Raw genomic sequence first — 40,451 nt, forward strand, 5'->3', positions numbered from 1 at the left:
GCACCTTGAGGAGCAGATGGCGATCCAGTTGACGCGCTGGGATCCGGAGTTGAGTATCACGGGCCTGCGGTTCTCGAACGTGATGGATCCTGAGGACTATGAACGGTTCCCGTCGTTCGATGCCGACGCCGCGCTGCGCAAGTGGAACCTCTGGGGCTATATTGACGGGCGCGACGGCGCGCAGGCTGTGGCGCGTGCGCTGGAAAACGGGCAGCCCGGATTCGAGGCTTTCATCGTCGCGAACGCGGACACCGTGATGACGCGTTCCAGCGCCAGCCTTGCCGCGGAGGTGTTCCCCGACGTCACGGTGACCAGGGAGTTGGGTGAACACGAGACCATGCTGTCCATCGACAAGGCCCGGCGCCTGCTGGGCTTCGAGCCTGAACATACGTGGCGGACTTACCACTCCAACCGGACCACGCCCACGGAGGACTGAAGCGGCGACGACTAACAATTACGCCCCTGGGTAAGCCGGGTTCCTCAAGAATTCCGCAGGCGCCGAAGGGTTGGCGCAGGATCGGCTCAATTCGCCGCATCGGTGTGTGCCGGGCTCCTGATCTGGTGATAGGCGGGGATTTGTTGCCGCCAACATCAATCCAGACCGCCACGCTAGGACCCCACCATGCGCACCCTCCGTTTTGTGCTGCCCGCTGCCGCCCTGCTGATTTCTGCCGTGACACTGTCCGCCTCGGGCCTCCCCGCCGGGGCCGTTGAGCCGGCCCCTGCCCCCGCCGGCACCGCCGCAAGCGTCCGCTACCTGGTCCGCTACGCCGCGGAAACGGACGTCCCGGCGGAGGTGGCGCGCCTGAAAACGCAGGGCATCGGCGTCGGGCGCTCCTTTTCGCACGCCCTGCGAGGCGCCGTGGTCACCGCGACGCCTGCGCAAGCCGCGGCGTTGGCCCGCTCGGCGCGCGTCGCTTCAGTTGAAGTTGATGCGCCCATCACCGTTTCTGCGACGCAGCAGCCCGCGCCATGGGGGTTGGACCGTGTGGACCAGCGGGAACTGCCGCTCTCGGGTTCCTACTCCTGGACCGCAGCCGGCGCCGGAGTCAGCGCATATGTGGTGGACACGGGCGTGCTCGCCGCCCACACGGAGTTTGCCGGCCGGGTGGCAACAGGCTGGACGGCCGTGGCCGATGGCCGCGGCACCAGCGACTGCAACGGCCACGGCACGCATGTGGCCGGGACGGTGGCCGGAACCACCTACGGCGTGGCCAAGGCGGCGACGATCGTCCCCGTCAGGGTCCTGGACTGCACAGGATCCGGATTCAACTCCGACGTCGTGGCTGGCCTGGACTGGATCGCCGCCAACCACTCGGCAGGAACGCCCGCCGTGGTGAACATGAGCTTGGGCGGGGCGGCCAGCGCGGCCGTGGATTCCGCGCTCCAGGGTGTCATTACCGACGGCGTTACTGCAGTTGTTGCCGCCGGAAACTCCGCCGTGGACGCCTGCGGGGGCTCGCCGGCGCGGCTCCCGGCTGCGGTCACGGTGGCAGCCAGCGATTCGGCCGACCGCCAGGCTTCCTTCTCCAACTTCGGTTCCTGCGTGGACCTGTATGCACCCGGCGTCGGCATTGTCTCAGCGTCGTACACTTCCACTACGGCAACCGCCTCAATGTCCGGCACGTCCATGGCGGCACCCCATGCGGCCGGCGCGGCGGCGGTGCTGCTGTCCCAGAACCCGGCGCTCACGCCCGCCCAGGTCGCTTCGGTATTAACGTCGAACGGCACTGCCGGTGCCATCACGGGCGCCGGAACCGGCACGCCGAACCGCCTGCTGTATGTTGGGGCCGCTGCGGCACCGGCACCCGCACCCGCACCTGCGCCCGCCCCTACTGTCACGGCGAAATCACCCGCAGCACAGTCGACGGCGGTGCCCGTGGCCAGCAACGTGACGGCCACCTTCAACAAGGCGGTCCAAGGGGTCAGTGCCGGAACATTTGTGCTCCGGAATGCCGCCGGCACGGCCATCCCCGCGACGGTGAGCTATAACGCCGCAACCACAACGGCCACCCTCGATCCGTCCGCGAACCTGGCCGCGGATGTCACCTACACGGCCACGCTGGTGGGCGGCACCACCGCTATCCGGGACCCCGCGGGCACGCCGTTGGCCACCACGAGCTGGACGTTCACCACCGGCCCGGCGCCCACGGTCACGGGTTTCACGCCGGGCAGTAACTCCATCCTGGTCAGGCGGAACAACAACCTTTCGGTGACCTTCAGCGAGCCGGTCCAAGGTGTCAGCACGGCCACATTCACGGTGAAGAACGCCGCGACCGGGGCCCTCGTCCCGGCCGCCGTTTACCGCAACGGAACCAGCAACCAATGGATTCTGGACCCGCAGAACGCCCTGACGGCCAAGACGAAATACACGGTGACAGTCACCGGTGGCGGGGCGTCCATCCGTGACCTCGCAGGCAATCAGCTGGCCACCCGGACATGGCAGTTCACCACGGGTTCGATCTAGCTGTCCGCGTGGGAAGAGGAGGCCGACGGCGGCAATTGGGGGGCGCCGTCGGCCTCTGTTGTGTGCTGAGGGGTTGTTTGCTGCCGGGGCGCGTCCGGCGCCTCGCCCTGGTGGTGCTCGGACCAGATATGGCCAACTTCTTCGGCGAACTGTTCCACGATCCTGCTCATGGCGGCATGCGCGGCGGCGGCTTCTCCCCGCTGGATGGCGCTGGCCACGTCAACGTGCAGCTGCAGCGCTTCGTGATGCGGCAGGTGGGGCATCAGCCCGTGCTCCGTCCGGCCGGTGAGGACCTCGGCCACAAGTGTCTGGAACTGGGCAAACATGGCGTTGCCGGATGCCTTGAGGACGGCGGCATGGAATTCCACGTCCAGCCGGAGGAAATCGTCGCTGTCGCCGCGCTGGCCGGCCGACCACAACCGAGCTGCCAGGGAGACCAGATCGCTGCCGGCGTCCCAGGACGCCCGTCCGGCCGCTAGCCGGGCGGCCTGCGGTTCGATCGCGCCGCGAAGCTCGTTCAGCGCCTGCAGCTGTTCCAACCGCCGGGACGAGGCCAGCCGCCAGCGGATCACCTGGGGATCGTAAAGATTCCAGGCCTCTTCTGGCTGCACGACAGTGCCGAACCGCCTGCGGGATGCCAGCATGCCTTTGGATGACAGAACCCGGGCGGCTTCCCGGACCACGGAGCGGGACACCTTGTGCTGCGCCTCCAGCTCGTCCAGCCGCACTACCGAATTCGGCGCGAGGGACCCCTCGGCAATGGCGAGCCCCAGGCTCTGGACCAACGAAGTATGCCGGTCAGTAGGGGACTCCGCCTTTGGGGTTTTCATAGATAAATCATACTGGTTGCCGAAAGGGGTTGTTTAAGTCTGCCTTATTTACCTATGCTCTCTTCCAGAGCAGATGTAAAGATGCATTTGTAGATGGCTGGACAGTGACGTCAGCCTCGAACCAAGGGAGTCGTCATGAAGCGACGTTCAGTAATGAAATACGCGGCAGTCGCCGCGGCACTTTCAATGGGGCTGACCGCCTGCGGCGGCAGCGGCAGCAGCGACGCAAAGGAATCCGGCATCGTCCGGGTAACCCTCGCAAACCACGTGTGGACCGAAGGCATCAAGGCCGCCATCCCGGAATTTGAAAAGTCCTCCGGGCTCAAGGTGGAGCTGACCCAGCTCGGCGAAGACCAGCTCTCGGACCAGTACAACGTCAAGCTCAACGCAGGCAGCGACGAGATCGACGTGATGATGTACCGCCCGCTCCAGGAGGGCAAGGCATTCGCGAAGAACGGCTACCTCGCGGACCTGACCAGCAAGGTCTCCTCGGATTCCGGCTGGGACTGGAAGGACTACCAGGAGGGCCCGGTCAAGGCCACCACGGCTGACGGCAAGGTGGTGGGCGTCCCCATTATCACCGAGCGCGAAGTCCTTTACTACCGCAAGGACCTGCTCAAGGCCGCTGGCCTTGAGGTCCCCAAGACCATGGACGAGCTTGAAGCGGCCGCCAAGGCCATCAAGGAAGCCAACCCGGACACCGCCGGCTTTGTGGCCCGCACCGGCAAGTCCGCTGCCGTCACCCAGTTCTCCAGCTTCCTCTACAGCTTCGGCGGCGACTTCACCGATTCCAGCGGCAAGTCCACGGTCAACTCGGCCGCTGCCAAAGAGGCCTACGCCTACTACGGCGGCCTGATCAGGAACTACGGCCCCGCCAACGTCAGCACGGACATGAGCTGGCCCGAGGCGATGGCAATCTTCACGCAGGGCAAGGCGGCCTTCTACACGGAGGCAGACTCGCTCTACAAGAACGCCACCGATCCGGCCAAGTCCAAAGTTGCCGACACTGTCGGGTTCGCCGCACTGCCTGCCGGTCCCGCCGGTTCCAAGCCGTACAACATCCCGTCGTGGGGCCTGGCCGTGAACGAGGCTTCCGGCAACCAGGACAATGCCTGGAAATTCATCCAGTGGGCCACCAGCAAGGAACGCACCCTGGCCGCACAGAAGGCCGGCGTCCCCGGACCCCGCGCCTCCGTCTGGGCTGACTCCGCGGGAACTTCCACGTACCCGAAGGACTTGGCTGAAGCCATTGCCGTTAGCGCCAAAAACGGTGTGGGCCACGACCGTCCCGAGGTAGTCACGGTCGGCAAGGCCCGCGAAATCGTGGGCGAGCCGATCGTTGCCAGCATCACCGGCGCCGACGCCTCTGCCGCGGCGGAGTCGGCCCATGAGGCCTTCCAGAAGTTCCTGGACAGCGAAAAGAAGTAACGCACGCGGTGCACCGGGCCCCAGGCAATAAGGCCCGGTGCACCCAAAAGCCCCGGTGGGACGGCAGTAACGCTGCCGTCCCGTCCGGGCCGCTCTTCACCCCCCAACTCCTTAGGTGAACCATGTCTGTAATGACTTCTCCCCGCAGCGCAGCCCGGAAATCAGGGCGTGCCCCCAGCGGCCGCGACAAATTCTCTGACTGGGCCAACCGGCACCGCAAATGGCTCTTCGCAGCCCCGGCGATGGCCTTCGTAGGCGTCCTGATCATCTTCCCGCTGGCCTGGACGCTGTACCTGAGCCTCACCGATTCGCAGGGCTCCGTCCGCGCAGCCACCGAGTTCATCGGGCTGGAAAACTACATGACGGTCCTGTCCGACGTCGAACGTTTCTGGCCTGCGGTGGGCCGCACACTCACCTTCACCGGCGTTGCCCTGGTCTGTGAAGTTGCGCTCGGCATGGGCATCGCCCTGCTGCTCTGGCGTCCCTTCCGCGGTGAAAAGTGGGTCCGGGTGGCCATTCTGCTGCCGCTCGTGGCCACCCCGGTAGCCGTCGGTATGATGTGGCGGCTGATCTTCGACCCCAACATCGGGTTCGCGAACCAGCTGCTGGCCGCTGTGGGCATCCCGGCCCAGCCCTGGCTCTCCGGCCAGGACACCGCGCTCGGCACTACCATCTTCATGGACGTGTGGCAGTGGACCCCCATGGTGGTGCTGATCCTGCTCGCTGGCCTGACCTCCCTCTCCGAGGAGCCCGACGAAGCAGCCCGCATGGACGGCGCCAACGCGTTCCAGCGCTTCTTCTTCATCACCCTGCCGCTCATGATGCCCACCGTGATCGTGGCCATCCTGCTCCGGGGCATCGACGCCCTGAAGACCTTCGACATCCTGTACGCCACCAAGGGCAAAGGCGGCGGGTCCTTCCACGAGGTGGAGACCCTCAACGTCTACGCCTACGGGCTGAGCTTCGACTACAACCAGTACGGGCTGTCCTCCGCGGTGCTGATCCTGTTCTTCATGATCATCATCGGCTCCATGTGGCTGCTGACCATGCGCAAGAAAGCGGTAAGCAAATGACCGTCCTGACCGAAAACCAAACATCCGACCTGCGGCCCCTGTCGGTCCGGCGCGCAAAGAAGCCCCTCGGAACCCGTGCCTACAAGGTGTTCCGAGTTGCCGCCCTCATCGCCGTGGTGCTGTTCCTGGTCGCGCCGCTGTTCTGGATGCTGCTGGCATCGCTGAAGACGAACGTGGACATCTACGACACCGCCAAATCGTTCATCTTCAGCCCCACGTTCGAGAACTACGCAAACGTGCTGCAGCGCAACAACTACTTCGTCTTCATCTTCAACAGCTTCTGGGTGGCTTTTGTCTCAACGGCCCTGTCCCTGGTGCTGGGCGTCCCGGCCGCGTACGCCATGAGCCGGTTCACCATGCACCGCTCGGCGCTGGTGGTGCTCATGGCCCGCGTCATCCCGGGTGTTTCGCTGCTGGTTCCCTGGTACTACGTGTTCTCCAACCTGAAAATGGTTGGCGGGTTCGAGGTGCTGATCCTCAGCCACATGTTCGTTGCCCTGCCGCTGATCGTCTACATCATGATGAGCTACTTCGATTCGCTCCCACTGGAACTGGAAGAATCGGCCCAGGTGGACGGGCTGACCCCCATCGGCGCGTTCCAGCGCATCACGCTGCCGCTGTCCGTGGCAGGCATGGCCACTGCAGGCATCCTGTCCTTCATCTTCTCGTGGAACAACTTCATGTTCGCCCTGGTGCTCTCCGGGTCCAAGACCAAGACGCTTCCTGTGGCCATCTTCGACTTCGTCTCCTACGCCAGCATCGACTGGGGCGGGCTGATGGCGGCCGCCACAGTGGTGACCATCCCCATCATGATCATTGCGCTCTTCACGCAGAAGTACATCGTCTCCGGCATGACCGCCGGAGCTACCAAGGGCTAGGTCCGGCATGACACTCATCAGCAGAATTGAAACCTTCCTCGTCGCGCCACGGTGGCTGTTTGTCCGCATCGAGACCGGGAGCGGGATTGTCGGCTGGGGCGAGGCAACCTGCGAGGGGCGCAGCGAAACGGTCCGCACCGCCGTCGAGCAGCTCTCGGAGCTGCTGATCGGCAACGACGCCCTCCGGATCGAAGACCACTGGCAGGTCATGACCAAGGGCTCCTTCTACCGCGGCGGACCCATCCTGGCCAGTGCCGTCTCCGGGCTGGATCAGGCACTGTGGGATATCGCGGGCAAGCACTTCAACACCCCGGTGCACCAGCTCCTGGGCGGCCACGTACGCGACAGGATCCGGATGTACGGCTGGGTGGGCGGGGACGAGCCCAACGAGGTGGCAGACCAGATCAGCGCCCAGCTGGAAGTGGGCCTGACCGCCGTCAAGATGAATGCCAGCGGCCGGATGAGCCCCGTCGCCTCGGTGGCCGAGATCGACGGCGTCGTCCGCCGTGTTGCCGCGGCCCGCGAAGTGCTGGGGGACCACCGGGACGTCGCGGTGGACTTCCACGGCCGCTTCAGCCTGGCCAACGCCCGCCGGGTGGCGCCGCTGCTGGAACCCTACCGGCCGTTCTTCCTCGAGGAACCCGTGGTCCCGGAAAACACGCACCTGCTGCGCGAATTCACCTCTTCGACCACGACGCCGGTTTCCACCGGTGAGCGGCTCTACAGCCGGCAGGAATTCCTGCCGGCCCTGCAGGCCGGGATCGCCGTGGCCCAGCCGGACCTGTCGCACGCCGGCGGCATCACCGAGGTCCGCAAGATTGCCTCGCTCGCCGAAATCTACGACGTGCAGCTGGCCCCGCACTGCCCGCTGGGGCCGCTGGCCCTGGCAGCGTGCCTGCAGGTGGGCTTCGCGACGCCCAACTTCCTGATCCAGGAACAAAGCATCGGAATCCACTACAACAAGGGTGCCGAAGTCCTGGACTACGTGGTGGACAAGTCCCCGCTGAAGTTCGTGGACGGCCATATCGAACGGCTGACCGGCCCCGGCCTCGGCATTGAAATCGACGAGGCCGTGGTCCGCGCCGCGGACAAGCGCGGCCATGCCTGGCGCGGGCCGGTCTGGCGCCACTCGGACGGAGCATTTGCAGAATGGTAAACAACATGACTGACAGCACGGACATTTCTGACAGCACTGACAGCACTGCCACAGGCCTGCTGGCCGGAATCCGGGAGTCAAGGCTCGTGGGAATCGTGCGCGGCACGGACGGGCCGGCCGCGGCGCAGGCCGCCCTCGCCGCCATGGCGGAAGGGTTCCGCTTCGTCGAAATCGCCCTGACCACACCGGGCGCGCTGGAGGCCATCCGCGAAGTCCGCGCTGCCGCACCGGCCGGCTGCTATGTCGGCGGCGGAACCGTTCTGACCGTGCAGGATGTGGACAACGTTGCCGAGGCGGGCGGCCAGTTTATGGTCACACCGTCGCTGGCCGACTCGATCGCAGAATCGGCGCGGCAGGGAATCCCGGTCCTGGCCGGGGCCCTGACGCCCAGCGAGGCCTACGAAGCGATGAACCGCGGTGCCACGGCCATCAAGCTGTTCCCCGCCTCCGTCGGTGGCCCGGGTTACCTTAAGGCGCTGCGCGATCCCTTCCCCGGTATCCCGTTCATCGCGGTGGGCGGAGTAGGCCTGGACGAGGCCGCGGGGTACTGGGAAGCCGGCGCGATCGCCGTCGGGCTCGGCGGGCCGCTGTTTGGCGACGCCGGCTCCGGCGGGGACCTCGCCCCGATGCGCGGGCGGGCCCGGGCGTTTGTGGACCTGGCGGACTCCTTTGCCCGCCGGGCTGCCGCAGCGACCGCCGGGCCGGCCGCGGCAGTGACCGACGCCGCGGGCGTGCGGTGAGCGCCGCCGTCGACCTTCTGACGTTCGGCGAATCCATGGTGTCGCTGCGGTCCGCCGGGCCGCTGTCCGCCGGCGGCAGCCTGGCCATGCACGTGGCCGGCGCCGAATCGAACGTCGCTGTAGGGGTCGCCCGGCTGGGCCACAGCGTCACGTGGGCCGGTGCAGTTGGCGCCGATCCGCACGGCGAATACATCCTGCGGCAGCTCCGCTCCGAGGGCATCGGGACCAAGTGCCGGGTGGATCCGTCCCGCAGCACGGGCGTGATGTTCCTCGAACAGCGGACCGCCGACGTCACCCGGGCCTTCTACTACCGCGCCGGTTCGGCCGGTTCTACCGTCAGCCGGGACGACGTGGACAGTGCCCTCGCGGCCGGCCCGCGCGTCCTGCACCTGACAGGCATCACCGCCGCCCTCAGCCCGGAAGCCCGGAAGGCGATTGAATACGCCGCCGAGCGCGCCGCAGCCGACGGCGTGGTGGTCTCTCTCGACGTCAACTACCGCGGCCGGCTCTGGACCCGGAACGAAGCCCGCGCCGTGCTGGGACCCATCGCACGGCACGTCAGCATCCTGATAGCGTCCGACGACGAACTGGACCTGGTTGCGTCCGCCGCCCTGAGCGGCTCCAATTCCCTAAAGAACGACGACGCCGAAACAGTCCTCGCTGCCTCGTTGCTGGAGCAGGGGGTCGGGGAAGTGGTGGTCAAGCGGGGTGCCGCCGGCGCCGGCGTCCACACCGCCTCCGGACGGTTCGAGGCTCCCGCTGTAGCAGTGACCAGCATCGATACCGTGGGCGCGGGGGACGCGTTCACCGCCGGCTACCTCTCTGCCCTGCTCGACGGCGAGGACGTTGCCGGCCGCCTGCAACGCGCCTCCGTTATGGGAGCCTTCGCCGTCAGCACTGCCGGCGACTGGGAGGGCCTGCCCAGCCGGGCCGAGCTCGCCATGCTGGGCGCCACCGCCAGCGGAACCACCCAGCGGTAGCAGCCGGGGCTTGGCCGGGGCGCGGAGCAGGCAGGTACTGACAGTGCCTGCCGCCCGCGACCGCAGGCGCTTACCGTAGGGGTATGGGAGATGTGCGCGCGGACATAAAGGAGTTTCTAAGTTCCCGGCGGGCGCGGATTTCGCCGGAGCAGGCTGGGTTGCCTGCATACGGCGGGAATCGGCGGGTCGCTGGCCTGCGGCGTGAGGAAGTGGCGATGCTGGCCGGTGTTTCCGTGGATTACTACGTGCGGCTGGAGCGCGGCAACCTCGCCGGGGCGTCGGAAAGCGTTCTGGATTCTCTCGCGCGCACGCTGAAGCTGGACGAAGCCGAGCGGGAGCATCTTTTTGACCTCGCCCGCGCCGCCGGTCCGGTCCGCAGGAGCGGCAGTAAACCTTCCAGTACGGTCCGGCCCGAGGTCCAGCAGGTGCTCGACGCGATGGCTGACGCGCCGGCGTGGGTTCGCAACGGCCGCCACGACATCCTGGCTGCCAACCGGATGGGGCGTGCCCTTTACTCGCCCGTTTTCCAAAGCGCGCACCGGCCTGTGAACACCACCCGCTTTACCTACCTTGACCCGGCGGCCCGGGAGTTCTGGCGTGACTACGATCAGATCGTCAACGATGCCGCGGCCATGCTCCGGCTTGAAGCAGGCCGCCATCCGCATGACCCCGAGCTGATCCGCCTCGTCGGCGAGCTGTCGACGCAGAGCGAGCTGTTCAGAGACCGTTGGGCTTCCCGGGATGTTGTCTTCCACCGCAGCGGGCTCAAGCGGTTGCATCACCCGGTAGTGGGTGACCTTGACCTGAACTACCAGTCCATGGAGCTGCCCAGTGAGCCGGACCAGGACCTTCAGGGCCTCGCGGGAATCCATTGCGCGGTAGCCGTCGGGGACCTCGTTCAGGCTGATGGTCCGGTCAAACACCTTGCCCGGGTTGACGGTGCCGTCAAGGACGCCGGGCAGGAGCGTCTCGATGTAGGCGCGGACCGGGGCGGGGCCGCCGGTGAGCGTGATGTTCGGGCCGAACATGGAGCCGAAACCGATCGGGGCGTCCTCGTACTGGGGCACTCCCACGCGGCTGATGACGCCGCCCGGGCGGATGACGCCGAGGGCCTGGTCGTACGCCGGGCGGTGCCCCACGCACTCAAGAACGGTGTGGGTTCCGTCGCCGCCGCTGAGCTCGCGGACCCTCTCGATGCCGGCCTCACCGCGTTCGGCGACCACGTCAGTGGCGCCGTATTCGAGGCCCAGGTCAGTGCGGGCCTTGTGCCGGCCCATCAGGATGATCTGCTCGGCGCCGAGCTGCTTGGCGGACAGCACCGCCATCAGCCCGACGGCGCCGTCACCGATGACCGTGACAGTGGTCCGGGCGTTGACGCCCGCCTTGATGGCGGCGTGGTAGCCGGTGCCGTAGACGTCGGAAAGGGTCAGTAGGGACGGCAGCAGCTCGCTGTCCTCGCCCACCGGGGCCTTGACCAGGGTGCCATCGGCGAAAGGCACGCGGACGGCCTCGGCCTGGGCGCCGCCGATCCCGCCGGAGGCCCAGAACCCGCCGTGGCGGCAGGAGGTCTGCAGGCCTTCGCGGCAGAAATCGCAGGTCCCGTCGGACCAAGCGAACGGGGCGATGACGAAGTGCCCCTTCTTCAGGGTGGAGACGTCCTTGCCCGTTTCCTCGACGACGCCGATGAACTCGTGGCCCATGGGGCTGCCCTGCCTGGACGCGGGCATGCCGTGGTAAGGGTGCAGGTCGGAGCCGCAGATACAGGAATTGACGATCCGCACGATGGCGTCGGTCGGATTCTGGATGACGGGGTCAGGCACGTTCTCCACGCGCACGTCGCCGGCGCCATACATGATGGTTGCTCGCATTTTCGTTTCCTCAGCACTTCGTCAGGGGCCGGAGCCCGGGTGTTTCCCTTACTAGCCAACCGCACATTCCGCATGCGGAGGAGTGGCTGTTGATACAGGTACCCGCAGTGCCTCCCACCTCAGAGGTGCAGCTCGAACTCCGTATGTCCGTGCCGGATCCCGTTGATTTGCAGCTCAAGGGCATGGACCCCCGCATGGTGCACGCGGGTGGTCATCTGCCGGAAGGCGTGACGCTTCGAGAGTGTGCGGGTCTCACCGGCGGCGAGGGTGAGCGCCGCAAGCTTGAAGACCTTGGCCGATTGCGTGCCGTTGGCTTTGACGTAATGGACCACATAGTCAATGGCGAGCCGGGCATCGCAGTTACCGGTGTTGGCGATTGCGAAGTCGAAAGCCAGTTCACCCGGCATGGCCACCGAGTTCCGGTCCAGCCGGGGACCCGAGACAGCCACCGACGCCGGCGCGAACCCCTGCAGCGCGAGCGCGCCGGGGTGGGCCTTCTTGATCAAAGTCCGCAGGCCATGCCTGACCACCCATGCGGTGTTGGCGTCCGGCGCGGATAGCCAGCGAGCCGCCGTCGCCACTACCAGAGCTGGCGCGTGCCGCGCCACATCGTTGAGGTGGTTCGCCACCGACCGCCGCACGTACTCCGAAGGGTCCCGGTACAATGCGTCCAGAATCGGGAGGGACGCCTCCGGATGGAGCACGACGGCGGGTACCCGCACCGCCCAGGGGAGGTACGGCCGCGTCCCCTCGCTGGCCAGCCGCCGGACATGCTCGTCCGGATGCCCGGTCCAGCCCTGGATAATCTGCATGGAACGCTCCAGGTCAGCGGCCAGCAGCCGGCGGATGGCGAACTCGCCGGTGAGCCTCGGGGTCAGTTCGGCCAAGAAGGCCAGGCAGTCGTCAAAGTCGTGGCGGGATTTCAACCCGTCCCGTGTTTCAAGCGCCAGCGTGACGGCGGCCTCGGACACTGGCCAGAGGATCCACCCCGAGAAACCGGCGTTGGAAAGAGCACTCCGGAAGGTGCGCGCCGCCGTCGGATATCCCGGATCTGGAAGCTCCCGCACGTCCGCCAGCAGCGCCCTGCTGACCGCATCCGTACGGCCGCGAAGGCTCAACCCGTCCAAGTGCGCCGCGGCGGCAGCAACGTGCGGCCAAGCCGTGGCCGGAGCGGTCACGGCCAGGATTCCGGCGAGTGCATCCACGCCCTGCCTGTTGATCAACTCATTCATCACACCCACTGAGTCAGGCTACCCCGGCAGGCTGACAAGCCCGGCGGCACGGCAAACGGCCGGGCTGAGTGGGCCCGGCGCCGGGCAGAAGGGATAATCTTCACCTTAGGACTCCTCAACGGCGCACGGACGGAAACACAGTGGCAGAACAGGCACGCAAGAACACTCTTTGGCGAACCTTCCATGACAAGTTCGTGGTGGAGGAACGCTTTATGGAACCGGCCGCGCGCACGGCTCTGTACCGGACTGCGGTGGTCCTTATGGCCGTGGGGGCCCTGCTGTTCGTCGTTACGCTGATGGGCGTCCTGCAGAGCAACACCGGCCCGTGGGGTCCCGACGAATCCATCCGCAACTGGCTGCTCTCGCTCCGGTCCGAGACCCTCACTGCCGCTATGATATTCCTCGCCGTAGTCTTCGGTCCCGTCGCCCTGCCGGTCATCGTGCTGGTGGTGACGGTGGTCTGGGGGTTCGCGGCCAAGCACGCCTGGCGGCCCATTATGCTCGCCGCCGCCATGCTCACCGGTGTCGTGATATCGCAGATCATCCTGGCGATCGTCCAGCGCTCGCGGCCGCCCGTGGACCTGATGCTGTTCGGCGCCGACCACACTTTCTCGTTCCCGTCCGGCCACGTCCTGGGTGCCAGCGACTTCCTGCTGGTGACCACGTTCCTCGTCTTCTCGCGGCGGGAAAACCCGACGTCGGCAGCCTTCGGCTTCGTTGGTGCGGGCATCGGCATAGTTCTCGCCGCTGTGAGCCGCCTGTACCTCGGCTACCACTGGTTCAGCGACGCCCTTGCCTCGATTACGCTTTCGCTCCTGATCCTCGGTGCCGTCATCGCACTGGATACGTGGCGGACCGCCCGAATCCCCGGCGAACGGATCACGGGCGAGCTCTCCAAAGCGGACGCGCCGGGAGATTAGCCGCGATGGCAACCGAGGATGATGTGCGGAGCATGTGCCTGGCACTCCCCGGTGTCACCGAGCGCAGCAGCTGGGACCAGCCCGCCTGGTTCGCGAAGACGCTGATGGCACGCATGTGGGAGGACGGGGTGCTGACGGTGAAGACAACCGAGCGGGAGGCGCTGGCCGGCACGGAACCCGAGACGTACTTCTGGACCCGGCACCATGAGCGATCGCCGCAGCTGGTGCTGGTCCGGCTGGCCCGTATAGGCACCGAGGAACTCGGCGAACTGCTGGCGGAGTCCTACCGGCTGGCGGGCGGGAGCAGGGCCTGAGCGACGCCGGGACCGTGGCCGCTACGCGTCCGGTCGTGACCTGGCCCGTCTGAGGGCTAGGCGTAGTTCGGCGTTCGCTACCTCGAGCTCCAATACTTTGGCGATGCCGGCAAGATTGAGTCCCTGATCCAGGAGTTCCCCGATGTGCAGGAGCAGGGCGACATCCGCATCACTATACTGACGCGTGCCCCCGGCCGTTCGCTCCGGCAGGATCAGGCCTTTAGTCTCGTAGAGTCTGATGTTCTGCTGCCCGGTCCCTGCCAGCTTTGCCGCCACAGAGATGGCATACAGTGCCTGCCCGGCCCGAGGACCCGGTTTTCGTGCTGGTGTTCCACCGACCGCGTCCACTCCAAAATTCCCTCCCGTGGTGTTGCATCAGTCTCGCACGAGTGCTATAAAAAATCTATATCCACCAACACAGATAACTGAGGGTGGGTAGATGAACTGGATTCAACATCTCAAACTGAAGGAGTGAGAAATGATGTTGATGCGTACGGACCCGTTCCGTGAGCTGGACCGGCTCGCCCAGCAGGTCTTCGGAACCGCCGCCCGGCCGGCGGCCATGCCTATGGACGCCTGGCAGGAGGACGGCGAGTTCGTGGTGGCGTTCGACCTCCCGGGTGTCAAGACCGATTCGGTGGACCTCAACGTTGAACGCAACGTACTGACTGTCCGGGCGGAGCGCCAGGATCCCACGCAGCCCAATGTGGAACTGGTGGCCTCAGAGCGGCCGCGCGGAGTGTTCAGCCGCCAGCTGATCCTGGGTGACACCCTTGATGCGGACAACATCAAGGCCAGCTACGACCAGGGCGTCCTGACGCTGCGCATCCCGGTGTCGGAGCAGGCTAAGCCGCGCAGGATCGAGATCGAAAACAAGCAGGGGTCCCTGCACGAGATCGGTAGGTAGGCCCGGACTGCCGGGGCACCGGTTGCAGCCGGTGCCCCGGCTCCGTCGCCGTAAGATTGCCCGGGAAGTACCGCCATGACCAGCCAGCCGGACTACTACGCCGCCCTGAGGGTGAAACCCGATGCCAGCCAGCAGGAGATTTCCCGTGCCTACCGGGCGCTGATGCGCACCCACCACCCCGATATCGACGGCAGCCCAGTGGGTGACCGCGACGTCGATGATGGAGAGCTGCCGCGGATCATGCAGGCCTACGCTGTGCTCGGAGACCCGGCGCGGCGCGCGGCCTACGGCCGGAGCCGCAACAGAACAAGTGCGCCGGGTGGCACCCCGACCGTCATCCCGGTCCGGAAGGTCAGCAACCGGTACGTCCCGGCCGGCAACACCATCAGGATCATGCCGGTGCGCTGGGAAAGCGGGCCGTGGGCATGAACCCTAAGACGACAGCCATCACCGCGAGGAGGCGGATAAACCAATGAGCGACTGGCGCCGCTACGACTCCCACCTGATCTCTGCCTTCCACGAACGCTTCGAACAGCGCTGGGGCAAGGGCACTGCGCCCTTCCTGGACCCCGAAGCCCACGAAGAACCGGTGCCCCGGGCCCAATGGATCAACCCTGCCACCGGCGCGGCCCTGGCAGTGGTTCCCGTATGGACCACCGAGGACGGGCAGCAGCGGTCGTTTGGGGTGTTCTATCTTCCGCCCGCCGGCGACGTCTGGGTGCTGCGGCCCGGATACACCGGCTATCTGGAGCCGGCAGATGGCGACGCGGAGCAGCTCGTCACGCTCCGGAACGATGCCTTCCGGAAGGCCGTGGCGCACGCCAAGGAGTTCCTCTTCGGCTCACAATGAGCCGGCCGCGTCCGTGCCGCTGCCCAGCAGGCTGCGGGTGAGGTTTCGGCGTCGGCCATCAGGTCCTCCACGGCTGCAGCCGGATGTGAATCGGACACCGGGGCGATCTTCTGCAGCAGGCCGTCGGGCATGATGACGTCCGACGCCGGGAGGCTGGGGCGGTGGTGGAACGTCACTCCGGCCGTGCTCGGCCCATACTCGGACATGACCAGGGAGATGACCTGGCCCTTGAGGACGCTGTGGTTGTCCATCCGGACACGGAAGTCGGCCAGGAACCCGTTGGCTGTTCCGGACCGGTGGCCAGCACTTCCACGGTGGCCGTTTGACGCCCGGTCCGCGGGTCCGCGTCGCGCTGGAAGACCGCCAGCTTGTGTCCTTCGAAGCTGAAGAGCCAGAGCCCCATGGCCACCGCCTGGCGCTGCGTATCAGGTCCTACGGCAACGTTTGGTGTAGTCGGGCTGGGTCAGTGGAAACTGGGGAACAGTCCCTAGCAGTGACGCTCGTCAGCAGCCCGGCCGTATGTCATTCTGGGACGTACCCGTTCCACGCTTTCTCGGTCACGAAGGACTGAATCCATGCACATTTCCGCTAGGGACCTGGCCGCCATCATCCCGGCGGACTTCACGTTGGGAGTGGCCTCGGCGGCCTTCCAGATCGAGGGCGCGCTCACCGAGGATGGCAGGGGCCCGGCGGGCTGGGACGTGTTTTCGGCCAAGGAAGGCGCCATCGTGGATGGCCACAGCCCGGCTGTGGCCTGCGACCACTATCACCGCATGCCCGGCGATGTTGCCCTCATGAAGCAGCTGGGCGTCGACTCGTACCGGTTCTCGCTGTCCTGGCCGCGGATCCAGCCCAACGGCAGTGGCCCGGTGAACTCTGCCGGGCTGGACTTCTACGACCGGCTCCTGGACGAGCTCCTGGCCAACGGTATTTCGCCCATGGTCACCCTCTATCACTGGGACACTCCGCTGGCATTGGACGACGCCGGCGGCTGGATGAATCGCGATACCGCCCATCGTCTCGGCGAGTTCGCCGCGATTGCCGCTGCTGCGTACGGCGACCGTGTTGCCCGTTGGGTCACCATCAACGAGCCCGCCACAGTCAGCACCAACGGCTACACCATGGGCCTGCACTCGCCGGGCGAAGCCCTTATGCTCAAGGCGTTGCCCACCGTGCACCACCAGCTTCTGGGCCATGGGCTCGCGCTGCAGGCATTGCGGGCGGCGGGGGTCCCGGGCGAGATCGGGATGACCAACGTGTACTCGCCCATGGTCCCGAACTCCATCAACCCCCTGGACCGGATCAGCGCCGGCCTGATGGACATTGCACAGAACCGGCTGTACGCGGACCCAGTTCTCACGGGCCAATATCCGGATATCATCCGCGCCGCGAAGTTCTTCGGCTCCTTCGAGCATCCGGACGAGGACATGGAAATCATCTCGCAGCCGCTGGATTTCTACGGACTGAACTACTACATGCCCACCAAGGTAGCCGTCGGTCCCGGCGACGGGGCGGTGCCGGCCACCATGGCGGAGGCCATGGGCAGCGACCTGAGTTCAGCCGGCAACGGCTCCACGCCGTTCCACGTGGAGGCCTGGCCCGAAGCGGATGTCACCGCCTACGGCTGGCCGGTGAAGCCCGAGTACATGGGAGTGGCTCTGAAGGAAATGGCGGAGCGTTACCCGCATCTGCCACCGGTGATCATCACCGAGGGCGGGGCCAGTTTTGAGGACATCATCGTTCGCGACAAGTCCACCAACACCACCTTCATTCCGGATGAGCGGCGGCTGAAATACCTGTCGGACCACATCGAGTCGGCGCTGAAGGCCACGGCTCCCGGCGGCGAAGCGGAGGGCATAGACCTCCGCGGCTACTACGTGTGGTCACTCATGGACAATTTTGAATGGTCGGCAGGCTACAAACAGCCGTTCGGCCTGCTGCATGTTGATTTCGAGACCCTGGAGCGCACGCCGAAGGCGTCCTACTTCTGGCTTCAGGAGCTCATCGAGGAGCGGAACCTTGCCGCGGCGGCCGGCATCGCCGTCGCGCAGGCAGCCAGTGAGGAAGCGGACACTGCCGTACTTCCCGAACAGCGGTAATTTCCGACGACGGTGTGACCACCTCGGGTGCGCCCCTCAGACCGGCGGGGTGGCGGGCCTGGCGGGCCTAGAGAAGGTCCAGGACCTTGAGCTGTTTGGCCATCCCGGCGCCGTCCGGCGAATAGATCCAGGGCACCACCGAGGTGGTGTGGTCGCCGTCCTCGGAGTGCCCGCCGGCGAAGACGGACTCGCTGACGGAGAGCTGCCGGATGGCGATGGCGGCTACTTTGTCGGCGTTTTCCTGGGCAAAGCCTGAATAAATCTGCTCGTCGTGCTGGCCGTTGTCGCCGATCAGGAGCCAGCGCATATCCGGAAATTCCTTCGCGAGGCGCTCCAGGTTGCGGTGCTTGTGCTCCTGCCCGCTGCGGAACCAGCGGTCCTGGGTCAGACCCCAGTCGGTGAGCAGGAGGGCGCCGGAGGGATACATGTTCCGGCTTAGGAACCGTGCCAGGGTGGGGGCGGCATTCCACGGACCCGTGGACAGATAGATGACCGGCGCGTCCGGGTGTTCAAGGGTGAGGCGGTCCAGCAGGACGGCCATCCCCGGCGTGGCCATCCGGGCCCGTTCGCTGAGGACAAATGTGTTCCACAGTGCCAGGAACGGCCGGGGCAGGGCGGTGACCATGACGGTGTCGTCGATGTCCGACACAATGCCGAACTTGGCCTCGGCATCAATCACTTGGATCAGCGTCTCCACGGGTTCGGTCCCGTCGGCCCGCAGGATGGCGGTGTGCCAGCCGGGCGGGAGCTGCACGTCCACCACTGTGTCGACGAGGCCGCCCCGGTCTGCCCGGACCCGGGTGGTGACCCCGCCGATGGTGATTTCCACCTCGACCAACTGCACCGGGACGCTGGTGAAGGCCCGCCAGCCGCGGACGTTTTGCGTACCGTTTCGGGCTGCGTGCTCGGCCTTGCTGCCTGGTACAGGAATGCTGGTGAGCATGACGCGGCCCAGCACGCGTACCCAGCCGGAAGAACCGTAGCCCTGGTACGCAATGGTCTGTGGCGTGAAATTCCAGCGCCTGGCGAGCCGGACGCGGACGCCGTTGACGACGTCTGAGATCCGGTGCGCCAGGCGGAAAAGCTGGGTGCCGGACAGTGGTGCGGCATGCGGAGTGTTCTGCGGTGAATTCTGAGGAGCCCTGTCCATGCCTCCACTCTGCCACAGCGCAGCCACGCGCCGGGCACGTCGGGCGGTCCCGCCGTCGTGCGTGACGTCAGCCTCACTCAGCCCTCACCAAGGAGTCGGCGGAGGGTGCCGGCGTTCCGCACGGCGTTCCCGCCGCCGTCGTTATTGAAATAGACATAAACGTCCTTGCCGGCCGCGGACCATTCGCGGATCCGGTCCGCCCACCATTGCAGGTCCGTATCGGAGTAGGAACCGCCGTACAGGTACTGATGGTCAGGGCCGTGCAGACGGAGGTAGACGAAGGGCGCTGTGGCGCGGAGGATACACGGCAGATTGGCGCCGCTCATGATGCAGTAAGCGGCCTGGTGCCGTTCCAGCAGGGCGTACACCGCCGGATGGTCCCAGCTGGTATGCCGGAATTCCACGGTCACCCGGATCCACCACGGGAGGGCGGCGAGAAAGTAATCCAGCCGGGCATCATCGCGTTCCAGCTGTGGAAGCAGTTGAACCAACAGGACAGCCCGTTTGTCGCCCAGCTCGTGCCAGCAGCGGCCAATACGCTCCGTAGCTCCAGCCGGACGTGCCGATATGTACAGCCACCGTCAGCTGACCCGCAGGGATGAAGGATGATCCATGATGCCTCCGGTGTGTGTGGACCGGCCGTCGCTTCAGGCTACACCGCTGTACTTTGCGCTTTCATTGACCGCTTTCCCGGGAGGGGACCGTCCTTGTGGCAGGGTATGGGAATGGCGCTCATCGAAGACTATGCAGTTGTTGGCGATCTCCACACCGGCGCCCTCGTCAGCACCGAGGGCTCCATCGACTGGCTTTGCCTGCCGCGCTTCGACTCCCCGGCATGTTTTAACGCCCTCCTGGATACGCCGGAGGCAGGACGCTGGCTTCTGGCGCCGGCGGGCGGCGGCACGTGCACCAGGCGAAGTTACCGGGAGGGGACCCTGGTCCTGGAAACGGAATGGGAGACCGCAGACGGCACTGTCAGGGTTATTGACTTCATGCCGCCGCGCGATGAAGTTGCGGACATCGTGCGGATCGTGGAGGGCGTAAGCGGAAGCGTGAGAATGCATGGCGAACTGGCGCTGAGGTTCGATTACGGGCACATCATCCCCTGGGTGCGCCGCGACAAGCACGGCCTGCATGCTGTCGCCGGGCCCGACTCCGTCTACTTTGTCACCGAGGCCCCCCTTCTCGGCGAGAATATGCACTCCGTCAGCGACTTCACCGTCCACGCGGGGCAGCGCGTTCCCTTTGTCCTGACGTGGGCGCCCAGCCATGTTCCCCGCCCGCACAACGTAGATGCCGAGAAAGTGCTGCGCACCACTTTGGCCTACTGGCGCGGCTGGGCGTCCCAGTGCACAGTGCAAGGAAAGTACCAGGACGCCGTGGTCCGTTCGCTGGTGACACTGAAAGCGCTGACTTACGCCCCCACCGGAGGCATCGTGGCCGCCGTCACCACGTCCCTGCCGGAACAGCTCGGCGGCCCCCGCAACTGGGACTACCGCTATTGTTGGCTGCGGGACGCCGCTATGACCTTGCAGGCCCTCCTCGCCGCCGGCTACACCGCCGAGGCCGCTGCTTGGCGCGATTGGCTGCTCCGCGCTGTGGCAGGCGATCCGGCCGACCTGCAGATCATGTACGGCATCCACGGCGAACGCAGGCTTCCGGAGATAGAACTGCCATGGCTTGCCGGGTACGAGAATTCGAAACCGGTACGGACCGGGAACGGCGCCGCGGAGCAGCTTCAGCTGGACGTCTGGGGGGAGGTGCTCGATTGCCTTGCGCTGACCAGGACTTCCCTGCTCAAACACGCGGATGAATCCTGGGACGTTCAGGTGGCCCTGATGCAGCATCTGGAGACCATCTGGGACCAGCCGGACAACGGACTCTGGGAGATGCGCGGGCCGCGGCGCCATTTCACGCATTCGAAGGTGATGGCCTGGGTGGCCGCGGACCGGATGGTCAAGGGCGTCCGTGATTTCGGTCTGCCCGGCCCCGTGGAACGCTGGGAGGCACTGCGCGGCAACATCCACCGGGACGTCATGGCCAACGGCTTCGACCCTGCCCGCAACACCTTCGTGCAGTCGTACGGGAGGCCTGAACTTGACGCCAGCCTCCTGCTGATCCCCCGGGTGGGCTTCCTGCCGCCGGATGATCCCCGCGTGCTGGGGACCATTGACGCCATCCAGCGGGAGCTGACCGAAGACGGTTTTGTGTTGCGCTACCGTCCCGCCGACAGCGACGACGGCCTCCCGGGAGGCGAGGGAGTGTTCCTGGCGTGCTCCTTCTGGTTGGTGGAGGCCCTGCTGGGCGCGGGACGCACCGAGGAGTCCACCGAACTCTTCGAACGCCTCCTGGAACTGCGCAACGACGTGGGTCTTCTCAGCGAGGAATGGGGTGTCCGGGCCGGCCGGCAGTTGGGCAATACGCCCCAGGCCTTCAGTCACTTCGCGCTTGTGACAAGCGCTCTTGAGCTTCATCAGGGTACAGTTCGCCGCAGTGACGCACCTATTCCACCGGAGGCCGAAAAACCGGGGCAATGACGGGTTGACGCCCGGCCCGGTCTTCACCTCCGGAAGGAAGGTAAGTATACTTACTAGAATCGCGGAACGCTCCCAAAAGGCACAGCGCCGTGACTGAACGAGGGGTGGTTGTAATGGCCGGACATTTTGAGCTGGTGGATGCGCCCGACGGCGGCTACAGGGTACGGATGCTGGACGGTTCCGGGAACCTGATGGCAATCTCCGTGACCTTTCCCACCAAGAATGCCGCGGTGGCCGGCATTGGGATGGCCCGCGAGATTGCCGGCACCGGCCTGATCAGGGACCGCAGCGGCAACGGTGCCGGAGCAGTCATCCGGGTCCGGACTGGCGCCGCGTCGGCGTCGAAGGATAGCGCTGCCCGCGGCAGGAAGCTGTCCGGGGCCGCTCGCGCTGTGGCTGGGTGATGATCACCCAGAGCCATGCCCTGGTCCGCGGCAGAGAGCGGGGTGTCCTTTTTGACGTGGACGGGACCTTGGTGGACTCAGCGTATATCCACACGCTTGCGTGGTGGCAGGCCTTCCGCCAGCACCAGCATGATGTCCCCATGGCCGCCATTCACCGCTGTGTAGGGATGGGCGGAGCGCGACTGGTGGAGACCCTCCTTCCTGCTGGCCGGGACCGGGAGGCAGATGACGACATCCTGGCCAGCCATGCGGCGGTGTTCGCACAGAGCTGGCCGTCGCTGCGTCCATTGGACGGCGCCAAGGAGTTGCTGGCCCAGTGCCACGCCGGGGGACTCGCCGTCGCCCTGGCATCATCGGCCCGAACGCAGGATCTGGCGGCCAACCGCAGGACCCTCGGTGCGGACTCGTTCATCCATGCCGCCACCAGCGCCGACGATGCGAAGGCAAGCAAGCCGGCGCCGGACATCCTGGTGGCAGCACTGGAAGCTGTTGGTGTGGCTGCGGCAGACGCCGTCTACGTAGGTGACGCGGTCTGGGACATGCAGGCCGCCGCAGCGTTGGGTATCCCCGCCATCGGCGTCACCTGCGGGGGGACCAGCGCCGCTGAGTTGCGGGCGGCCGGTGCGGCCGAGGTCTATGCCGGGCCCCGGGACATCCTGGACAGCCTGCAGGCAAGCGCCCTTGGCAGGCTGCTGACGCTGTCGGACTGACTGACCCGCCGCCCGAGTTTTTGTTCAGGTAATCCCCAAATCTGACCCTTGGGCCCGATTATCTGGACAAAAACTCCGAGGTGGGGAGGTTGCCCTGTGGATAACTCAATACTGCTGCACCATCGGTGTCTCAATGGGACTATGAGCAGACGGCAGCCACTACCGGAAGAGATCGGCGCGAGGCCGTTTACCCTGACCGAGGCCGTCTTGGCCGGCATCCCCGCGAAACGCCTGCTTGGAGACGACCTGCACCTGCCAAGCCGCGGGATCCGTGTGCCCAAATCCGGTGCGCACAGTCTCCATGCACTGGCAAGGTCCCACACCCAGTTGGATGGGGAAACCTTCGCAAGCCTGCTGACGGCAGCGGAAGTCCTCGGCGTTCCCCTCCCGCTTTGGGCCCAGTTCAGGCCCGACGACGGCGGCCCGGTGACCGCCGTCGTCGAACCTGTTCCTTGGGGTAAGAAAAGCGGTCCTCATTTTCGCGAGCCCGGCCGCTTCCTTCACCTTTCGCGCCGTAACGCTGGGACGCTGCCTCGGCGGAGGGGCGTTGCCGGGCACCGGCTCCGGATCCGCGACGGTGACCTCATCAGCGTCGATGGGCTGCTGTTGACCTCACCCGCGAGGACCTGGGTGGACCTGGGGTCTGTCCTGCCTCTGGATGACCTCATTGTGGCCGGCGATGCGATCGTCAGCGAGCACACCAGGACGTTTGGGGTGCCAAAGGTAGCTATGGTTCCCCTGCCCGAGCTCCGGGTATTCGTAGCCAATGCCAACGGCGTCCATGGTGTACGCAAGGCCAGGATTGCGCTCGAATACCTGCGCGTCGGCGTCGATTCGCCCCCGGAAACTGTGCTCCGGCTGATGCTGGACGACGCCGGGCTGCCGGAGTTCCTGCCGAACTTCCCCGTTGACGACATCCTTGGCCGGCCAGTGTGGACGGATCTCGGCTGCGCCCGGTTCAGGACGTGCATCGAGTACGAGGGCATGCACCATTTGAAGCCAGAACAGCAGGCATTGGACGCCTACCGCGACCAGCGGGTGGCCGACTCCGGGTGGCGGCAGGTGAAGATCAACAGAATTGACATGTCCCACGGCGCGGGCTGGGTGGTATCCCGAGTGAAGCAGGCGCTCCGCAAACAGGGCTGGCTGCGTTGAGAGTTTTTTGGGCAGATAACCCGCTCAAAATCGGCTGGACCGGCCAATAAGTGGACAAAAACTTGAGGGCTAAAGGGGCAGCAGCGCTGAGAGGTCCGCGCGCAGACCGGAGGCGGACACCCTGCTGGCCGCGACAGCGTCCGTCCAGCTCAACCGGCCGGTCACCATGCCCAGCCAGGTGGCGGCGTCGCACTCGATCACGTTGGGCGGGGTTCCGCGGGTGTGCCTCGGCCCCTCGACGCACTGGGTGACTCCGAACGGTGGCACCCGCACCTCCACCGAATTCCCCGGGGCCCGCGCGGTCACCTCCTCCAGCGTGTACCGCACGGCCGTGGCCGTGACGTTGCGGGGGAGTGGAACGTCCGACGGCGACGCGGCGGCTTCCTGCCATGCGGCCAGTGCCGCAGTGCCTTCTTCAATGCCGATCCGACGGCGTGCTACGGCCATGTCAGTCCAAGAGCGCGGAGACGGCCGGACCCAGCCGGATCTTGCCCACCGGGTGGCCGCCGCCCATCACCGGATCCACCACTTTCTCCAGAACGCTGGAGACGCCGGGGATATCCACGGCGCCAACCGCGGCGAGGAGGGTCAGGCCCACCAGTGACGTGGCGCGCAGGTTCCCGTCGAGCATCTTGATGGCCACGGACACTCCCTGGGGTGTGGCCATGGCCAGGACTCCCTCTGCGCCGATCTTGGCGATGATGCCGAGTTCGTCCATCACGATGGTGTTGGCCTGGCCGCGGCCCTGGACGGCCCACGGGTAGTCGAGCATGGACGTGGCGATGGTGGCGGCGCGGGCGTTGGAGTTCTTGTCGCCCGGGGCCTTGGCCAGCATCGAGAATGCGCGGGCCAGTCCGGTCAGCGAAATAGCGGCAACGGGGGCGCCGCACCCGTCAATGCCCAGGTGGGCGATGCGCTCGCCGCTGTATTCCTCGATCACGCTGCGGACGCGTTGCTGCAGGGGATGGTTCGGCTCGAGGTAGCTGTGGGTGTCCCAGCCGTTTTCCGTGCAGGCCCACAGGAAGGCGGCGTGTTTTCCGGAGCAGTTGAAGGCGAGCCTGGACTTACCCCGCTCGGAACGCACCAGCCAGTTGCGGGCTGTCTCGTCCTGGGGCCAGGCGGCGGGGCACTGGAGCTGGTCCTCCCGGACGCCGGCGGCCTTGAGCATGCCCTCCACCACATCCATATGGTCCAGGGAGCCCACGTGGCTGCCGCAGGCCAACGCCACCTGCGCGCCGCGCAACGGGACTCCGGACTGCATGGATGCCAGGGCCTGCAGTGGTTTGAGCGCGGACCGTGCGTACAGGGGAGTCAGTATGTCGCCGAGTTCGGTGACGACGGACCCGTCGGCGGACAGTACGACGGCGGAGCCGATGTGCCGGGACTCCACAAAACCGCTTCGTTCAACAACAGCGAGTTCGACGGCGGAGTCCACGGTGAACGTGGCATGCGGGTTGTGCGGCATATTGCCAGTCTAGGGGCGGAATCGTCGAATGCCGGGCTACTCCACGGTGACCATGACGGACTGCCAGCCGGAGGCGCCGTCTGGTACCGGATCGGCGCGCTGATCGGTCTGGACCTCGCCCGTTCCGTCGGTGGCGCGGACCTTGATGTAGTGCGGTCCGGGTGTGGCTTCCCAGTCGAAGGACCACTGCCGCCACGTGATGAGGGACGCCTCGGTGGACAGGATGGCCTCGGCCCAGGGGTCGTTGTCGATCTGGACTTCCACCTTGGTGATGCCGCGGGTCTGCGCCCAGGCCGTGCCGCCGATTGCCAGGCGGCCGGCTGGGACCTTGGCGAAGGACTTCGGGACTTCAACCCGGGCCATGGTCTTGATGGGGCCTCGCTCGGACCAGCCGCGCTGGGTCCAGTAGGCCTTGCTGTCCGCGAACCGCGTCACTTCCAGGTCCACCACCCACTTCGTGGCGGAGACAAAGCCGTACAGCCCGGGCACCACCATGCGCACCGGATAGCCGTGCTCCAGCGGCAGCGGCTCGCCGTTCATGCCGATCGCCAACATGGCGTCGCGGTCATCCTGCAGGACCTCCAGCGGCGTGGAGGCGCTGAAGCCATCGATTGACGTCGACAGCACCATGTCCGCGCCGTCCTTGGGCCGTGCCCGTTTGAGGACCTCGCGAATCGGAAGGCCTAGCCAGCGCGCGTTCCCGGCGAGGTTTCCGCCCACGGGATTGGACACACAGGTGAGGGTCACATGCGATTCGATCAGGTCGGCGTCGAGCAGGTCCTGGAACGTGAGGCGGACCTCTTGCTCCACCAGCCCATGCACGCGGAGCTCCCAGTCATCGGCGTTGATTTCGGGGACACTGAGGGCGGTGTCGATCCGGTAGAAGTCCCCGTTCGGTGTGACCCAGGGTGTGACGCCGGCAGCGGGGGACTGGACTCCGGCGGGCACAGCCGCGGCGGCTTTTGCCGGTGTGGGCAGCTGCAGGGCCTCGCGGGCCTTGGAGATGTTGCTGCGGGCGGCACTGAGCAGGCGTCCGCCTGTGGCCGCAATGCCGGCGCCGACCACAGTGATCCCGGCGGCGGCGAAGAAACGGCGGCGGCTGGTGGCAGGACGGTCAGGCTCCTCGGCGCCGGTGTCGGCAGGTGCCTCAGGCCAGGACTTCAGGCGCCAGAGGGGGGCGATCAGCAACCGCAGCACTATCAGTCCGGCCACCGTGCCCAGCACTGTAGGGATGGCCTCCAGCGGCTTCACGCTGGCCCGCGTCACCACGCTGGCCACGATCACCGCGCCCATCAGCAGCACACCGGCAACACCCAGCGCCCACTTGCGGTAGGCCACAACGCCCAGCACGCAGGCCAACAGGAATATGGTCAGGCCCATCCCCACGAACAGCGCGGCCTTGTCATTCGTGCCGAACGTGGCAATGGCAAAGTCCTTCATCCATGGCGGTGTGAAGTCGATGAAAGTGGACCCCAGCGCGATCACCGGGGTTGCCCGGGCCGTAAAGAACGCTCCGATCAGCTCCGCAACGGAAAGTACTACGGCGGCAGCCGCTACGCCTGCCAGCGCAGCCATTGCGGCGGGACCCTTGAGCCACTTCAGAAGTTTCTTCATGCCTTGCATTCGTTGCGCCGGGCCGCGCGGATGGCCGGGCGGGGACACAGCTTAGGAACACCCCCTTAGGAAAGGGCAGGGTGCACAAAGTACCCTTGGGGACTGTGAAGGTACTCGTCATTGGCCCTGGAGGCCGCGAACACGCCATTGTCCGCTCCCTGCTCGCTGACCCCAACGTTTCCGAGGTCCATGCAGCTCCCGGCAACGCCGGCATCAGCAAGCTGGTCCCCACCCACAACATTGACGGGAATGATCCCGACGCCGTAGCGGCGCTTGCCACCAAGCTCGGCGTGGACCTCGTGGTGGTTGGCCCCGAGGCACCGCTGGCGGCTGGGGTATCCGACGCCGTCCGCGACGCCGGCATTCCGGTCTTTGGCCCCAGCAAGGCCGCGGCCCAGCTGGAAGCCTCCAAGGCATTCGCCAAGGAGGTCATGGCCGAAGCCGGAGTGCCCACAGCCATGGCGATGGTGGCCACCAACGCCGGGGAAGCGGCCGCGGCCCTGGACACCTTCGGCGCCCCCTACGTGGTCAAGGACGACGGCCTCGCAGCCGGCAAGGGCGTCGTGGTAACCAACAACCGCGACGAAGCCTTGGCCCATGCGCAGACGTGCTTCGATGCCGCCGGCACCGTGGTGATCGAGGAATTTCTCGACGGCCCCGAGGTCTCTGTCTTTGTCCTGTGCGACGGCCGCAACACAGTCGCCCTGTCCCCGGCCCAGGACTTCAAGCGCATCTTCGACAACGATGAAGGCCCCAATACCGGCGGCATGGGCGCATACACCCCGCTGGAATGGGCCCCCGCCGGACTGGTCCAGGAGGTCATCGACCGGGTGGCCCAGCCCACGGTCAATGAGATGGCGAACCGCGGCACGCCGTTCGTGGGTGTGCTGTTTGTTGGTCTCGCGCTGACCACGCGCGGAACCCGTGTCATTGAATTCAACGTCCGTTTCGGCGACCCCGAGACGCAGGCCGTGCTGGCCCGGCTCAAAACCCCCCTCGGTGCGCTGCTGCTGGCAGCCGCCAAGGGCGGACTGGACAAGGCAGAGGAGCTGCGCTGGTCCAAGGAGACGGCCGTCGCCGTCGTCGTCGCGTCCGAAAACTACCCGGACTCCCCGCGCACCGGTGACCGTATCCGCGGACTCAAGAAAGTGGATGAGCTCGACGGCGTGCACGTGATCCACGCGGGCACCGCGCTCGACGACGACGGCAAGGTTATCTCGGCCGGCGGCCGGGTGCTCGCCGTTGTTGCCCTCGGCAGCGACCTGGTGGAGGCCCGGGAACGGGCGTACGACGGCGTGGAGCTGGTTCAGCTGGAAGGCGCCCAGTTCCGGACGGACATCGGCCGCAAGGCTGCCCGCGGCGAGATAAAGGTTGCGTCCAACGCCACCGGAGCGCTCCCCGTCACGAAGTCGAAGGTATAAACATGACTGAGAACTCCGCCCAGGAACCACAGAAGCCGCGCGGCTTCAGCACCGAAACCTTGGACCTGCCGGGCTGGACGCACGTTTACTCCGGCAAAGTCCGCGACCTCTACGAACCGGCGGACGAAGCCATCCGCCAGCAGGTGGGCCAGGACTGTGTCCTGGTGGTGGCAAGCGACCGCATCAGCGCCTACGACCACGTGCTGGCCAGCGAAATCCCGGACAAGGGCCGCATCCTCACGCAGTTGAGCCTGTGGTGGTTCGACCAGCTTGACGTGGTCCACCATGTGCTGGCATCCACGGTGGAAGACGGCGTGCCGGCGGCCGTGGAAGGCCGCGCAATGATCTGCCGGAAGCTGGACATGTTCCCGGTGGAATGCATCGCCCGCGGCTACCTCACCGGCACCGGACTGCTGGAGTACAAGGCCAAGGGGACGGTCTGCGAGATTCCGCTGCCGCCGGGCCTGGTGGACGGATCCCGACTGGAACAGGCCATCTTCACACCGTCCGCGAAGGCCGAGGTGGGCGAGCACGACGAGAACATCTCCTACAACGACGTTGTGGCCATGGTGGGGGATGACATCGCCGCACGCCTCAGCGAGCTGACCCTGAAGATCTACACCGGCGCCGAGAAGATCGCCCGCGAACGCGGCATCATCCTGGCCGATACCAAGGTGGAATTCGGCTACGACGCCGTGTCCGGGACCATCACCCTGGGTGACGAGGTCCTGACACCGGATTCCTCGCGTTTCTGGGATGCGGCCACGTATGAGCCGGGGAAGGCGCAGCCCTCGTACGACAAGCAGTATGTACGCGACTGGCTGACGTCGGCCGAATCGGGCTGGGACAAGAACTCCGACGCGGCACCGCCCGCCCTGCCGGCAGACGTTGTGGCCCGCACGCGCAGCCGCTACGTCGAGGCCTACGAAAAGATCACGGGCAGAACGTTCTCCTAGAACACTTTTACCGGGCCCGGCCTCGCGCCGGGCCCGTCCTAGCTTGCTTTGACGGCTTTCGCTGCTGCTGCGGCTCTCTGCTGGGCGAGCCTGATTTCGAGGACCGCGTCCAGTGACTGCTGGACTCGGTCCGAGGCTCCCGCGGCACTGAAGGCCTTCTGTGCCTCTTCGAGGTAGACCAGTGCTTCGTCCGACTCGCCGGCAGCCTTTAGCGATTTGCCCAGCAGGAGTGAAACTTCCCCTGCCGTGTGCTTGGCCAGCGCACCGGATTCCTCGTGGATTTCCCGGAGTTTGTTGATAGCAGCCACGATGTCGCCGGTGAGATACAGCCAGCGGGCGCGGATGAACGCAACTTCGAGCTGGTCGCTCTTGTTGCCGCCCACAATGGACAGGGCCAGCTCGGCGCGCTCGATGCTGGAAAGTGTTTCCGGTTCAACGATTCCGGAGGACAGCCGGACGGCGGCAGAAGCTTTGTTGAAACGGGCCCAGAGATCGATGTCATTGGCGGGCGACAGCATCCGGGCGGCGCGCTCGTGGTACTTGATGCCCTCTGGGTAATCGTGCCGCATAAAGGCCACGTTGCCGATCACCCAGGCAACCTCGCCGGCGAGCTGGGACATTGAGTGCTCGTCCATCTCGTCATTCATGGCCTGGCAGTACTTCCAGGCCTCGTCCAGGCGGCCGCTTTCCGCCAGTGCACCGATCAGCGCCCGGTAGGCGCCGATGATCAGGGTGGCACCGTTGGGCAGTTGGCCACAAAGTTGGACGGCCGCCAGTGCATGCTCCACGGCGGTGCTCAGCTGGCCCTGTCCCTGGCAGATAGCGGCGAGCATCTGGCGGGCGCGGACGGCCAGACCGGCAGACTCGGTGGCCATCGGGTGCTCCAGGAGGTGCTGCATGATCTTTTGGCATTCCTGCCAGTTGCCCTGTTTGATCAGGCATTCGGCCTGCATGTAGGTCATGTTCCACCACGCGCTGGTATTCCTGCCCTCCAGGGCTATCTGGGCTGCGTTGGCTGCGTGGGTGGCCGCCAGCGGGTAGTCCCTGAGGTCCCAGGCCTGGCGCGCGTAGAGGCCGGCCAGGACGTATTCGGCGTCGCTGACGGTGATGGGCTGGCTCCAGGCTTCCAGCGCCTTGGGCGCAAGCTCCAGCCTGCGGGCGAGTTCTTCGATCACTTCGGCCGTCGGCTCACGGCGGCCGGTTTCGAGGAGGGAGATATAACTGGGGGAATACAGGTCCTTGCCCAGTTCAGCCTGTGTCAGCCCACGTTCGAGACGCTCCGCGCGGAGCTTCTCCCCGAATCCGTTGCCCACGGGTTTCCTCCTAATTCTGGACAGACTTTGTACGCAATGCTTGACAGTCCCTGTGGAAAACATTTTACAATGTATGTCAACAAGGACTGTGCTGACTTTGTAACGAATCCGACTCGTATTGAGGAACTTATATGTTGAAGAAGATTGCGGCCGCTGGCGTACTCGCTGCGGCCTTGGCATTTTCTGCGGCGGCCCCGGCTGTCCTGTCGGCAGGTTCCATCGCCGATACCACCCGCGTGTCTGTGGCCGTTGGCAACTGGCCCGATCCCATGTCCAAGCCCGTCAAGGACAAGGCCAAGGCCGACGGCGCAACATACACCATCACCAGGGTAGGTAACTGGCCCGACCCGATGTAAGAAATCCTCTCAGGAGGCGCGGCCCCGGGGCATGGTCATCATGCCTCGGGGCTATTTCTTTGTCTTGGCACGTGACCTCCGGGAGATGCAAAAGAGGGCCTCCCCTGGGGGGAGACCCTCTTTCAATTGGTCGGGATGACAGGATTTGAACCTGCGACCTCGTCGTCCCGAACGACGCGCGCTACCAAGCTGCGCCACATCCCGATCCGCTGCAAAAGCAACTTTACAAGGATAGCCGACGCCAGGCCCGGATGCGAAATCGGCGGCCGCTGGGAGATCCCGACGCTGGAAAAGCCCGACAGCGCGGGTCAGACCAGGGAGTCCTTCCAGGCGCCATGGAGGTCTGCGAAGCGTCCGCCGCCGCCGATGAGTTCTGCAGGAGTCCCGTCCTCGACCACGCGGCCGTCGTGGACCACCAGGACGCGGTCGGCAGTTTCAACGGTGGAGAGGCGGTGCGCGATGATCAGTGCTGTCCGGCCGCCGCCGGCAGCAGCAGACCCGGCCGCGGCTGAGCCGGCACCCACTGAGCCATCCGCAGCAGCTGAGCCCGGCGCACCTGCGGAAGTGCCGGCGTCGGACGTTGCCCGCAGAAGGCGAGCCAGGCCGCGCTGGACGAGCCGCTCGGAGGGGATATCCAGGGATGAGGTGGCCTCGTCCAGGATCAGCACCGCCGGCCGGGCAAGGAACGCCCTGGCGAAACTGATCAGCTGCCGTTGCCCGGAGGACACCCGGCCGCCGCGCTTGTTGACATCCGTGTCATAACCTTCGGGGAGTTCGGTAATGAAGTCATGGGCGCCCACGGCCCGGGCAGCGTCCTCGATTTCCGCCCGGGTTGCCTCCGGCCGGCCCAGGGCAATGTTGTCCGCCACGGAGCCGCTGAACAGGAACGCCTCCTGGGTGACCATCACGATGTTCCGGCGCAGGTCCGTGCTGGTCAGGCTGCGCAGGTCCACACCGTCCAGGGTCAGGGAGCCGGAAGAGACGTCGTAGAATCGGGCGATCAGCTTGGCCAGCGTGGATTTTCCAGCACCGGTCTGCCCCACCAGGGCCACGGTCTGGCCTGCGGGGATGTGCAGGTCCATGGTGGGAATGATGACCGGGCCGTCGCCGTAGCCGAACTCCACACCCCTGAAGTCGATGGTGCCCCGGGCATCGCGGAGCGCCACGGGGTTCTTGGGCGGCCGGACCGTGGGAACCTCTTCCAGCAGGCCGGAGACCTTCTCCAAGGCCGCCTGGGCACTCTGGAACGAGTTGTAGAACATGGCCATCTGGTCCACCGGCTGGAAAAAGCGCTTGGTGGAAAGCATCAGCGCCAGCAGCACGCCCACGGCGAGGTCCCCGCCAAGGACACGGAACCCGCCGAACAACAGCACCACGGCCACGCAGACGTTGCCGATCAGCACCAGGCCGGGCTGGAAAATGCCGTTGAGGTTGATGGAGCGCACGGTGACCAGCCGGTAGTCCTCGGACAGCTGGCCGTACTTCCGGGCGTTCTCGGTCTCCTTGCGGAAGGCCTTCACCGCGCGGATCCCGGTCATGGTTTCCACAAAGTGCACAATCAGCCGGGCGGAGACCACCCGGGACTCGCGAAACGCGATCTGGGAGTGCTTCTGGTACCAGCGCGACAGGAAGTACATGGGGACGCCCGCCGCCAGCACAATCAGCCCACTGCGCCAGTCCAGGGCAAATACCGTAACCGCTGTGAAGGCCATAAACAGCAGGCCCGAGGCGAGGGAGCTGACACCGGAATCGAGGAGTTCCCGCAGCGCCTCCAGGTCCGAGGTCTGACGGGCGATGATCCGGCCGGACGTGTACTTTTCGTGGAACTCCAGGCTCAGTCGCTGGGTGTGCCGGAAGACCCGGACCCGCAGGTCCAGCAGCATGGCCTGGCTGAGCCGCGCAGTGGAGGTGACGTAGAGGGCGGTGAGTCCCGCCGTCGCGATAGCCGCGAGCAGATAGGCGACGCCGGTGAACACCAGCGGGAGGTTGTCGCCTGCCTGCAGTGCCGGGAGCGCGTGGTCGATGCCGAAAGCGATCAGGGCCGGCCCGGCCACGCGCGCGGCCTGGGACAGGACCACTGTGGCGATGGTCAGCCAGAACCTGAGCCGCACCGCACGGATCAGTGTGGCCAAAAGGGCGAGCGACCGCCGTCGTACTGTTTTGCTGTCCGCCTTGCTGAGGTGGGTGTTGTCCTCATTGGCGGTGCCGAAGGTTGCGTTGCTCAAAGTATGCTGTCCTTTGTCTCGTCCTCAAGCTCGGACAGCTCCGAGTCCAGGTCCCGGGGTTCCTGGTCCAGGCTGGCGATGACGTAGCGGTAATGGGGGTTGTGCGCCAGCAGTTCCGTGTGGGTTCCGACGGCGGCAATCCGGCCGTCCTTGAGCAGCGCCACCCGGTCCGCCAGCGCCACGGTGGACGGGCGGTGCGCGACGATCAGCGTGGTGGTGTCCTTCAGGACCGCGCGGAGCCGGGTTTCCACAAGCTCCTCGGTGTGCACGTCCAGGGCGGACAGGGGGTCGTCCAGCACCAGGACCCGGGGCCGTGCCGCGATGGCCCGCGCCAGGGCAATCCTCTGCCGCTGCCCGCCGGAGAGGCTCAGGCCCTCCTCGCCGATGAGCGTGTCCACGCCCTCCGGCAGGGAGTATGCGAAGTGGGCCTGCGCCACATCCAGGGCTTCGTCCAGGGCTTCCTCGCTGCGGTCCGGTGCCCCGAGGAGCACATTGTCGCGGACCGAATTGGAGAACAACGTGGTGTCCTCGAACGCGACGCCCACCACGCGCCGGAGGTCATCGACGTCGAACTCGCGCAGGTCCACGCGGTCAATGGTGATGGAGCCGTCGGTAACGTCGTAGAGGCGCGGGACCAGCTGGACCAGAGCGCTCTTGCCGCTGCCCGTGATGCCCACCAGTGCCATGGTTTCGCCCGGCTGGACGTCCAGGTTGATGTTCGTGAGGATCGGTTTGTCCGGTGCGTCCTCGAACGCGAACGTGGCATTGTTGAAGCTGAGTGCGCCCTTCAGCTGCGAGGGGGTGCGCGGCTCCGGGGGACTGGTGATGGTGTTGACCGAATCCATGACCTCGAAGTGGCGGTCGACGGCGGATTTGGCGGTGAGTGCCATGGCCAGCAGCATGCCGGAGAATTCAACGGGAGCCGCGATGACGGCGGCGGTGGCGAAGAACGCCACCAGCGCGCCGATGCTCAGCTGGCCACTGGCGCAGAGCAACACGCCCACCACCAGCCCGGAGCCGAGCGCGAGTTCCGGCAGCAGGGTGACTACCAGGGTGAACGTCGCCTGGTGCTTCGCCTTCACGATCTCGGTCTGGCGGAGTTCCTGGGCCTGCTCGTTGAAGTTCTCCAGGGCCTCGCGGCTGCGGCCGAAGGCCTTCAGGACGCGGATGCCGTGGACGGATTCCTCCACCGTGGTGGCGAGGTCGCCGGCCTGGTCCTGGCTCCGGCGCGCCACCTTGCTGAAGCGGGTCCGGAACCGGAAACCGTAGGCCATGATTGGCACCGCCGCGGCCAGGAAGATCAGGGCCAGCTGCCAGCTCATGGAGAACATGACCACAATGCCGATGACCACCGTGAGCGTGGTGACCACCAGCATGATGGCACCGAACGCCATCCAGCGGCGCAGGAAGTTCAGGTCCGTCATGGCGCGCGACAGCAGTTGGCCGGAGCCCCAGCGGTCGTGGAAGGACACGGTCAGGTCCTGCAGGTGCCCGTACATCGAGACCCTCATCCGGGTTTCAACGGTGGTGGCCGGGTTAATCACAAACTGCCGGCGGAGGGCCACGAGTCCCGCTTCCGCGATGCCCAGGACAAGGATGACGACGGCGGCAGTCCAGACGGCGTCCGACGCGCCGCCGGGGGTAAGTGACTCGTTCACGAGAACCCGCAGCACCTGCGGGATGGTCAACGCGACAAGGCTGGCCAGGAGCGCGCAGAGCAGCCCCATCACCAGCCGGGGGATAATTGGCCTAACGTGAGGATAAAGGCGGCTGATGGATCTGAAAAATGAGGTCTGCTTGGCCATGCCCGCTTCTCAAGCTCTAAATCGAATGTAGTTTCCCTTAGCAACTACCCTATGCCATGGCGTGAGTAACTTCACACGTTCCCTCCCTGGTTGCTCTATCACTTCCGGTTGCCATTCGAGCCCGTTAGCGACTCGAAGTGATAGAGCAACCGGGCTATTCGGGGGAGGTCAGCGTCAGCAGGACAGCCTCGGGTTTGCATGCGATGCGGATGGGAGCGAACCGGGAGGTGCCGATGCCGCCGGAGACGTTGACCGGCGTCGTGCGTCCGTTGCTTTCCCAATTGTTGAGTCCCTTTGCCCGCCATGTGGGGAGGTCGCAGTTGGCTACCAGGGCGCCGTAGCCGGGGATGCAGAGCTGCCCGCCATGGGTGTGGCCCGCCAGCAGCAGGTCAGCGCCGTCCTGCGTGAAGTGGTCCAGGACCCGCTGGTAGGGGGCATGGATGACCGCAACCCGGAGGTGCGCGTTCTGGTCCTGGTCCCGGGTGCCGCGGGGCCAGCCCGCGTAGCGTTCCCGGCCCAGGTGCGGATCGTCCACACCGGAAAAGTCGAACCGGATCCGTTTCAACACCACCGATTGGTGCCTGTTGGTGAGATCCACCCAGCCGCCCATGCCGAAGCCGGACCGCAGCCGCGGCCAATCCAGTTCGATGGGTTTGGGCTTGGCTTTGGATGGGCCCAGCAGGTATGATGCGGGGTTTTTGAAGCTCGGACCGAAGTAGTCGTTGGACCCGGGGACGAATACGCCGGGAAATTCCAGGAGCGGGCGCAGGGCCTTGAGCAGGGGCTCCACGGCTTTGACATGGCTGAGATTGTCCCCGGTGTTGACCACCAGGTCCGGTTCCAGCGACGCCAGCGACTCAAGCCAGCGTGCCTTGGTGTCCTGGCCCGGCACGAAGTGGATGTCGCTCAGGTGCAGGACGCGGAAGGGCTCGTGGCCTGCGGGCAGGATGGGCAGCGTCTCCTCGCGCAGGACGAACTGGTTCTTCTCCCACAGCCCGTATCCGAAGGCTGCGAGACCCGCCGCAGCGCCCGTGCCGGCGGTGACGGCAAAGCCGCGTCCGATGTTCCGGACGCGGCTGGCCAATGCTGGGCTGACTGCCATGGGAGTCTAGTTCTTCTTCTCGTTATTGCTCGGTGCGGGATTCGGTGTCGGCGGGGCAGACGGCTCCGTGGCCGGGGCCGTGGCGGGCGCGGTGGCCTGCGTTGACGGAGTGGTCCGGGCAGGCGTTCCGTTCACCATGTTGGTGGGCGGCGCCGTGAACGCATTAGTGCCGTACGCCGGAGCGACCTGGGCCATGTACTTGGAGAACATGGGCCCGGCGATCATGTAACCGTCGATCGCCTTGTAGAACTCTCCGTTGACCGTCAGGTTCCGGCCGGGCCGGAGCTGGTCACCCAGCGGGTCACCGAACCACGCCGCGGTGGCCACACCGGTGGTGTAACCGACCACCCAGGTGGAGCCGTTGGTGTCATTGGTGCCGGTCTTGGCAGCCACCGGGAAGTTGGTTTTGGTGGAGAGTCGCGGCTTGATGAGCGATCCTGAACCCTCATCAAGGACCTTCTGCATGGCATATGCCACGCCCCGGGCAACCTCCGGTTTGACGGCATCGCGGCAGCTCGTGGCCTGGGCCGGGAGCTGCGCGCCGGTCTGGTCCGAGACAGAGGTGATGGCGATGGGCTCGCAGTACTTTCCGTCGTTGGCGAATGTGGCAAACGCGGAGGCCATCGTTAGTGGGGCCGTCTGCGTTGAGCCGATCAGGTTGGCCAGAGTCGTCATCTTGACCGGCGGATTGAAGTTGTCACCCACCGGCAGGCCACCGTGGATTCCGACCGCATCCACGATCTTCTGGATGCCGCAGAGGTCAACCTGCGCCGCGGAGGCGAAGGTGGCCGTGTTGATCGAGTTCTGCAGGCCGTACAGGACGGTCATGTTCCGGTAGTAGCCGTCATCGGAGTTCTGCAGGTCGAAGCTGCCGGGAATCCTGGCGTCGTACCAGCCCACTGTGGGTTCCGGGCAGGTGTTCTTCCAGGGGAAGCTCTGCGGGTACGTGCGGGTGGCGGCGTTGACGTTGGTGTTCATGGACTTGCCCTCGTTCAGCCATTCGGCGAACGTGAAGGGCTTCATGGTGGAGCCGGGCTGGAATCCGCCCAGGCCGTTCAGGTCGTTGCCGTCCTTGTCCCGTTTGTCCACGTTGAAGTTCTGCGTCTGGTTGAACTTGCCCTCGGTTGGCAGGAACGAGGTGTTCTGCGCCATGTTCAGGATCTTGCCGGTGTTGGGCTGTACAGAAACGATGGACGCGCCCCAGTTGTCCGGGTTGGCGCCGGCTGCCGCGTCTGACTCAGCTTGGGCAACGTTCTGCGCGTTGACGTCCAGCGTGGTGGTGATGGTCAGGCCGCCGCGGAAGATCTTTTGTTCGCGCTCTTTGACGTCCGCACCATAGGCCGGGTTGTTCAGCAGCAGGTGAAGCACATAGTCGCAGAAATAGGGCGCCGTGGTGGCGTAGGCGCAGCCCTGGCGCGACGGCGTGACCTTCGGCTCAACCGGTGTGGCCACGGCGGCGTCGTGGTCGGCCTGGGTGATCTTTTCCTGGTTCAGCATCAGGCCCAGCACCAGGTCGCGACGCTCCTTGGCGTTCTCCGGGTTGGTGATCGGGTCGAAGGCCGACGGGCTGTTCACAAGGCCTGCAAGGAGTGCTGCCTGCGGGAGGGTCAGATCTTTGGCCGTGGTGCTGAAGAAGAATTTGGACGCAGCCTCGATGCCGTAGGCGTCACGGTTGAAGAAGACAATGTTGAGGTAACCCTCTAGGATCTGCTCCTTGGAGAATTCCTTCTCCAAGGCGATCGCGAGCTTCATTTCGCGAAGCTTGTCTCCGACGCCCTTGTTTACACCGTTGAGCTTGATGTCCGCGGTGTTTCCCTCGGCGGCGAGGTTGGCGTTGAGCACGTTGTTCACATACTGCTGGGTGATGGTGGAGGCACCCTGCTTGTTGCCACGGGCTGTGCTGACCACGGCGCGGAGAATGCCGGTGGTGTCCACACCGCCATGCTCGTAGAACCGGCTGTCCTCGACAGCGATGATGGCTTTTTTCATGAACGGCGAGATCTGGTCGAGGGCAACCTTGGTCCGGTTTTCCTCATACAGGTTCGCGATCAGGCTGCCGTCCGCGGCGAGGATCCGGGTGGACTGGCTGGGCGGGTCCACCTGCAGCTCTGCCGGGAGGGTATCGAAGAACTCGATGGAGCCGCTTGCCGCGCTGCCCGAAACAGCGGCCGCCGGGACAAGCAGGCCCGCCACCAGGACACCACAAATAGCGCTCACACCAAGGAAGCCAAAGATCTTTCCGAGGGTAGTGGCCGTGTCGAAAATGGGGTTCTTACGAGTCACCATGTTTTCCACTTTACCGGCAACGACTAGTCTTTCTCTCATGACCAAATGGGAGTACGCCACGATTCCGCTCATTATTCACGCCACCAAGCAGATCCTGGATCAGTGGGGAGAGGACGGCTGGGAGCTCGTCCAGGTAATCACCGGACCGGACGGCAATGGCCTGGTTGCCTACCTCAAGAGGGAGAAGCAGTAGCCATGAGCACCCCCGCAGAGACCACGTCCGGCCCTGTATCCACGCCGGAAAACGCGTCTGAATCAGCCCCGGTTTCCGCCGTCGAGCAGCGCCTCGCCGAGCTGGGACTGACCCTCCCCGAGGTGGCCGCGCCCGTAGCCGCCTACGTCCCGGCCGTCATCACCGGCAGCCATGTTTACACCTCCGGCCAGCTGCCGTTTATTAATGGCAAACTCGAAGCAACCGGCAAGGTCTCCACCGGCACGGAAGGCCACTCCGACGAGCCCACCGTGTCCCCTGAGGACGCCAAGGCCTACGCCGCTGTCTGCGCCATCAACGCGCTGGCGGCCATCAAGAGCGTCATCGGCGATCTGGACCGCATCACCCGCATCGTCAAGGTGGTGGGCTTCGTGTCCTCCGATCCGGCCTTCACGGGACAGCCTGGCGTCATCAACGGTGCGTCCGAGCTCCTCGGCCAGGTCTTTGGTGACGCCGGCAAGCACGCCCGCTCCGCCGTCGGCGTGTCGGTCCTTCCGCTCGACTCTCCCGTAGAGGTCGAACTGATCGCTGAATTCAGCTAAGGACCCGGTTCACTCAATTGCCTCAGCTCGCCCGACGCTTGTTTGCCCTTCCTCCGGATCTTGAAGGGGCTGCCCAAAGCTGGCTCGAACACGGCGAGCGCACCCCGCGTGCCGCCCGCTACGCATCGTCCGTGGTGCTGCTGCGGGACTCGCCCACCGGCCTGGAGACGTGGCTGGGTTACCGGCCCGGCTCCTCGCCGTTGGGCGTCCTCGCCTTTCCCGGAGGTTCCCTGGAAGCGTCCGACGACGACGCCGTCAGCTGGCTGGGCCCCTCACCCCAGCATTGGGCCGAGCAGATGGGGACGGACGACGTCGGGCTGGCGCGCCGCCACGTGGTGGGCGCCATCCGCGAACTGTTTGAGGAAACCGGCGTGCTCCTCGCCGGGCCGGACATGTCCACCACGGTTGAAGGCACGTCAACCCACGACTGGATGCGTGCGCGCGTGGCGGTCGCCGACCAGGAAAAGACCTTCACGGAGCTGCTCGCCAAGCGGGGACTCTCGCTGCGGACCGACCTCCTGAAGCCGCTCGTCAACTGGCGCAGCCCCGACTTCGCGCACCGCCGCTTCGACACCCGCTATTTCGCCGCCACAGTCCCCATGAACCAGCAGCCCAGCCTGCTGCAGAGCAAAGGCGTCTGGGGCCGCTGGGTGTGCGCTACCCAGGCCATCGCCGCGCGCAGCACCACCGCCCTGGGCGATGAAGTGGGCCAGGAGAATACCGTGGGCCTCACACTGGGCCAGCTCCTGGTGCCGGGCTCGGAGATCATGCTCGAGAAGATGGCCGCCGCGAACGGCTGCATCGCCTACCTTAGCTACAAGCGCAAACCCCATGTGTATCAGGCGCGGCTCGTAGACGAAGACGGCACGCTGATGCTCGAAGTCGAGGCCGCCAAAACCGTAGCCGGAGACCCGCAGCGCGAGCGCTAGCCTGTCCGCGGATCGCCCGGTTAAGTCCGCCGGACAGCGGCCCTTCGCCGTCGCTTAGACACGACGCATAGGCGAACCTCCGGTTCCCGATGCGCCGCGATGCGCTCCTACGCGAAAGACCGCTGTCCGGCTCGAACGCTCTCTCACTTCCTGCGAGTTTTTGGGGAACGCTCTCTCACGTGATGCAGGTTTTGGGCAACGCTCTCTCACTTATCGCCGGTTTCTCGGCAACGCTCCCTCTTCGTCAAGCTGGTTGTGAGTCATTCATTAGCTGTTGATTGAAGGAGCCGGCGGTGCCCGTTGATAACAAGGGTTTTACGCGTGAAGAGATCCGTGAGTTCATGCATGAGTATTATTTGCAGCCGCACGGGACCAGGAAGGAGTGGCTTGCCTCGAAGTCCATTTCCGACTGGACGTTCCGCAGGTGGCGCAAGATGTTGGTCCAGGGCGATATCGACCGTGGCCTGATTCCGCGGGAGCATGGAGGCATGGTCCCTACAAATCGTGAGCTCTCCGCGTTTGAAAAAG

35 protein-coding genes, 1 tRNA gene and 5 pseudogenes are annotated in these 40,451 nt (G+C 65.7%); 26 read left to right on the plus strand and 15 right to left on the minus strand.

Translation table 11 applies throughout. The features are described from left to right. Both DAD99_RS11600 and DAD99_RS11605 read left to right on the plus strand, forming a co-directional pair. Positions 1 to 436: pseudogene (locus DAD99_RS11600) on the plus strand (NAD(P)-dependent oxidoreductase); the annotation flags it as partial. Positions 437 to 622: 186 nt separating this feature from the next. Then, positions 623 to 2,467, plus strand: a complete 1,845-nt coding sequence (locus DAD99_RS11605) for a S8 family serine peptidase (RefSeq protein ID WP_227007943.1) — start codon at positions 623 to 625, stop codon at positions 2,465 to 2,467. Here the strand turns inward: DAD99_RS11605 and DAD99_RS11610 are convergent. Further along, positions 2,464 to 3,297 carry a FadR/GntR family transcriptional regulator gene (locus tag DAD99_RS11610; protein ID WP_193341660.1) on the minus strand — a complete coding sequence of 278 codons (834 nt, stop codon included), beginning with the start codon at positions 3,295 to 3,297 and terminating at the stop codon, positions 2,464 to 2,466. The two genes, DAD99_RS11605 and DAD99_RS11610, sit on opposite strands and share 4 nt — an antisense overlap. Positions 3,298 to 3,432: 135 nt before the next feature. Here DAD99_RS11610 and DAD99_RS11615 point away from each other — a divergent pair, with 135 nt between their 5' ends. The 7 genes and pseudogenes from DAD99_RS11615 to DAD99_RS21700 all read left to right on the plus strand — a co-directional run. Next, on the plus strand, positions 3,433 to 4,725 hold the full coding sequence (locus DAD99_RS11615) for an ABC transporter substrate-binding protein (RefSeq protein WP_193341661.1): 1,293 nt from the start codon (positions 3,433 to 3,435) through the stop codon (positions 4,723 to 4,725). Positions 4,726 to 4,856: 131 nt separating this feature from the next. Next, entirely contained in the window at positions 4,857 to 5,798 is a 942-nt protein-coding gene (locus DAD99_RS11620; RefSeq protein WP_185261594.1) for a carbohydrate ABC transporter permease, read from the plus strand. After that, positions 5,795 to 6,676, plus strand: coding sequence for a carbohydrate ABC transporter permease (locus DAD99_RS11625; protein WP_193341662.1), 882 nt, complete (start codon positions 5,795 to 5,797; stop codon positions 6,674 to 6,676). Before DAD99_RS11620 ends, DAD99_RS11625 begins: the two co-directional genes overlap by 4 nt. Positions 6,677 to 6,683: 7 nt before the next feature. Continuing rightward, the gene (gene dgoD, locus DAD99_RS11630) at positions 6,684 to 7,832 is read left to right on the plus strand and encodes a galactonate dehydratase (RefSeq protein ID WP_185261592.1); all 1,149 of its coding nucleotides are present in this window, start codon (positions 6,684 to 6,686) and stop codon (positions 7,830 to 7,832) included. A 5-nt stretch (positions 7,833 to 7,837) separates the two neighbouring features. Further along, a complete protein-coding gene (locus DAD99_RS11635; RefSeq protein WP_227007944.1) occupies positions 7,838 to 8,572 on the plus strand; it encodes a bifunctional 4-hydroxy-2-oxoglutarate aldolase/2-dehydro-3-deoxy-phosphogluconate aldolase in 735 nt (244 codons plus the stop codon). Beyond that, on the plus strand, positions 8,569 to 9,552 hold the full coding sequence (locus DAD99_RS11640; protein ID WP_309233252.1) for a sugar kinase: 984 nt from the start codon (positions 8,569 to 8,571) through the stop codon (positions 9,550 to 9,552). The genes DAD99_RS11635 and DAD99_RS11640 overlap by 4 nt, the downstream gene beginning before the upstream one ends. A gap of 215 nt (positions 9,553 to 9,767) precedes the next feature. Next, positions 9,768 to 10,343: pseudogene (locus DAD99_RS21700) on the plus strand (helix-turn-helix transcriptional regulator); the annotation flags it as partial. Positions 10,344 to 10,391: 48 nt separating this feature from the next. Here the strand turns inward: DAD99_RS21700 and DAD99_RS21705 are convergent. Beyond that, positions 10,392 to 11,420, minus strand: a pseudogene (locus tag DAD99_RS21705) (zinc-dependent alcohol dehydrogenase family protein); the annotation flags it as partial. Positions 11,421 to 11,539: 119 nt separating this feature from the next. After that, positions 11,540 to 12,652 carry a DNA alkylation repair protein gene (locus DAD99_RS11650; RefSeq protein WP_305072206.1) on the minus strand — a complete coding sequence of 371 codons (1,113 nt, stop codon included), beginning with the start codon at positions 12,650 to 12,652 and terminating at the stop codon, positions 11,540 to 11,542. Between the two features lie 140 nt (positions 12,653 to 12,792). Here DAD99_RS11650 and DAD99_RS11655 point away from each other — a divergent pair, with 140 nt between their 5' ends. Then, positions 12,793 to 13,572 (plus strand): phosphatase PAP2 family protein, encoded by a 780-nt coding sequence (locus DAD99_RS11655; RefSeq protein WP_309233253.1) that lies wholly within the window; start codon positions 12,793 to 12,795, stop codon positions 13,570 to 13,572. Between the two features lie 5 nt (positions 13,573 to 13,577). Continuing rightward, a complete protein-coding gene (locus tag DAD99_RS11660) occupies positions 13,578 to 13,886 on the plus strand; it encodes an MmcQ/YjbR family DNA-binding protein (RefSeq protein ID WP_193341665.1) in 309 nt (102 codons plus the stop codon). A gap of 21 nt (positions 13,887 to 13,907) precedes the next feature. Here DAD99_RS11660 and DAD99_RS11665 read toward each other — a convergent pair whose 3' ends face one another. Further along, positions 13,908 to 14,234 carry a MerR family transcriptional regulator gene (locus tag DAD99_RS11665; RefSeq protein ID WP_193341666.1) on the minus strand — a complete coding sequence of 109 codons (327 nt, stop codon included), beginning with the start codon at positions 14,232 to 14,234 and terminating at the stop codon, positions 13,908 to 13,910. 133 nt (positions 14,235 to 14,367) lie between these two features. On the opposite strand from DAD99_RS11665, the gene DAD99_RS11670 reads away from it, so the two are divergent. The 4 genes from DAD99_RS11670 to DAD99_RS11685 all read left to right on the plus strand — a co-directional run bounded on the left by DAD99_RS11670 (position 14,368) and on the right by DAD99_RS11685 (position 17,742). Continuing rightward, complete coding sequence (locus DAD99_RS11670; protein WP_193341685.1) at positions 14,368 to 14,793, plus strand: Hsp20/alpha crystallin family protein; 426 nt, start codon at positions 14,368 to 14,370, stop codon at positions 14,791 to 14,793. Between the two features lie 75 nt (positions 14,794 to 14,868). After that, on the plus strand, positions 14,869 to 15,222 hold the full coding sequence (locus DAD99_RS11675; protein WP_193341667.1) for a J domain-containing protein: 354 nt from the start codon (positions 14,869 to 14,871) through the stop codon (positions 15,220 to 15,222). 43 nt (positions 15,223 to 15,265) lie between these two features. Further along, positions 15,266 to 15,643, plus strand: a complete 378-nt coding sequence (locus DAD99_RS11680; RefSeq protein ID WP_193341668.1) for a hypothetical protein — start codon at positions 15,266 to 15,268, stop codon at positions 15,641 to 15,643. A gap of 575 nt (positions 15,644 to 16,218) precedes the next feature. After that, positions 16,219 to 17,742 (plus strand): glycoside hydrolase family 1 protein, encoded by a 1,524-nt coding sequence (locus DAD99_RS11685; protein ID WP_193341669.1) that lies wholly within the window; start codon positions 16,219 to 16,221, stop codon positions 17,740 to 17,742. 67 nt (positions 17,743 to 17,809) lie between these two features. Here the strand turns inward: DAD99_RS11685 and DAD99_RS11690 are convergent, their stop codons facing one another. Together DAD99_RS11690 and DAD99_RS11695 are read right to left on the minus strand one after the other, a co-directional pair. Then, positions 17,810 to 18,892 carry an App1 family protein gene (locus DAD99_RS11690; RefSeq protein ID WP_193341670.1) on the minus strand — a complete coding sequence of 361 codons (1,083 nt, stop codon included), beginning with the start codon at positions 18,890 to 18,892 and terminating at the stop codon, positions 17,810 to 17,812. 77 nt (positions 18,893 to 18,969) lie between these two features. Further along, positions 18,970 to 19,434: pseudogene (locus tag DAD99_RS11695) on the minus strand (DUF72 domain-containing protein); the annotation flags it as partial. A 183-nt stretch (positions 19,435 to 19,617) separates the two neighbouring features. Here DAD99_RS11695 and DAD99_RS11700 point away from each other — a divergent pair. From DAD99_RS11700 to DAD99_RS21710, 4 genes are all read left to right on the plus strand, one after another. Next, positions 19,618 to 21,429, plus strand: a complete 1,812-nt coding sequence (locus DAD99_RS11700) for a glycoside hydrolase family 15 protein (protein ID WP_193341671.1) — start codon at positions 19,618 to 19,620, stop codon at positions 21,427 to 21,429. A gap of 113 nt (positions 21,430 to 21,542) precedes the next feature. Further along, positions 21,543 to 21,833, plus strand: a complete 291-nt coding sequence (locus tag DAD99_RS11705; protein ID WP_185263841.1) for a hypothetical protein — start codon at positions 21,543 to 21,545, stop codon at positions 21,831 to 21,833. Beyond that, the gene (locus DAD99_RS11710) at positions 21,833 to 22,543 is read left to right on the plus strand and encodes an HAD family hydrolase (RefSeq protein ID WP_193341672.1); all 711 of its coding nucleotides are present in this window, start codon (positions 21,833 to 21,835) and stop codon (positions 22,541 to 22,543) included. Before DAD99_RS11705 ends, DAD99_RS11710 begins: the two co-directional genes overlap by 1 nt. Before the next feature lie 141 nt (positions 22,544 to 22,684). After that, positions 22,685 to 23,698, plus strand: coding sequence for a hypothetical protein (locus tag DAD99_RS21710; RefSeq protein WP_227007945.1), 1,014 nt, complete (start codon positions 22,685 to 22,687; stop codon positions 23,696 to 23,698). A gap of 69 nt (positions 23,699 to 23,767) precedes the next feature. Here the strand turns inward: DAD99_RS21710 and DAD99_RS11720 are convergent, their stop codons facing one another. Genes DAD99_RS11720 through DAD99_RS11730 form a run of 3 tightly spaced genes read right to left on the minus strand, consistent with a single transcriptional unit; the run spans position 23,768 to position 26,777 of the window. Next, positions 23,768 to 24,145 carry a sterol carrier family protein gene (locus DAD99_RS11720; RefSeq protein WP_185261577.1) on the minus strand — a complete coding sequence of 126 codons (378 nt, stop codon included), beginning with the start codon at positions 24,143 to 24,145 and terminating at the stop codon, positions 23,768 to 23,770. Position 24,146: 1 nt separating this feature from the next. After that, positions 24,147 to 25,163 (minus strand): asparaginase, encoded by a 1,017-nt coding sequence (locus DAD99_RS11725; protein ID WP_185261576.1) that lies wholly within the window; start codon positions 25,161 to 25,163, stop codon positions 24,147 to 24,149. A 36-nt stretch (positions 25,164 to 25,199) separates the two neighbouring features. Further along, positions 25,200 to 26,777 (minus strand): molybdopterin-dependent oxidoreductase, encoded by a 1,578-nt coding sequence (locus DAD99_RS11730; protein ID WP_193341673.1) that lies wholly within the window; start codon positions 26,775 to 26,777, stop codon positions 25,200 to 25,202. A 104-nt stretch (positions 26,778 to 26,881) separates the two neighbouring features. Here DAD99_RS11730 and purD point away from each other — a divergent pair, with 104 nt between their 5' ends. After that, positions 26,882 to 28,198, plus strand: a complete 1,317-nt coding sequence (purD, locus tag DAD99_RS11735) for a phosphoribosylamine--glycine ligase (protein ID WP_193341687.1) — start codon at positions 26,882 to 26,884, stop codon at positions 28,196 to 28,198. A gap of 2 nt (positions 28,199 to 28,200) precedes the next feature. Next, complete coding sequence (locus DAD99_RS11740; protein WP_193341674.1) at positions 28,201 to 29,154, plus strand: phosphoribosylaminoimidazolesuccinocarboxamide synthase; 954 nt, start codon at positions 28,201 to 28,203, stop codon at positions 29,152 to 29,154. Positions 29,155 to 29,192: 38 nt separating this feature from the next. Here the strand turns inward: DAD99_RS11740 and DAD99_RS11745 are convergent, their stop codons facing one another. Next, entirely contained in the window at positions 29,193 to 30,467 is a 1,275-nt protein-coding gene (locus tag DAD99_RS11745; protein ID WP_185261572.1) for a helix-turn-helix transcriptional regulator, read from the minus strand. Positions 30,468 to 30,598: 131 nt separating this feature from the next. Between DAD99_RS11745 and DAD99_RS11750 the strand changes: the two genes are divergently transcribed. Further along, entirely contained in the window at positions 30,599 to 30,823 is a 225-nt protein-coding gene (locus DAD99_RS11750; protein WP_193341675.1) for a hypothetical protein, read from the plus strand. A 127-nt stretch (positions 30,824 to 30,950) separates the two neighbouring features. Here DAD99_RS11750 and DAD99_RS11755 read toward each other — a convergent pair. The 5 genes from DAD99_RS11755 to DAD99_RS11775 form a co-directional block, all read right to left on the minus strand. Next, a tRNA-Pro gene (locus DAD99_RS11755) sits at positions 30,951 to 31,027 on the minus strand. Between the two features lie 104 nt (positions 31,028 to 31,131). Continuing rightward, on the minus strand, positions 31,132 to 33,048 hold the full coding sequence (locus DAD99_RS11760) for an ABC transporter ATP-binding protein (protein WP_193341676.1): 1,917 nt from the start codon (positions 33,046 to 33,048) through the stop codon (positions 31,132 to 31,134). Next, positions 33,045 to 34,853: an ABC transporter ATP-binding protein gene (locus tag DAD99_RS11765; protein WP_193341677.1), complete on the minus strand. Its 1,809-nt coding sequence runs from the start codon at positions 34,851 to 34,853 to the stop codon at positions 33,045 to 33,047. The genes DAD99_RS11760 and DAD99_RS11765 overlap by 4 nt, the downstream gene beginning before the upstream one ends. 154 nt (positions 34,854 to 35,007) lie before the next feature. After that, the gene (locus DAD99_RS11770; RefSeq protein WP_185261569.1) at positions 35,008 to 35,955 is read right to left on the minus strand and encodes a metallophosphoesterase; all 948 of its coding nucleotides are present in this window, start codon (positions 35,953 to 35,955) and stop codon (positions 35,008 to 35,010) included. A gap of 6 nt (positions 35,956 to 35,961) precedes the next feature. Next, complete coding sequence (locus DAD99_RS11775; protein ID WP_193341678.1) at positions 35,962 to 38,241, minus strand: transglycosylase domain-containing protein; 2,280 nt, start codon at positions 38,239 to 38,241, stop codon at positions 35,962 to 35,964. 37 nt (positions 38,242 to 38,278) lie between these two features. Here DAD99_RS11775 and DAD99_RS11780 point away from each other — a divergent pair, with 37 nt between their 5' ends. From DAD99_RS11780 to DAD99_RS21715, 4 genes and pseudogenes are all read left to right on the plus strand, one after another. Then, the gene (locus DAD99_RS11780) at positions 38,279 to 38,434 is read left to right on the plus strand and encodes a DUF4177 domain-containing protein (protein WP_099093395.1); all 156 of its coding nucleotides are present in this window, start codon (positions 38,279 to 38,281) and stop codon (positions 38,432 to 38,434) included. Positions 38,435 to 38,436: 2 nt separating this feature from the next. After that, entirely contained in the window at positions 38,437 to 38,994 is a 558-nt protein-coding gene (locus DAD99_RS11785) for a RidA family protein (protein ID WP_193341679.1), read from the plus strand. Positions 38,995 to 39,011: 17 nt separating this feature from the next. After that, entirely contained in the window at positions 39,012 to 39,923 is a 912-nt protein-coding gene (locus tag DAD99_RS11790; protein ID WP_193341680.1) for an NUDIX hydrolase, read from the plus strand. A 293-nt stretch (positions 39,924 to 40,216) separates the two neighbouring features. Next, a pseudogene (locus DAD99_RS21715) lies at positions 40,217 to 40,451 on the plus strand (hypothetical protein); the annotation flags it as partial.

The sequence above is a fragment of the Pseudarthrobacter sp. AB1 genome (genome assembly GCF_014926485.1).
Taxonomy (GTDB): Bacteria; Actinomycetota; Actinomycetes; order Actinomycetales; family Micrococcaceae; genus Arthrobacter.

Excerpts from the sequence above, each read along its gene's own strand:
- DAD99_RS11605 (WP_227007943.1), top strand. The coding sequence starts at position 623 with ATGCGCACCCTCCGTTTTGTGCTGCCCGCTGCCGCCCTGCTGATTTCT.
- DAD99_RS11610 (WP_193341660.1), bottom strand. The coding sequence starts at position 3,297 with ATGAAAACCCCAAAGGCGGAGTCCCCTACTGACCGGCATACTTCGTTG.
- DAD99_RS11615 (WP_193341661.1), top strand. The coding sequence starts at position 3,433 with ATGAAGCGACGTTCAGTAATGAAATACGCGGCAGTCGCCGCGGCACTT.
- DAD99_RS11620 (WP_185261594.1), top strand. The coding sequence starts at position 4,857 with ATGACTTCTCCCCGCAGCGCAGCCCGGAAATCAGGGCGTGCCCCCAGC.
- DAD99_RS11625 (WP_193341662.1), top strand. The coding sequence starts at position 5,795 with ATGACCGTCCTGACCGAAAACCAAACATCCGACCTGCGGCCCCTGTCG.
- dgoD (WP_185261592.1), top strand. The coding sequence starts at position 6,684 with ATGACACTCATCAGCAGAATTGAAACCTTCCTCGTCGCGCCACGGTGG.
- DAD99_RS11635 (WP_227007944.1), top strand. The coding sequence starts at position 7,838 with ATGACTGACAGCACGGACATTTCTGACAGCACTGACAGCACTGCCACA.
- DAD99_RS11650 (WP_305072206.1), bottom strand. The coding sequence starts at position 12,652 with ATGAATGAGTTGATCAACAGGCAGGGCGTGGATGCACTCGCCGGAATC.
- DAD99_RS11660 (WP_193341665.1), top strand. The coding sequence starts at position 13,578 with ATGGCAACCGAGGATGATGTGCGGAGCATGTGCCTGGCACTCCCCGGT.
- DAD99_RS11670 (WP_193341685.1), top strand. The coding sequence starts at position 14,368 with ATGTTGATGCGTACGGACCCGTTCCGTGAGCTGGACCGGCTCGCCCAG.
- DAD99_RS11675 (WP_193341667.1), top strand. The coding sequence starts at position 14,869 with ATGACCAGCCAGCCGGACTACTACGCCGCCCTGAGGGTGAAACCCGAT.
- DAD99_RS11680 (WP_193341668.1), top strand. The coding sequence starts at position 15,266 with ATGAGCGACTGGCGCCGCTACGACTCCCACCTGATCTCTGCCTTCCAC.
- DAD99_RS11685 (WP_193341669.1), top strand. The coding sequence starts at position 16,219 with ATGCACATTTCCGCTAGGGACCTGGCCGCCATCATCCCGGCGGACTTC.
- DAD99_RS11690 (WP_193341670.1), bottom strand. The coding sequence starts at position 18,892 with ATGGACAGGGCTCCTCAGAATTCACCGCAGAACACTCCGCATGCCGCA.
- DAD99_RS11700 (WP_193341671.1), top strand. The coding sequence starts at position 19,618 with ATGGCGCTCATCGAAGACTATGCAGTTGTTGGCGATCTCCACACCGGC.
- DAD99_RS11705 (WP_185263841.1), top strand. The coding sequence starts at position 21,543 with ATGGCCGGACATTTTGAGCTGGTGGATGCGCCCGACGGCGGCTACAGG.
- DAD99_RS11710 (WP_193341672.1), top strand. The coding sequence starts at position 21,833 with ATGATCACCCAGAGCCATGCCCTGGTCCGCGGCAGAGAGCGGGGTGTC.
- DAD99_RS21710 (WP_227007945.1), top strand. The coding sequence starts at position 22,685 with ATGAGCAGACGGCAGCCACTACCGGAAGAGATCGGCGCGAGGCCGTTT.
- DAD99_RS11720 (WP_185261577.1), bottom strand. The coding sequence starts at position 24,145 with ATGGCCGTAGCACGCCGTCGGATCGGCATTGAAGAAGGCACTGCGGCA.
- DAD99_RS11725 (WP_185261576.1), bottom strand. The coding sequence starts at position 25,163 with ATGCCGCACAACCCGCATGCCACGTTCACCGTGGACTCCGCCGTCGAA.
- DAD99_RS11730 (WP_193341673.1), bottom strand. The coding sequence starts at position 26,777 with ATGAAGAAACTTCTGAAGTGGCTCAAGGGTCCCGCCGCAATGGCTGCG.
- DAD99_RS11740 (WP_193341674.1), top strand. The coding sequence starts at position 28,201 with ATGACTGAGAACTCCGCCCAGGAACCACAGAAGCCGCGCGGCTTCAGC.
- DAD99_RS11750 (WP_193341675.1), top strand. The coding sequence starts at position 30,599 with ATGTTGAAGAAGATTGCGGCCGCTGGCGTACTCGCTGCGGCCTTGGCA.
- DAD99_RS11765 (WP_193341677.1), bottom strand. The coding sequence starts at position 34,853 with ATGGCCAAGCAGACCTCATTTTTCAGATCCATCAGCCGCCTTTATCCT.
- DAD99_RS11770 (WP_185261569.1), bottom strand. The coding sequence starts at position 35,955 with ATGGCAGTCAGCCCAGCATTGGCCAGCCGCGTCCGGAACATCGGACGC.
- DAD99_RS11775 (WP_193341678.1), bottom strand. The coding sequence starts at position 38,241 with ATGGTGACTCGTAAGAACCCCATTTTCGACACGGCCACTACCCTCGGA.
- DAD99_RS11780 (WP_099093395.1), top strand. The coding sequence starts at position 38,279 with ATGACCAAATGGGAGTACGCCACGATTCCGCTCATTATTCACGCCACC.
- DAD99_RS11785 (WP_193341679.1), top strand. The coding sequence starts at position 38,437 with ATGAGCACCCCCGCAGAGACCACGTCCGGCCCTGTATCCACGCCGGAA.